This is a genomic window from Sphingobacterium sp. HJSM2_6, assembly GCF_049316305.1.
In the GTDB taxonomy this organism is placed as follows: Bacteria; Bacteroidota; Bacteroidia; order Sphingobacteriales; family Sphingobacteriaceae; genus Sphingobacterium.
In genome coordinates this window covers 57,672-115,342 of record NZ_JBMOXB010000017.1, presented here as the reverse complement: position 1 = coordinate 115,342, position 57,671 = coordinate 57,672, and the positions used below count along the sequence as shown (strand labels likewise).

General features: G+C 35.2%; 40 protein-coding genes (2 of these 40 cut by a window edge). 16 read left to right on the top strand and 24 right to left on the bottom strand.

Annotated elements, in window-relative coordinates:
- The 5 genes in view from ACFRAE_RS14885 to ACFRAE_RS14865 are tightly spaced (at most 18 nt apart) and all read left to right on the top strand, a layout consistent with a single transcriptional unit that may run on beyond the window.
- Positions 1-1,120: the 3' portion of a hypothetical protein gene (locus ACFRAE_RS14885; protein ID WP_422797961.1), read on the top strand. Its footprint begins 485 nt before the window's first position; only the last 1,120 of its 1,605 coding nucleotides appear in the window; its start codon lies off the left edge, out of view; it ends in the stop codon at positions 1,118-1,120.
- Positions 1,117-4,638, top strand: a complete 3,522-nt coding sequence (locus ACFRAE_RS14880) for a DUF6603 domain-containing protein (protein WP_422797960.1) — start codon at positions 1,117-1,119, stop codon at positions 4,636-4,638. The genes ACFRAE_RS14885 and ACFRAE_RS14880 overlap by 4 nt, the downstream gene beginning before the upstream one ends.
- Positions 4,635-7,979 (top strand): hypothetical protein, encoded by a 3,345-nt coding sequence (locus tag ACFRAE_RS14875; RefSeq protein WP_422797959.1) that lies wholly within the window; start codon positions 4,635-4,637, stop codon positions 7,977-7,979. Before ACFRAE_RS14880 ends, ACFRAE_RS14875 begins: the two co-directional genes overlap by 4 nt.
- A gap of 18 nt (positions 7,980-7,997) precedes the next feature.
- A complete protein-coding gene (locus ACFRAE_RS14870) occupies positions 7,998-13,802 on the top strand; it encodes a hypothetical protein (RefSeq protein WP_422797958.1) in 5,805 nt (1,934 codons plus the stop codon).
- 11 nt (positions 13,803-13,813) lie between these two features.
- Positions 13,814-15,634, top strand: coding sequence for a hypothetical protein (locus ACFRAE_RS14865; protein ID WP_422797957.1), 1,821 nt, complete (start codon positions 13,814-13,816; stop codon positions 15,632-15,634).
- Between the two features lie 73 nt (positions 15,635-15,707).
- Here ACFRAE_RS14865 and ACFRAE_RS14860 read toward each other — a convergent pair whose 3' ends face one another.
- From ACFRAE_RS14860 to ACFRAE_RS14845, 4 genes are all read right to left on the bottom strand, one after another.
- Entirely contained in the window at positions 15,708-16,436 is a 729-nt protein-coding gene (locus tag ACFRAE_RS14860) for a DNA alkylation repair protein (RefSeq protein WP_422797956.1), read from the bottom strand.
- A 230-nt stretch (positions 16,437-16,666) separates the two neighbouring features.
- Complete coding sequence (locus ACFRAE_RS14855; protein WP_422797955.1) at positions 16,667-17,722, bottom strand: NAD(P)-dependent alcohol dehydrogenase; 1,056 nt, start codon at positions 17,720-17,722, stop codon at positions 16,667-16,669.
- A gap of 367 nt (positions 17,723-18,089) precedes the next feature.
- Complete coding sequence (locus tag ACFRAE_RS14850; protein WP_422797954.1) at positions 18,090-18,482, bottom strand: nuclear transport factor 2 family protein; 393 nt, start codon at positions 18,480-18,482, stop codon at positions 18,090-18,092.
- A gap of 551 nt (positions 18,483-19,033) precedes the next feature.
- The gene (locus ACFRAE_RS14845) at positions 19,034-21,148 is read right to left on the bottom strand and encodes a catalase (RefSeq protein ID WP_422797953.1); all 2,115 of its coding nucleotides are present in this window, start codon (positions 21,146-21,148) and stop codon (positions 19,034-19,036) included.
- Between the two features lie 553 nt (positions 21,149-21,701).
- On the opposite strand from ACFRAE_RS14845, the gene ACFRAE_RS14840 reads away from it, so the two are divergent.
- The gene (locus tag ACFRAE_RS14840) at positions 21,702-21,866 is read left to right on the top strand and encodes a hypothetical protein (RefSeq protein WP_422797952.1); all 165 of its coding nucleotides are present in this window, start codon (positions 21,702-21,704) and stop codon (positions 21,864-21,866) included.
- Between the two features lie 36 nt (positions 21,867-21,902).
- Positions 21,903-23,507 (top strand): hypothetical protein, encoded by a 1,605-nt coding sequence (locus ACFRAE_RS14835; RefSeq protein ID WP_422797951.1) that lies wholly within the window; start codon positions 21,903-21,905, stop codon positions 23,505-23,507.
- A gap of 101 nt (positions 23,508-23,608) precedes the next feature.
- On the opposite strand, the gene ACFRAE_RS14830 is transcribed toward ACFRAE_RS14835, so the two are convergent.
- The 12 genes from ACFRAE_RS14830 to ACFRAE_RS14775 form a co-directional block, all read right to left on the bottom strand.
- Positions 23,609-24,877 (bottom strand): TolC family protein, encoded by a 1,269-nt coding sequence (locus tag ACFRAE_RS14830; RefSeq protein ID WP_422797950.1) that lies wholly within the window; start codon positions 24,875-24,877, stop codon positions 23,609-23,611.
- A gap of 1 nt (position 24,878) precedes the next feature.
- Entirely contained in the window at positions 24,879-26,012 is a 1,134-nt protein-coding gene (locus tag ACFRAE_RS14825; RefSeq protein WP_422797949.1) for an ABC transporter permease, read from the bottom strand.
- Between the two features lie 127 nt (positions 26,013-26,139).
- Positions 26,140-26,970: an efflux RND transporter periplasmic adaptor subunit gene (locus ACFRAE_RS14820; RefSeq protein WP_422797948.1), complete on the bottom strand. Its 831-nt coding sequence runs from the start codon at positions 26,968-26,970 to the stop codon at positions 26,140-26,142.
- The gene (locus tag ACFRAE_RS14815) at positions 26,951-27,652 is read right to left on the bottom strand and encodes an ABC transporter ATP-binding protein (protein ID WP_422797947.1); all 702 of its coding nucleotides are present in this window, start codon (positions 27,650-27,652) and stop codon (positions 26,951-26,953) included. The genes ACFRAE_RS14820 and ACFRAE_RS14815 overlap by 20 nt, the downstream gene beginning before the upstream one ends.
- 337 nt (positions 27,653-27,989) lie before the next feature.
- On the bottom strand, positions 27,990-29,132 hold the full coding sequence (locus ACFRAE_RS14810; RefSeq protein WP_422797946.1) for a redoxin domain-containing protein: 1,143 nt from the start codon (positions 29,130-29,132) through the stop codon (positions 27,990-27,992).
- Positions 29,133-29,150: 18 nt separating this feature from the next.
- A complete protein-coding gene (locus tag ACFRAE_RS14805) occupies positions 29,151-30,581 on the bottom strand; it encodes a PKD-like family lipoprotein (protein ID WP_422797945.1) in 1,431 nt (476 codons plus the stop codon).
- Between the two features lie 13 nt (positions 30,582-30,594).
- Positions 30,595-31,410 carry a DUF4843 domain-containing protein gene (locus ACFRAE_RS14800; RefSeq protein ID WP_422797944.1) on the bottom strand — a complete coding sequence of 272 codons (816 nt, stop codon included), beginning with the start codon at positions 31,408-31,410 and terminating at the stop codon, positions 30,595-30,597.
- A gap of 4 nt (positions 31,411-31,414) precedes the next feature.
- Positions 31,415-32,914, bottom strand: a complete 1,500-nt coding sequence (locus ACFRAE_RS14795; RefSeq protein WP_422797943.1) for a RagB/SusD family nutrient uptake outer membrane protein — start codon at positions 32,912-32,914, stop codon at positions 31,415-31,417.
- A gap of 20 nt (positions 32,915-32,934) precedes the next feature.
- On the bottom strand, positions 32,935-36,306 hold the full coding sequence (locus ACFRAE_RS14790) for a SusC/RagA family TonB-linked outer membrane protein (protein ID WP_422797942.1): 3,372 nt from the start codon (positions 36,304-36,306) through the stop codon (positions 32,935-32,937).
- 141 nt (positions 36,307-36,447) lie between these two features.
- Entirely contained in the window at positions 36,448-37,647 is a 1,200-nt protein-coding gene (locus ACFRAE_RS14785) for a FecR family protein (protein ID WP_422797941.1), read from the bottom strand.
- Between the two features lie 266 nt (positions 37,648-37,913).
- Positions 37,914-38,525: an RNA polymerase sigma factor gene (locus ACFRAE_RS14780; protein WP_422797940.1), complete on the bottom strand. Its 612-nt coding sequence runs from the start codon at positions 38,523-38,525 to the stop codon at positions 37,914-37,916.
- Between the two features lie 191 nt (positions 38,526-38,716).
- Positions 38,717-39,430, bottom strand: coding sequence for a class I SAM-dependent methyltransferase (locus ACFRAE_RS14775; protein WP_422797939.1), 714 nt, complete (start codon positions 39,428-39,430; stop codon positions 38,717-38,719).
- Between the two features lie 207 nt (positions 39,431-39,637).
- On the opposite strand from ACFRAE_RS14775, the gene ACFRAE_RS14770 reads away from it, so the two are divergent.
- The 4 genes from ACFRAE_RS14770 to ACFRAE_RS14755 all read left to right on the top strand — a co-directional run bounded on the left by ACFRAE_RS14770 (position 39,638) and on the right by ACFRAE_RS14755 (position 45,819).
- The gene (locus ACFRAE_RS14770; RefSeq protein ID WP_422797938.1) at positions 39,638-40,477 is read left to right on the top strand and encodes an MBL fold metallo-hydrolase; all 840 of its coding nucleotides are present in this window, start codon (positions 39,638-39,640) and stop codon (positions 40,475-40,477) included.
- 13 nt (positions 40,478-40,490) lie between these two features.
- Positions 40,491-41,462, top strand: a complete 972-nt coding sequence (locus tag ACFRAE_RS14765) for a helix-turn-helix transcriptional regulator (RefSeq protein ID WP_422797937.1) — start codon at positions 40,491-40,493, stop codon at positions 41,460-41,462.
- Between the two features lie 453 nt (positions 41,463-41,915).
- Entirely contained in the window at positions 41,916-43,547 is a 1,632-nt protein-coding gene (locus tag ACFRAE_RS14760) for an ABC-F family ATP-binding cassette domain-containing protein (protein WP_422797967.1), read from the top strand.
- 469 nt (positions 43,548-44,016) lie between these two features.
- Positions 44,017-45,819 (top strand): M48 family metallopeptidase, encoded by a 1,803-nt coding sequence (locus tag ACFRAE_RS14755; RefSeq protein ID WP_422797936.1) that lies wholly within the window; start codon positions 44,017-44,019, stop codon positions 45,817-45,819.
- Positions 45,820-45,896: 77 nt separating this feature from the next.
- On the opposite strand, the gene ACFRAE_RS14750 is transcribed toward ACFRAE_RS14755, so the two are convergent.
- The 6 genes from ACFRAE_RS14750 to ACFRAE_RS14725 all read right to left on the bottom strand — a co-directional run bounded on the left by ACFRAE_RS14750 (position 45,897) and on the right by ACFRAE_RS14725 (position 51,286).
- Positions 45,897-46,424 (bottom strand): ferritin-like domain-containing protein, encoded by a 528-nt coding sequence (locus ACFRAE_RS14750; RefSeq protein ID WP_422797935.1) that lies wholly within the window; start codon positions 46,422-46,424, stop codon positions 45,897-45,899.
- A 128-nt stretch (positions 46,425-46,552) separates the two neighbouring features.
- A complete protein-coding gene (locus tag ACFRAE_RS14745; RefSeq protein ID WP_422797934.1) occupies positions 46,553-46,753 on the bottom strand; it encodes a hypothetical protein in 201 nt (66 codons plus the stop codon).
- A gap of 172 nt (positions 46,754-46,925) precedes the next feature.
- Positions 46,926-47,117, bottom strand: coding sequence for a cold-shock protein (locus tag ACFRAE_RS14740; RefSeq protein WP_422797933.1), 192 nt, complete (start codon positions 47,115-47,117; stop codon positions 46,926-46,928).
- A gap of 575 nt (positions 47,118-47,692) precedes the next feature.
- Positions 47,693-48,868 (bottom strand): Na+/H+ antiporter NhaA, encoded by a 1,176-nt coding sequence (gene nhaA, locus ACFRAE_RS14735; protein ID WP_422797932.1) that lies wholly within the window; start codon positions 48,866-48,868, stop codon positions 47,693-47,695.
- A gap of 171 nt (positions 48,869-49,039) precedes the next feature.
- The gene (locus tag ACFRAE_RS14730; protein WP_422797931.1) at positions 49,040-50,356 is read right to left on the bottom strand and encodes an ABC transporter permease; all 1,317 of its coding nucleotides are present in this window, start codon (positions 50,354-50,356) and stop codon (positions 49,040-49,042) included.
- Between the two features lie 18 nt (positions 50,357-50,374).
- The gene (locus ACFRAE_RS14725) at positions 50,375-51,286 is read right to left on the bottom strand and encodes an ABC transporter ATP-binding protein (protein ID WP_422797930.1); all 912 of its coding nucleotides are present in this window, start codon (positions 51,284-51,286) and stop codon (positions 50,375-50,377) included.
- Between the two features lie 121 nt (positions 51,287-51,407).
- Between ACFRAE_RS14725 and yihA the strand changes: the two genes are divergently transcribed.
- The 5 genes from yihA (at position 51,408) to cmk (ending at position 56,412) form a co-directional block, all read left to right on the top strand.
- Positions 51,408-52,019: a ribosome biogenesis GTP-binding protein YihA/YsxC gene (gene yihA / locus ACFRAE_RS14720; protein ID WP_422797929.1), complete on the top strand. Its 612-nt coding sequence runs from the start codon at positions 51,408-51,410 to the stop codon at positions 52,017-52,019.
- A gap of 3 nt (positions 52,020-52,022) precedes the next feature.
- Positions 52,023-52,877 (top strand): UbiA-like polyprenyltransferase, encoded by an 855-nt coding sequence (locus tag ACFRAE_RS14715; RefSeq protein WP_422797928.1) that lies wholly within the window; start codon positions 52,023-52,025, stop codon positions 52,875-52,877.
- 90 nt (positions 52,878-52,967) lie between these two features.
- Positions 52,968-55,310 (top strand): type I DNA topoisomerase, encoded by a 2,343-nt coding sequence (gene topA, locus ACFRAE_RS14710; protein ID WP_422797927.1) that lies wholly within the window; start codon positions 52,968-52,970, stop codon positions 55,308-55,310.
- An 8-nt stretch (positions 55,311-55,318) separates the two neighbouring features.
- Positions 55,319-55,732, top strand: a complete 414-nt coding sequence (locus ACFRAE_RS14705) for a hypothetical protein (protein ID WP_422797926.1) — start codon at positions 55,319-55,321, stop codon at positions 55,730-55,732.
- Complete coding sequence (cmk, locus tag ACFRAE_RS14700) at positions 55,732-56,412, top strand: (d)CMP kinase (RefSeq protein ID WP_422797925.1); 681 nt, start codon at positions 55,732-55,734, stop codon at positions 56,410-56,412. Before ACFRAE_RS14705 ends, cmk begins: the two co-directional genes overlap by 1 nt.
- 48 nt (positions 56,413-56,460) lie before the next feature.
- Here the strand turns inward: cmk and ACFRAE_RS14695 are convergent, their stop codons facing one another.
- Together ACFRAE_RS14695 and ACFRAE_RS14690 are read right to left on the bottom strand one after the other, a co-directional pair.
- Entirely contained in the window at positions 56,461-56,754 is a 294-nt protein-coding gene (locus ACFRAE_RS14695; RefSeq protein WP_422797924.1) for a hypothetical protein, read from the bottom strand.
- Between the two features lie 112 nt (positions 56,755-56,866).
- On the bottom strand, positions 56,867-57,671 hold the 3' portion of the coding sequence (locus ACFRAE_RS14690) for a pyridoxal phosphate-dependent aminotransferase (protein ID WP_422797923.1). Its footprint extends 398 nt past the window's final position; only the last 805 of its 1,203 coding nucleotides appear in the window; the start codon falls outside the window, past its right edge; its stop codon occupies positions 56,867-56,869.

The following is a 57,671-nucleotide window of genomic DNA, read 5'->3' as shown; positions in this document are numbered from 1 at the left end:
AGGAGCGATGAATGACAACGATCCCGCAGGAGCGGCTATGGTAATGAAATGCTGGCCAGAAGTAGGTTTTTTATGGAAATCAGGAGGAACTAAGAGAGTCAGTAAATTCCGTGCTACTGTTAAACCAATCGTAAGAACCCAAATGTTCCCAGGCTTGCATGCTGGACACCATGGGTCTGCGCCTGTTACGGAAAGTGTAGCTAATTTTTTTACAGATAGAAATGCGTTTTCGAATCCATTGCGAGCAGTCGCAGGACATAATAGTATGGTGTTTCAATCTGGAACCATATTACCGGGTGCCTTAACCATATTAGGACCTATTCTAGCTAGTAATTTTCCGGATTGGGCAAATATCTTTGATAGCAGGAATTTAAACATCAGCCATGGTAAAAAAATAAGAGCGGTCTATGGACCACTAGATGGGGCTAACGCGGAAGGGATAGATTATTTTTCTCAAAGTAGAGAAAGGGATTACCTTTATGCCTCCGGGATTTTAAAACACGTAAAAGCACCAAGGCAGGGCTATTACGACAATACCCATATCCATGGCAAAATGTCTCATGCCACTAAAAATGGCGATGTTCAAAGTCATGCACCCTTCTGTATACATTCATGTATGCATATCCATTGGCGATGGTCTGAATCAAATGTCAATAAAGCTTTACTGTTTCCTGGAGTAGATTCCAATTGGTTTAAGGGCTGGAGTTCTGTTCCACCTTTTGAATCAAATAGCACTCGAAATGCGCCATTAATTCCTCCAAACCAGAGTCTAAAGGTTTCAATTACGCATCCAAATGCAAGCAATTCGTCGGATACGGGGGCATTGGATGTATTAAACAAATTGCTTTGGTATGAGGTGGAGATTCAAAACGCTGAAACCGTCCCATTTGATGCAGATACCGTTCAGGTTATCTTTTCTCAAGGTATGGGTTGGGCATTTAAATTTGGATATGCCGATATAAGCCCACTTACCGACAGTCAATTGAGCACTATATTCCATGAGTTTTATGATTTGATTCGATATTTTGATACCAGTTTAGCAGGAACTACTGAACAAATTCCAGACGGTTCACACAGTTCCACCGTCCTAAGTCCTTCAATAAAAATGGAAGAATTATGAGTGATTTTGTAAAGCCTATCGCCCTTGCGCTGAGTGATTCTTTAGTACCCTTAAAGATTGCGCTCCGAAATGAACAAGAATTTGAACTCTTGTTATTGCAGTTTGGATGGTATAGTAATATTGCCTCAGGATCGATGCAGGCTATTGCAACGGCATTTGATGTTGTTGATAAGGTCGATGATATGCTTGCTGCTGTACAAGAATTAATTCATGGCAGTTCTGACAAAACGCAAGCGGCTATCGCGCTTTTTAACGCTATTAAACCAATTCTTAAACGGTTAAGTAGTCTAGGTGATACGTCGCTTTCAGGATTACCAGGGCCATTAGATTCTCCTGTATTTTGGAATGAGATGGCTGAAGTGTTATTTGAAGGATTAATCGTTCGGTATTTAGAACACTATCAGCCCTCCATATTCAGTATTTGTCATGTTTTGGGTGTGATACGATTCGAACAAGTAAGTCCTATTGGTGCAAACCGAGTCAATTATCAGAAAGCCAATATATACTGGGAAAAATTAATAACAATTATTGGAAACCCATACGATCAGTTCAACAATACCTATTCATGGAATTTGCCTGGACAAGATTTCAAACATGTAGCGTTTATAGATGCTTTACAACGTGCTTTTTTAAGTTTTCAAATTCCTGTACGTAGAAATTTGCCGAGAAAAAGATTGGTAGATGCAGCCTTAAATGCAAATACTTGGTCTCCTCAAGGAATTAAAGAATTATATATACCCATTATTCGGGAGGTATCTCCAACGGATTCCTCCATGTGGGAAATGGCATTAATCATCATGCCTATTCCTGAAAATAAATCTTCCACGGCTGCAGCAAAGGGTTTATTATTTAACCCGGTATTTAATGGAATGGTGAACTTGGGTATCCCATTAAGCCAAGACATTAATCTTTACCTCAAGGGTTCAATGAATTCTGAAAATTTACTCTTAATCAAAGCAACTCCATCCCAGACAACATTTGATTTTGACCTGGATAGTCCAGAAATCTTTGGAGAATTTGGATTACTCGGTAAACCTGAAAACCCTTGGATTATTATCGGAAATCCTGGAGGAACTCGTTTAGAATCTGAAGGATTTAAAATCGCTTTAGGTGTAAAAGGTTCTATTGCAGATCCGGAATTTTTATTTATGATGAGTACAGGGGAGGGAGAAGGAGAAGATAAACCAGTTATCCGATTTTTATTTCAACCAGCAAATGATGGCGCAGATTCTTTTCTAACTAAATTATTAGGAGAAGATCCGCTAGTCATAGAGTTTGATATGGGATTATCTTGGAGTTCAAAACATGGGGTTCTATTTGAAGGGCAAATTGGATTTGAAATTGCAAAGTCCCTTAACTTAGATATCTTCTTTATTCAGTTGACGACCTTATATCTACAATTCAAAGCAGGAATCCACGACAATAAACCAGCTGTCAATTTAAGTGTTGGCTTAGGCATAAAAGCAAATTTAGGTCCTCTAGTGGCAATGGTGGAAAACATAGGAGTGAGTACCTCCTTGGTTCCTTTGGAAAAGAATGAAGGATTGTTTGGAAATCTAGATTTGAAATTTGGTTTTAAACCACCTAATGGTATTGGTTTATCCATTAATGCAGGCCCTGTAAATGGTGGCGGTTATTTATTTCTAGATTTTGATAAGGAGGAATACGCTGGAGTATTGGAATTAACGATTGCGGATATGGTATCTGTCAAAGCAATCGGATTAATTACTACCAGAATGCCTGATGGCAGTAAAGGATTCTCGATGTTAATCATCATCACTGCCGAATTTAATCCAGGTTTACAGTTAGGATTTGGTTTTGCACTTATAGGCGTTGGTGGTTTATTGGGCTTGAATCGAACTGTTCTATTGGATCCTTTACGAGATGGTGTGCGTACCGGTGCTGTAAATAGCATCATGTTTCCTACGAATGTTGTTGAAAATGCACCTCGTATAATCAGTGATTTAAAAGCTATTTTCCCTCCTTATCAGGATAAGTTTCTGATTGGCCCTATGGCCAAAATTGGTTGGGGTACACCAACCTTAATAAGTTTATCCTTAGGATTAATCATAGAGATTCCCGGCAATATTGCCATTTTAGGCGTACTCAAATTAATTTTACCAGATGAAGCTGCTCCTGTTGTGAAAATACAGGTTGCTTTTATTGGAACCATAGATTTTGGTAAAAAATTACTGACTTTTGATGCCAGTTTATTTGACTCAGCAATTTTGCAAACCATGACCTTAGAAGGTGATATGGCTTTGCGCGTAGCTTGGGGAAATGAGCCTAATTTTGTCCTTTCCGTAGGTGGTTTTCACCCTGCTTATACACCTCCTCCTTTATCATTGCCTAGCATGAAAAGGCTGTCAATAAGTATTTTAAACACAAACATTGCCAAAATTAGGGTGGAATGCTATCAGGCGGTAACTTCTAATACCGTACAATTTGGGGCAAAAGCTGAAATTCTATTTGATTTAAAAGTTTGTTCCATCCAAGGACACATCGCCTTTGATGCCTTATTCCAATTTAATCCATTTTATTTTATCATATCCATTTCCGCTGGATTCAGTTTACGCGCTTTAGGAATAGACATCATGACGGTAAGGATTTCAATGTCCTTGGAAGGCCCTACACCTTGGCGAGCAAAAGGAACCGGAAAAGTATCCTTACTCTTCTTTGATATATCGGCCAACTTTGATAAAACTTGGGGAGAAACAAAAAATACAAGTTTACCAGATATTCACATTCTACCTGTATTTTTAGAGCAATTAAAACAGCCTGAACAATGGAATAGTTTAATAAAAGCGGGCAAAAATTTATTAGTAGCATTTAAAGAATTGGACGAAGTTTCCAAAGCCTTGTTGATTTTACATCCTGCGGCTAGTCTAGTTTTAAATCAGAAACTGTTGCCTTTAAATTTACTTATAGATAAAATAGGAAATCAGAAAACCGCAGATATTAAAGAAATAAAAATCTTGTCGGCTAACTCCAACGGTATTACCTTATCCCTTCAAGAAGTTAAAGAAAATTTTGCGCGTGCGCAGTACCAACAAATGAGTGATGCCGATAAACTATCCAAGCCAGCTTTTGAAAAGTTGTCTGGGGGTGTGGAAATTTCTATGGGCAATGATACCATGGTGGCTGGCAATATGGTTAGAAAGGTAGTGAACTATGAATTAACAATTATAGATAAAGTACCAGTCAAACTAATTAGTTGGAAGGAGTTTTTTAAAAATGGAGATTATTTATTTGCGCATTTTATCGATGGAGCGAGTGTAAGTCAATCTGTATTATCCAAACATTACAAGAAAAAATTAGATCCATTTGAAGATAAATTGGCCGTTCATGAAGAATTATTCAGCGTGGTTTATCAAAGGGATAATAAAGCCTATTCGAGTCAATCTGTATTTGCAAGCGAATTTGAGGCAAGCCAATTTATGCAACAGCAAATCGCTGCAGAACCCGCTTTGGGGAAACAGCTTCAAGTCATATCACAATTTGAACTGGAGGAAATATGAGCCCAATAAATGCAAGTTATAGTTTTCTGCCTTGGTTAAGGCAGGGGATATCTAGAAATATTTCGCAAGCAGATGGAGATGCCAATGTGAAATTACGGGCAAGTATACCGATCGAAATTGTTGTGGGAGGTACACAAGTCGATGGTACGGCTCTAAGCCCTGAAAAGATCACGAAGGAGGTGTTTCTCTATGGACCTGGAGATGTTATTGGGATTGAAAATAAAGCAATTATCAAGCAGGAACCAAAAAATTGGATTACCAATTTTGAACCGAATTATTTACCATATATCGACTTTTACGAAGAAGATTTCCCATGGCGATATAGTCCAGTTGCTGCAAATGGACAACGATTAAAGCCATGGTTAACACTCGTGGTGCTGAAAGAAGATGAATTTATAGAAATAAAAAATATTGATAAAAAACCTCTCGCTAGTTTCAAGCTAAACGAATCTATCCTAGCGACTGATGTTTTTCCGAATGCAAATGAACTTTGGGCTTGGGCTCACGTCCATGTTAATAAGGACTTATCAGACGGTGCAGCGCAGCATTCATTCGATCAGCAACAAATTAGTATTAATCTTCAAAATACTATTAAACAAAATCCTGATCGAGCGTATGCCAGGATTTTAAGCCCAAGAAAGCTAACTGCTAATGCCGCTTACCATGCTTTTCTCATCCCCACATTTGAATCAGGCCGCTTAGCAGGTTTGGGCTTAGATATAGATCCAAACCTGATGGCTAGTAAAAACAGTTGGGAGGGTTCAACAAATCAGGAATTTCCTTATTACCACCGTTGGTTTTTCAGAACGGGTGATGTGGGAGATTTTGAATATTTAGTAAACCTGTTGCAACCTAAGCTTGCAGATAAGTCCATAGGATATCGAGATATGGATGTCCTTCATCCAGGTATTAATCTCCCTGGAATCACAAACTCAGAACTTAATGGTGTATTGAAATTGGGAGGTGCACTACGCGTTCCATTGGATACATTAAAAGATAAGGATAAACAAGAGGTACTGAAATACGAGCAATGGGATGAATCTCCTTATCCACATGCATTCAGTATTGCATTAGCAGACCGAATCAATTTATCTGATCAATATCTTCAGCCTAGCAATTCTATTGAATCCATAAATCAACAAGCTCGAATACTGTTAAATAATGGAGATGCCGATCCAGATCCAGTAATTACTGTACCCTTGTATGGAAGATGGCATGCCTTACAACAACGACTATTGAAAGATCGCGATAATCAACCTTTACCACATCAAAGAAACTGGGTACATGAGCTTAATTTGGACCCTCGTTATCGTGCAGCTGCAGGCATTGGAACACAAATCATCCAGAAAAACCAAGAGCAATATATGCACGCTGCATGGGAACAAATAGGAAAAGTGGTCGAATTAAATAATAAAATTAAATGGGCACAGTTAGCTTTATATATTTCGCAACAGCTGTATAAATATCACTTCGTGCCTTTAACCTTAAATTCTTCCTTTCTGTTAAGTAGTCCAATTCATAACCGTATTTTACAAAATGAGCTAACCGTCAAATCGCAAATAGCACAAAGTATAGTTCCGAAAGCGATGACTTCAGGAAAGTTTAGACAGATTATTAGGCCAAGAGGCCATGTCATGAAAAGATTAAATCTTTCTAGCCAAATTACTCCATTTAATATTATTGAACGAGTTAATAATGCTGAAATTGAAGTGCTTCCAGCAAAGAGGGATCCCTCAGGAGGAATAACGGCTAATGATATTCCAAAAAATCCTGATGTACCAACAATACAAGTTCCATCTTGGTACTTATGGTTAAAAAATAAGTATCCAAAAATAAAGACTTATGTGCTGTATGTACTGTTATTCTTATTGGCTCTTTTCATTATTTTCCCAGCCTTGATGGCCAATTTTCTATTAAGTTTAATATTTATAGCGAGTATTGCGCTGTTCATTTATATTAGAAAATGGGATCAACTAGAAACTCATATTCCAGTACAAATCAATTTTGAACAACAGCCTAGCCAAGTAGATCAATACCCTAAAAATGACTCTTTCAAAATTGGTGCTCCTGGAGAAGTAATTTCAAGTTCAACAACAAATCAAGATAGTAAAGAAGCTCAAAATTTTAAAATTGCGCTGAAACAATCTTTAGAATTGATGGGAAATAAATGGAAGGAACCTGTTTTGCACAAGCTCCCTTTAAAAGAAATTAATGAAGCGATTATTCATAAAATAAATCCTCACTTGACCATTAAGAAACGGACAGAAGGAACTATGCATATTCCTGAGCGCATTAGAAAGAATTTTAAAGAGACATTTACCCCAGTTATGGCCTATCCAGAATTTGATTTGCCTATGTATAAACCTTTAGTGGACTTATCTTCAGATTTATTTCTTCCAAACATTCATAAAATTGAAGAAAATAGCATCACATTATTGGAAAATAACCAGAAATTCATTGAATCATATATGGTTGGTATTAACCATGAAATGTCAAGGGAATTGCTTTGGCGAGAATACCTAACCGATCAACGAGGATCCTATTTTCGACAGTTTTGGGATGTAAAGAGTTATTTAGTTCAAAAACCCATACCAGTGGATATTAAAGAAAAATTAAAAGATATTCCAGAAATACACACTTGGTCAAAAACGAATAATGCTAAAATAAACTTATCAGATCCAGATTCTTTAAGAAAAAATGAATTAGGAACTCATAACCAACGAGCCGCTCAAAGTGGCAAAACACAACTTGTATTGGTGATTCGAGGTGAATTATTGAAAAAATATCCCAATGCCGTAATCTATGCACATAAAGCAGATTGGGGAATTGAGAATGGACAGAAAAATGTGAAAGCTGAACGGGATATTGTAAAACTAAGTCCAAGCCAGGAAGAGAATCCTCCAGAAGACTTAATTAAAACTCCAATTTTTGAAGCAAAGGTAGATCCTGATATATATTTCTTTGGATTTGATTTAGATGATGAAGAAGCTCGAGGAACGATAAATCCTACGCAAACCTCTGATCATGCAGGATGGTTTTTTATGTTAAAAGAAAGACCTGGAGAACCAAGATTTGGTTTGGATATCGATCAACACAAATTAGTCAATTGGAATAATCTTTCATGGAAAGACTTGGGATTGGTAGATGGTCAATGTATCCAATTAAATAAAAGTATAAACTTGCAACCGTATAACCCCGTTATTGATCAGGAAAATAAGCCAATAGAGGATGATCAACAAGCCCAATGGAATTCGAATACAGACTCATCACAACTAGCATATATTTTATATCAGGTACCGGTAATGGTGGCCGTACATGCATCGAGAATGCTTCCTAAATAACGCATTATAAGAGGAATTATGGGAAATATTAAAGACATACAAGATCAATTTTCAACGATAGATCAGCATAATAAAAGGCTTAAATACAATATGATTGAACTGGATGCTAAAGCAGCCCATGTTCAACAGGAAATAACGTCTTTACTCCAATTAGGTATCACATCCAATGATCCTAGATTATCATATTTACAGGAACATCAAGCAAATTTGCAAAACCAGCGTATTAAAATACAGGGTACATGGAAAGACAATTTGGCTCGAATAAAAGATTTTGAAGGAATTCTTCGCAAGCAATTTAATCCGATAGATAGTTTTGAACAATTCGATGCCAGTCATCCGGTATTACTTTTCCCTTTGCGTATAGAAACTCGTTTTAAAACAGTTAATCAAAAAAAACAACTTTGGCTTAGAGTCTATCCAGATGAATGTAATATCATCAAAAACGAGCCCTTAATGACTGTTGATGAAATAGGTCAACTTAAACTATTTTATGCGGAAACCGCCTTGGCCGACCAAGATGAAGGGAAAAAGCGTGCTGCATGGAAAACATTAGTACATAGTTTTGGTTCTAATCGTTCGGCATGGATCTTAAACCAATATAAACCCAGCAGTTCGAGTATTGTTGCCATTTCCGCAGCAAAACACATGCTAGTATTACAGACGGAAGAAGAGATCATAGGAGGGTTAAAACCCGAAGGAGTTACGTATTTTAAACAGTTATACTTAGCTCAGGGCAATGAAGACCTCCTTAGTCAAGCACTTGCTGATTTGAATAATTCCAATCTATCGGACTTGGAAAAAGAAATTTATAAGACGAAAATAAAACCGCATAACCTTCCAAAAACCATTGATCCAAATACTTCGATCGGGGATATTGAACTTATTTTGCAAACATTTCCACCTGCTGATACCATAAGCACTCAATTAACCAGCTGGAATCAAAACCCATTCGCGATGGGTTTACCTGATAAATTTGTTGTACTGATGTACCACAAGGGTATAAAAACAAATCACCTATTTTCCAATCCAGTTAAATACAATTTACCTGTTGGCTTAGATCCATCAGAAACAGAAGCTAATATTCAAAAAGATTTTGATGGTATCCATTTGAATGAAGAACTAAAATGGATGGTTGATTTTCCTGAAGCGGAAAAAGCAGGTATGGCCACGGTTATTGAACTTTCAGATGAGCTGTATGATCAAGGATTTGATCAAATCCTTGTGCTTGGATTAAAGGTAAGTACCGATGCTGTGAAATCTAAAGAATTAGTTGAAGAACTTTTTACAGCACATCAACGGGACCAACAAGGATTTGAATTCATAAGACAGGGAACTCCCACCAATAATACGGAGTCTGAATCAGCTGGTTTTACTTGGGTAGAAAATGCCGATGAAAGTTATGACCGTATTTTTAAAGGAACGGAGCAATTTGATGAATTGAGTAATCCGCTAGATAAATGTGATGGTCAAGTATTTGCTGAAGCTTTAAACTTATCATCTTCCATCTTTCAACAAGTAAGAAATGCCAATGGAAAGGATCAAATGGAAGCAAAAGCTATGAATAAAGCTTTATTTCCGGCAACCATGGGCTATTTTATGGAAGAAATGATGGATCCATTATTCCAACCGCAAGATATCCAAGCAACCCATGAATTCTTTTCTAATTATGTGTCGGGACGAGGGCCCATACCTGCATTTAAAATTGGAAGGCATCCCTATGGTGTATTGCCAGTAACTCGTTTTAATCAGTTGACATTTCCGCCGAGGAAGGAATATTTCAATGGACCTTACATGGATAAATTGAAAACATTATTGCTAAAAATGGACACTGTTTGGGAATCCTATGTCCCTCAGGTTTCATATTTGGGTAAGTCTGGCGACCCTCATCAAATACTTTTAAATGTTTTAGGTTTACATGCAAATTCCGTCGAATTTCATCAACGATATGCGCAAAGTATATTACAGGTATATAATCAGTTAAAGCTGGAATATAACAACAATTATATTGCCGGATGGTTAGCTTCTGCTTTAATGGAACGCGGAAAGAAGGTCATGCAAGAAATGGGAATCCCCATAAATGAGGAGCTTCCCCCAATAGCGGAAAAGTTTTTTATATCAAAACCAAATCCTTTAAAGGGTCCCTTAATTGATGATGTTGAAGAATCAGAGATTAAGCCAATCCGCAATTATAGCAAAGATGGCTTAAATTACCTGGAATGGCTACAACAGAAGGACGGAAATAAAATACGTTTAGAAGATTTTGGAGGCAATGAAAAACCCAATGCTTTATTGTATTTATTGTTAAGACATTCCTTATTGCTATCTCAAGCAGATGCAGGAAGTTCCTTACTCTTAAACAGTGGCTTAATCAACTCGAAAAAAATATTTTATGATACAGCATTTTTATATATCGCGGATAAAGAAACAAATAAAAGCAAGTTTGATCACCTCTATCAAATTGCGCCACAACTTACAGGCGATAGAAACTCAAAACTAATTGACCATATTTACCAAGATCATGTATTGAAGGATGTGCTCGTTAATCATCAACTGAATCAAATTTTACAATCGTTAAACTTATTAGAAAAAACGCCAACCGCACGATTAGAACGATTATTAGTCGAACATTTAGACTGTTGTACGTATCGACTTGATGCTTGGAAAACAGGCTTGACCAATTTCAAATTGCAAGAAAAGCGTAGAAATAACCAAAGGATACAAAAGGAATTAGGTCTTTATTTAGGAGCTTACGGCATATTAACCGATTTGAGACCTAGCAAAGGGGTACAAGAACTGAAACAATTAAGTACGGAAGATTCCAAGTTTTTTCAAGTAAATGCCGAAAATATTACGATTGATAGTAGCAACTTGGGCTATATTCATGCTCCTTCTATTGACCAAGCTGCTACGGCAGCTATTTTAAGGAATAATTATGAAAGTTTTAAAGGGGAAGATTCTGACAACCCATTTGCTATTAACCTAAGTTCTGAACGGGTAAGGCTTGCTAACGATTTTTTAGAAGGCATGCGTAACGGTCAATCACTTCAAGCGCTATTGGGCTACCAATTTGAGCGTGGATTACATGATTTATATGAAGATTCCAATATAGAGGCCGATAAATTTATTTTTCCACTTCGGTTGGTATTTCCTCTTGTTGCGAATAAATTAAAATCAACGGAACTCAAAGCGGAAGATATTCAAGAAGCCGAAGAAAGTAATCAAAATGAATTAAGTATTGAGGCGATTGAATCTAGAAACGTAATAGATGGGCTAAAATTAATTGAACAAGTGCTTTCAGGCACGGTAAAAACTTACCCTTTTGGAAATGTAAAACTTCCAGTGGCTAATGCAAATGAACTATTGGCCATACATAAAGAAATAGACCGAATTATCGATATCAACGATGCCATTGCAGATTTATTGATGGCCGAACAAGTATACCAAGCTGTTAAAGGTAATTTTGATCGTGCTGCTGGAGTTGCAGAAGCATTTTCCAAAGGGACATATCCACCAGAAATGGAAGTAATTCAAACGCCAAGGTCGGGCATTACGTTAAACCATAAATTAGCCATACATTTTAATCCAGCTAGTAATCCAGGCGTTACGCCTATACCAGGATTAGAACCTACAGTGAAATCTAAATTAGAAGCTCCTGTAAATGAATGGTTAGCAGACTTGTTACCAAACCCTGAATTAGTACAGGTCAAAGTCAATTTAAAATTGGCAGATCAACCTGCATATTCCATTTATATTTCTCAAAAAGATTTAGGATTACAAAGTATAGACTTATTGTTTTCTGCTTTGATGGATAAAGAACAAGCAATGACTATTTTAGATGATCACATTGTGAATTTTGTCTATTATAAGTATAAAAATAATTTTCAGCAATCGGTTCATCCATTTACACAAATTGCCATTGAATATACTGCTGAAATTGATCCTGCAGATAAAACTAAAGTAAGCCTATTTGAACTGGGTTCCTTATTAAGCAGTTTGAAAAAAATGCTCGTCAACCGACCATTTGTGAATACGAAAAGTCTTGAACTCGCGAGTTCAGACTCTATAGAATTGAAAAGCACCTATGATGTTCAAGAATTGAAACAACGCTTAGATATACTTAGGGTAGATTTGGACAGCACGCTTCTAGAGCTAATCAATCATTTATCGAACTTAAAATCTAAGGACCAATTTAAAGATTTACTGCAAACAGAATTGAAGGCTGATGCTATTGATGAATCTTCCATTATTGTTTTTCAGGAACAATTGCAATCCGATTTATACACCTACTTTTTCGATCCAACATTAACAACATTAGATACCATACTACAGGATTTTGAATTAAAAATAGATTCTATAGTCCACGATCCGCTAAGACAACAAAATCTTAGAACCTTATATGAAAGCTATTTAATTACATTTAGCCAATCCGTGAAATTCACAGCTTCCGATGTTAAAAATACCTGTAGTCTATTTATGTTGATTTCGCAGTATGATCCTAATCTGACTGGAACTGGTTATTTTCATACCTTAATAGGATCCATATATCAAAAGGTAAAGGATAAGTTGGTGCCATTACTTGCATTCATGGATAATAATTGGCAGCAATATCAACATATTATAGGAACCTATCATGCGGGCTTAACTGATGTAGAAAAAGTGAACTTATTAAAAAAAGCTGAGAGACTAATCTCTAGTTTTAGTACGACAAATATTCCATCAAATCTGGATACCTATCGTGTTGCCATTGAAGATAAAGCTTTACTGTTTAAAGAATTAGTAAGCGAGTTAAGATCCTTGCCTGAAAAAACTTATGTAGATATTCATGCATTTATGGAGGATCTTTCCTTAAAGCTGTCTCATTTAAACCACTTCGTGAACATACCATTCGATGTCAAAAATAATCGCAACGATTTAAAAGAGGAGTTTATTGTTTTATTCAAACTAAAAGACGATCTATTTCATGCCAACAAGAATTTAGTAGAACACCTTCAAAAGAAAATAGCGGTATTTGATAGTCTCATATTAGCATTAAGTACTCAGAAAAGTGAAGAAGATCAAATTCAACACCTTTTAAATTGTGCCAAGCAGTTAATAGGAGAAGAACTATTGCTTATTCCTAAAATCAAATTGAGCAGCTTAAAAACCAATCAAATAGCATTGGCCTTTCAGAAATCAGAAGATTTACTTAACTTCTCTAAAACACAAGAAAAACGAATTTTTCCCATTGAAGAATGGTTATCTGGATTAGCTAGAGTACGTGTCAATGCTTGGCATTTAGAAAATACACAGCATTTAGCTGAAGCGTTTAAATCAACAGATAGCCTTGCATGGAAAACATTACAGTTCCCTATTCGAGAGAATGACCGCTGGTTAGCCTTAAAATTTGTTGCTGAAGGAGAAAATCAAGACGACATCATTAAAAAGATAGCTGGTGAATCCCTTATTTATACGGCACATTTTGCCACAGACTTTAATTCCTCCGATACCATTTGTGGAATAGTAATAGATGAATGGTCTGAAATTATTCCTTTTAAAGAAGAAACTACAGGTATCACTTTTCATTACAATGAACCTAATAGTGAGCCTCCACAAACTTTATTATTAGTCACTCCAAGTCATGATGGACATCAATGGGACTGGGAAGATTTAGTAGGCGCACTGGAGGAAACCATTCATATGTCAAAACAAAGAGCGGTAGAGCCAAGCATGATCGATAGCAGTAAGTTTGGACAATTCTTGCCGACAACACTGATGGCTGTGACTTCAAACCTCATCAATATCTCGGTCAATTTAGCCTTAGTTAACAAATTTATTAAAGACTAATAAACTGTACTATGTTAAAACATTATAATCCCATTGATATAAGACAAGCTATAGATCAACGGCTTTTTCCAACCATAACCATGTGGAATCGATTGGAAGGAAGACCAAGGACCCATCAGTTTGATAAGGCTTTGAAAGCAGAAGTACGTGATGCTTTATGGATGCTGTGTAAGCAATGGCAAATGGGGGAGTTCAAAGGGGAAGATGCTGGATCTGTAGTGTTCTCCAAAATAAAAATGAAAACGTCTAAACTAACGAATTTCACACTTGCTAATGCTGCTGAACGACCTATTACCTATGAAATTCCCTTAGAAACTTTAATCGAACAAAAGGAAATTCCAATGTATCGTGGTAAAAATAAGATTTCTTTAGATTTACGTCTTCAGTTAGGAAAATATTGGCAAAACTTGTTAAAAAAAGAAGGAATCCATGCTTATTTTGCTCTTTTTCTAGAGAAATTTAATTTTTCTGTTCCTTCAAGAGATCGAGATAACGATGAAATCCATGCTCATCAAGAGGAATTAAAACATTGGATGGCAATCTCAGGCCGATGTATAGATGGGTATGAATTATTATTGGAGATTGAAAAAAGCGGAAATGCTAGTAGTCTAGTCTCTTTAAATAATCCTATGGATCAATCGGCATTAGACCAATTGGTAGAACCATTTTTAAAGTACTTCCAAACAACTTATGTACAACCTAAACAACAGGTGGATCAAGCTTGGCTACCTGATCGATTAGAATATAAAGCGAGTCTTAAAGCTGATACATCGATAAATGCCGATTTATTTCATGCGCAAGAATATTATCAGGGTAACTTGGACTGGTTTGCATTTAACCATTCCACGAATAGGTCTAGAAGTGATATAGCTAAAGATGTCATTTACGACACCTTTATTCCAACGCATGTAGAATTTGAAGGGATGCCAGAAAAAAGATGGTGGAAGTTTGAAGATGCGAAAACCAGTTTTGGAAACATCGCTCCAAATACCACAGAGCTTTCCAAATTGATGCTTATCCAATTTGGATTATCCTTTGCCAATGACTGGTTTCTAGTGCCCTTAAAATTGCCTATAGGATCAATTGCAATGCTGGATGGACTAACGGTTTATAACAATTTTGGAGATGCCTATTGGATTGAAGCGACAGAGCAGGAACAACAACCTGAAACCAAAAATTGGAGTGTTTTTAAAAATACTTCTTCCTCTAATAATACGAAATTATTTCTTTGTCCTTCAGCTATCAAAGTACAAGAAAGTGAACAATTGGAAGATATTTGGATGATTCGCGACGAACAATCGAATATGGTTTGGGGCATAGAAAAAATTATCCCTTCTGCCAAAGGTCTTCCTATTCAAGCCGGTGAATATGCATTGCAAAAGAGAAAATACCATGAATCTTTTATAAACCCTAGCAACCTCGCCATTCCTTTTGCTGCCGAAGTTTATTATCAATCGATGAATTCAGTTCCTGAAAATTGGATTCCATTTATACCTGTCCATGTAAATAATCATAAACGCCAAATTCAATTGCAACGTGCATCAATGCCTAGAATACTAGAAGGTGATCCGATAGGACCTGTAAAAGTTAAGCCTATGAGTAGCTTATTACGTGAAGGATTAGATTTACTACCGAATCCAAAAAGCTATTATTTACATGAAGAAGAAATAAGCAGAGCAGGTACTAGAATTGTTCAACAATACCAAAGAACTCGATGGTTAGATGGTCAAGTTTACGTATGGTTAGCCAGCAAGAAAAAAGTAGGAAGAGGTGAGGGGCAAAGTGGTTTAGCATTCGATCAAATACTGCCAAGTAAAAAAGGTCAAGTATAAGTGATTATTAAGAAACTAGCATATGACTAATTATGGTTATAAATTAGATTATAACCATAATCAGTTATATACCTTATCTTTTCATAGCTTCTACTTTCCATTCAGCAGGAAGCTTTTCAATAGCATATCGCAATGCCGTTCTAGGCATAATACTTTTTTTCAGCATGACATAATCAAAAACTGCTTCAGGATTTGATTGACTTGCAGCTTTTAACATCCATCCATATCCTTTTTGTACGAAATCATCAACATCTAATAACAAGATATCTGCTATTTCAAATATAGCATTTAAGAAATATCCCTTTTTTGCAGGTACTATTAATGAAACCGCAGATGCTCTACGCACAAATCGTTTTTCAGATAAAGCCCAGCGTTTTAACACCTCCAATTGATTGGGGAATTTCATCATATACTGTCCTATGGTATGATTACAAAAAGTATCACAATCTGCCCAATTCGTCACATAGGTTTCGATCCAATATTCGAATCTTTTTAGATCTTTTTCTTCGTATAATTTATGTAATGATGCTGACCAAGTACACGCTATAATTGCTTCCTCAAGGTAGGAACTTTTCCATAACTCTTCACATAGATCAAAAATAGCCTCTTTCTCCATCCCATGAAGCATCTTCAATGTATCTTTTGCCAATTGATTTACGAATGGCATGCGCACCCCATACACTTTAGCCGCTTCTCCTTCTTTAAAAAACCTACTGGAAGTTTCTAAGGTTTTTTGATTAGCAAGACCTTGTAATGTTATTCTAATTTCTTCAATAAAGGAATTCATCTTGTGAACATACATTTCTATATTGTTAAATTATTACCAACTTGGATATGCCATTTTCCATACCTAATATGAATGATAGCCAAGCATACGCTATGCTTGCAAAACAAGTAATACAAGCTTCAAATTAATACTAGCCAGAAATAAATTACCGTTTCCTTCTCTAAAAAGTACTTGAAAATTCAAAATAAGAATAGCAACAATTAAAAAAGGTAATTTCTCTAAAAATCACCTTTTTTAATCAATTTTTATTGTTTTAAAGAGGCCATATCAATCACAAATCGGTACTTGACATCACCAGCTAACAATCGTTCATAGGCTAAATTGATATCTTGAATATTAATCAATTCAATATCCGCTGTAATTTGATGTTCTGCACAGAAGTCCAACATTTCTTGTGTTTCTTGGATACTTCCAATCGTAGAACCAGCAAAATTCTTACGAGCAGGAATCAAACTAAAGGCAGCAATCGGTAGGGGATGTTCTGGTGCTCCAACCAAAGCTAATGTACCATCCACTTTAAGCAATTTTAAATACGCATTCACATCGTGTTGGGCAGAAACACAATCCAATATAAAATGTAAACTGCTAGCATTTGCTTCCATTTGTTCATTGTCTGTAGACAAAATGATTTCATCAGCACCAAGTCGTTTTGCATCCGCTACTTTGGTAGATGAAGTGGTAATCACGACCACATGTGCACCCATGGCTTTTGCTAATTTTACGCCCATATGTCCTAAACCACCTATTCCTACAATACCAACATTCACCCCTGGGCCTACCTTCCAATGTTTTAGTGGCGACCAAGTGGTTACTCCTGCACATAATAATGGGGCCGTAGCGGCTAAATCCAAATTTTCAGGTACGCGTAAAACAAAATGTTCGTCAACCACTATTTTTTCAGAGTAACCTCCAAAAGTTTGCTGATTTAGATGTTTATCATGACCATTATACGTTTGAATATTTCCAGCTTCACAATATTGTTCTTGATTTTGTTGGCATTGCTCACAGGTTCTACAGCTATCCACCATACAGCCTACGGCTGCCAAATCGCCTATTTTAAACTTCGTTACCGAAGATCCAACCTTTGTTATTCGACCTACAATTTCATGTCCCGGAACATTTGGATAAATTGTTCCATGCCACTCATTTCTTGCTGTATGTAGATCGGAATGACAAACCCCACAAAACAAGATGTCAATTTCAATATCCTTTTCAGTAACTGCACGTCTGATGATGGTTGACGCTTTTAATTCTTCTTGTGCTGCCTCAGTAGCAAAAGCTCTGACTTGTTGATTCGACATATCTTTTATAATTTTCTTTTAGTAATATCATCTAATGAGCATTCAATTTAGCCAATTATATTCAAATGAACACTAGCTAAAATCATTAATTCACCGACGTACTTTTACCATACTAATACTTTTTGTAAGTAAATTTAACCTGGTACTAAAATTAGGAAAAGATAAACCGAATTATATTCCATACAGATAAGGAAGGATTACTATTGATGAGGAATTTGTAATCCTGTAGAACTTAGTACTATAGTTAAAACGAAACAACTAGAAATTACAATCAATTTTTCGTTAACCCATTCTTGCTAATGAAGACAATAATGGCTAAAAAAAGAATAAAATAATATATCCTTAACTAAGTAATAAGTGAAAATTTCTATGAAATTTCTTGCACTTTATCGGATTGAAGGTCCGCATCTGTATGTAATAAACATTTCCATTCATCTGCGATTAGTACCCAAGTGGAACTGCAGGCAGCCTTTGTTAGTATTTTTTTACCATCCATATGATGCACTGCTTCGATCAAATAGGCAATCACGCCTGTAGATCCAATAACCTCACTGCTCACTTGGCTGATTGACAACACCTGCATAGGCATACTTTCAGCGGCTTGAAACATATCTATAAACGTGTCTTCATTAATTTGTTTAACCCCATTTTTTCCAGCGATAATACAAGGGAAATAGGTTAATTTCATGATTCTTTCTAAGTTATGTGTTTCCATTGCATCCCAATAACTTTTTTCTAATAGTTCTAGTTGATCTTTCATAAGCTTAAAAAATTAAATTATATCCGACTTTAGATAGTATAGAATATAGTATAGACCAAACAAATTCGTAGTTCAAGACTACCTATATACCGAGAATGAACAGCATTCCCATTGATCCCATTCGTTATATTACGGTACTTTAAAGCCTTTTTAGCACCGAGAACCATTCATGATTAAAGTAGGATTTATGGATAAAACAGAATTAATCCGATATTGTTATTATATTTTTGAGATTTTAGATATTCCATTAACAATTAATTCTGTTATAAACTTGAATTTACCAAGAAGGAAATATGAAGGCAGTACCTGATGAGTAAAAGTTGTAAATCAATAAGGATAAACTTTTAAATAATGAAGAAATTAAGGTAATTGCCCAATAATTACGGTAGTATTTTAAAATAACAGCATGGAAAAAAGAAATATGGGTAGACTATTCCCTAAGCTGAGCAATTCAGGATTTGGCCAATAACCTTATAGTTAAGAAAAAACCAGCATAAAATATGCTGGTCTGAAAACAATGAATTATACTATATTATAAAATGTAGTTCTTTTTAAGAAGGCACCTTTCTAGCCTGTTCTCTAGTCCATAAACGATGTTGTTTCATTGCTTTTATAAATTCTTCAACCCATCGGTCTTGACCTTCGACAATCACAGCCTCATCTTTCGTAATAAATGATTTATTCATCAATTTTTCTGCCCCTTTTGCAAATGCTAAAGCTTTACAATGACGAAATCCCTCATTGACAAATTGTAAGTAATCTGGATTATTTTCCAATTCTTGAACTGAATCGCCATCCGGAGTATAAAAAGCATCAAAACATACCGATACATCGGTTAAATAACTGTGCTGTACAGCTATGGTTTGCCCTTCTTTACTGTTTACTGTACCGACATGGCTTGCTATATAAACAGCAGTTGCGCCTTCAGCTTTTAAGGCATCTTCCAATTTTTTCATGGATGCCAAACTAACCCCTTCATCAATTAAAAATGCTACTTTTCTAGTAGCTATGGTTCCTTCACCGGCTTTGACAACCATGCTTAATGCTTCTGATTTTTCGACCTCAGGTTTTTTAGGTTTAATCGGATAATTAGGATGGTTTTGACGTGCAAAGGTTAAGGTCAATTCATCCAATTCTTTTGGTGGAACTAGTCCCAAATTTTTTCCTACTTGCTCCGCTAATTTTACATCTATTTGATTTAAAATCGCCAACTCTCTCAAACGAATTTGTTCGGACTTGATTTTTGATAATTCAAAGCTAAATGCATTAATAATATGATTTTGCTCTGCTGCTGTTTGAGACTTGAAAAACAATCTAGCTTGAGTAAAATGATCCGCAAAGGAATCAGATCTTCTACGCACTTTTTTCTCCTTTATAGGTTGTTCATGCGATTCAAATCCTTTTTCACCATTCAACATGGCATGATAAGGGCATCCAGAAGCAATACTATTTGGAAAATAGCTCACATTTCCTGTTGGAATATCCGACTTTGCAAAACCATCTTTTTGATTATTATGTTTCCCATTTATTGGGCGGTTTATGGGTAGTTCATGAAAATTTGGCCCTCCCAAACGATAATTTTGGGTATCCAAATATGAAAAAACTCGACCTTGTAATAAGGGATCATCCGAAAAATCAATGCCAGGGACCAACCTTCCAGGATCAAATGCGGCCTGTTCTGTTTCAGCAAAAAAGTTCTCCGGATTTTTATTTAACGTCATTGTACCTATAATCTGCAGAGGCACTAATTCCTCGGGAATTATTTTTGTAGGATCCAATATATCAAATGAATATTTCAATTCATCTTCTTCTGGAATTAATTGTACAGCTAAGTCCCACTGCGGGAAATCACCATTTTCAATCGCTTCCCATAAATCTCTTCGATGAAAATCAGCGTCAAAACCTGAAATCTTTTGTGCTTCGTTCCAAGCAACCGCATGTGCTCCAAGTTTTGGTTTCCAATGAAACTTTACAAATGTTCCCTTGCCTTGTTCATTGACAAACTTAAATGTATGCACACCAAATCCTTCAAGCATACGTAGGCTCCGTGGAATAGCACGATCCGACATAACCCACATAGACATATGTGCCGCTTCAGGCATTAAGGATATAAAATCCCAAAAGGTATCGTGGGCAGAAGCCGCTTGAGGCATTTCATTATTAGGTTCTGGTTTTACCGCATGAACCAAATCAGGAAAATTCATGGCATCTTGGATAAAAAATACGGGAATATTATTTCCTACAAAGTCATAATTGCCTTCTTGGGTATAAAATTTTATGGAAAAACCACGTACATCACGAGCCAAATCTGTAGAACCTTTAAAACCAGCAACGGTAGAGAATCTAAGAAATAGGGGGGTAGTTTTCCCTTTCTTTAAAAAATCTGCTTTTGTGTAGGCAGATACATCTGCAGTCGCTTCAAAGTAGCCATGTGCTGCAGATCCTCTAGCATGTACAACACGTTCAGGTATACGTTCACGATCAAAATGCATCAATTTATCTAAAAACAAATGATCTTGCATTAAGGATGGACCTCTTGATCCTGCTTTAAGCGTATTGTTATTATCATGAATGGGAACACCATCATTACTTGTTAATAATTTATTAGTATTATCAATTAAGTTTTTAGTAAAACGTTCTTGATTTATATTCTCTTTTTTTGGCATACAATTAATTATTTAGATCAGGAATAACAGATTAAGCTAACTTAATCAATAGCAAAACAATTTATCAGTATTTAAGTTTGAAATACTTAAAAAATTATCTAGGTATACAGCTGTTTAAATAAGTTTCGTATAGATGATAGGTGGAGTTGAATTAATACCAAAACTTGAACCATTGCGCAATGGGGGATTAATTTATTATTTGTCTTTTGCTTATGAATTACAAAATAAAATATGAATTTAAAATTATTATAACTCAATAATTGAATTCAACTACATCAATTAATGCAAAATATACATGTTCACAACATGTATTATTAAATTTTCAATATTTAAAACCTAAAAAACCAGTTATAATTGGGCATAAATCGTCACTTTATTTATAATTTAAATTAACAAGTAGAAAATCCTTTACAAATAAAATTAATGAAAGGTATAATAGGCTGACTAAATTAATTCTTTCGATAATAATTAGCACATTTGTTTCGATTTCTAAGATGACATGCTTATATCAGCAAGGAAATTGAATAGAACACACGCTATTATTAAATTTCGTATGAAAAAGAAAAATGTATATAGATCTCCAAAATTGGAAGTTTATAAAATACAATTAGAACAAGGAATTGCTGTAGGTTCAGCAAAGGTACGTCCACGGAACTCGGATGGTAACATTTATGAAGAATGGGACGTGGAAGAAGAAACCAGAAATATTGACTTTTAGAACTAAAAATAATCTAAAAAAATGAACAAACTAACTATGAAATTAAATAAGCTAACTTATTTCTTTTCACTATTAACCCTAATAGGTATTTTATTTAGTGGATGTGAAAAATCCCTAGATAGCCAACGCAGTGTTGGAGGAGCATCCATAAGTGTTAAAGATGTCTTTTTTGAAGAGGACAACACAGATATGGATCCTAATAGTTCAAACGATGAGTTTGGTTATAAAAGTCAATCTAAAAAATTAGGATTAATTGCTTTTAGCCATGGCCGAAACATCGAAGTAACATTAGAAAGCAATGAGCCTGATCCAGAAGCTCCTAGAAAAGTATTCGCTTCAAATCGTAATGGTTCTAATAATCAAAAAGCGGTAATAGAGCAAAATTTATTACCCAGAAATGTCAGATACCATTTACTTGTCTATAATGAAGATGGGGAGTACGAAGATGAAAGGATCTTGAACTATAGAGAGAATGATAATAATACAGAATTTGTTTTAGACGGAGGTGTGGAATACACATTTATTGCAGTATCTATTGGTAAAAGTAGAAGCCTTCCTACAATTGCAGGTAAAAATCACTTAAACACGGTGAAAGTAGTTGATTGTGAAGATGATTTGATGGTTTTTAGAAAGAAAATTAAGTTAAACGAGGGCACTAATTTCTTAGACATCGTGTTAAAGCATCGCTTTAGTGCGCTGATTACGAAACTTTCTATTGATCCTAATACGACTGGAAGACTAACAGTACTTAATAATGTAAAAGCTGAACCAGGGGTTAAAAGTGCTTCCATGAATTTGGGTACTGATAATCAAGAAATAACTTATAGTAGCGATAATTCAACGAACAGCTACTTAACATTTCCATCTGTAGGTTCAGGAGTACGTTCAATTACAAGTTCACAAAAATTAATAATCAATCCTTTAACGAATACTGGTACATTAACGTTTGGCAAAATAACTATAGATGGTGATACTAAAACTAACTTAGTAATCTCTGATATTAAGATTAGACCAGGAGTTAAATATAAATTACATCTTAATTTCAGAACCTGTACTCAAGATGTAACTGGAGCTAGTGGTTTAGATTGGCATTATCCTGAAGTAACAAATTCTCAAAATAAAGTCGGTATTTACGTTAATAATGTTTTCTATGAAAACGGTTCTACCATAAGTCAAATGATTCAAGCGCCTAGTGCAGATTACGGATTTGTTTTTGATATTACCGAATTGGATAACACATTCAATATGGAATTGGGAAATGTAAAATTAGCAACTAGAGAAGTTCAATTCCAAAGTAATGCTATGACTTCTCAAAATATAAGATTCGAAGACGGAAGTTATTACGAAGGAAAAGATGTAGAAACGAATGAAACAATTCCTGCGGTATATAATATGGTTGGAACTCTTGAAAGACCTGTAGTCAAAGTTGTTATTAGTAGAACTGGTGAAGTTGAAATGTGGGGAAGTAAAAAGTCTGGTGGAAAATTATATCCTTTGGTATTATATAATAACACTTCATTTAATAAATTCACTTGGAACAGAACTGGAGCAAATGATGTTAAAATAACTCAAGTAATTGACGGAAGAACAATTGTGAAGGGCTTTGGTTCAGGTAAAAGGAAAATTGCTTGCCCAAATTAAGAAAGCATAATATATTGATTATTTATTTAATTATCCCTGAAGGTGACTATCTCCATAGTCACCTTTTTTTTGGTCAAAATTTATGTAATGCTAAAAATATCTCATTGCATCATTTCCTTTATTAAATCATATTTGACTTCCCAAACATCTTGCCTAGCTTTCAATAGATCAGAATTGGAACGTTGAAAGTCCGAAACTAATATGCGCCCAGCAGTTAATTTAATATATTGTTCTTTTTCTAAAGTGATTGCAAGTTCTTCAATTTTCAATAGACCTAACAATCGTTTTTTGAGGTTCAAAAGTTTAATTTGTTTGATGCTCAAATCATTTCGCTCATTCATCGCCAACTCTTGAAGCTGATAATCGACCAATTGTTCTTGTAATGCCACCTTTTTAAAAGCTACTCCTTGACTAAAATAAGCGGAGATGGGGACTTTAATTGATAAATTAATGAAACTACTTCCATACCAAGCATCTTTAGCGACTAAATTTAAATCATTACTAAAAAATTGTTGACCATAAAACCCATTCATACTCAAAGTTGGTAACAATTGGCGACGAATATCCAAATTTTGATTCAATACAATCTTCTTATCCGTTTCTAATAATTGAACATCATACGAATTCAAGACCTGCTGTTCAATATACTTTTCTATTTCAGTCATATCCGAACTAAGAAATTGAATAGGATCTAAATTTGCATATTTATTCAATTCAACATTAGCTTCCTGCAAGACTGCCCAAGCCTCATGTCGCATAATTATTTTTCGTTCTAATTCTTGTTGTGCAGTAATGTATTCTGGGTTACCTACACGACCTTCTTGATGTCTCGTTTGAATTGTATTTAAAATTTTCGCATAATTACTAGAATCCGAAATTGCAATATGATATTGTTCTGTTGCCAACACAACTGAAGCATACGCTAAGATGGCTTCTTTTTGCCATTTGACCTCTTCACTAGCTAATTCCAATTCAGCCTTCTCCGTATTTAATACTAGTTCATTTTGCTTACTTTTTGTCGAAGGATTAAATAGTTCCCATTCCAATTGTATACCGGCCCTGGCATTCCATTTAGTTGCAAATTTTAATGGAAGGATCGCTCCATCTTGAGCATTTGGATCAAAGGCAATAGCCGGAACTGGGGTTGTAGGGATAATGATATTCCGTTGCATATTCGCATCTGCATAAACAACTGGTAGTCTATCTAAATTTAATAGCTTACGCTCATACTGTTGATTGACCAGCTTTTGACCATATTGCTTCAATAAAAAACTTTCCTTCTTTTTCAATATTAATTCTTGTACACTAAGCGATTGCCCTAATACCAAAACAGGAAAAAATCCAAGAATGATTACAAATCTCTTTTTCATATTAAAATACAGATGCTGGTTCAAGTTTAGTGATTTTTCGTACGGCAAAAAGGGATCCTCCTATTGAAATTAACATCGTAATGAATAATAAAAAGAAAGCAAAAGGGAAGGATATTTCTATTATTAATCCACTATTTGCAACCCCCATTTTAAAGCCATAAATCAATGCCATAGCGATGATGTATCCTATAAAAGCATATAAAAATGCTTGTGCTATAATTAATCGATTCACATAGCTTTTCTTGGCACCAATCGCTTTTAAGGTTCCATAATCTTTAATCCGATCTAGCGCAGAGGAATATAGCGTTAGGCCAATAATAAAGAAACCTGATATCATGGCAAATATGACTAAAGTTCCAAAACTCATTCCCATGTTTGAAGTTATTAAGATTTCCTTGACCGTTGAATTTTTTAATTTTACAGGATCCCAAGCCTTAAGATTTGGAAATAGCTGTTGCAATTTTTCCTGCATAGCTACTTTATCTTGCCCTTCTGTCAATCGAACTAGGATTAAATTGATTTCAGTAGGAGAAACGCCACTAAAATATCGCGCATTTTCCATACTGGTATACATTAAACTCGCACCAAAAGCCTGCGCTCCCTTAGTGATCAAACCAATTTTTGCTTGTTTTCCATTGATTTCAATCGCTTTTCCTATCGTTAATTCAGTTTCCCAGGTTTTGCTATTAAAAAATTCAGCAGATACTTGTAAGGGTTGACCTAAATCTATTAAACGACCACTTGAAATACGTTCTGCTGAAGGACCCATAATAAATCCTGGAGCATCTGTACCCACTAAGGTGACCGCAGCAGTTTTCCCGTTATGAAAAGTAGCTTGTGCTGTTGCTAGTAAAACTGGAATCGTCTTTTCCACATGAGGTATGCTTGCAATTTCTTGCACCAAGCGACTATCTATTCGATTTATGGCATTTATGTTTTTACTTTGCGATTCAATCACCCAAAGATCTCGTTCCTGCAGGTCTGCATTGCCAACGAGATTACCCATTAAACCCATTAAGAAAAAAAGTAAGCCCAATTGCTGACCTATTAGAAATATACTGATCACAATGGCTGTAATAATTCCTATGCTCTTGGCTTTATCAAACTTTATAAATTTCCAGGCTATTCTGAGCATGTTATTTCAATTTAATCAAACATTCAACTTTGCTGTTTATCAGTAGGAGGGAAACATCCGCTATAGATATCTGGAGTTTACGTACTCTACGGTCTTGGGCTTCATTAGCCGTTTCATAAATTATTGATTAATCCGACAATGTAGGGCTCACATAAGTTATTTTTCCTTGGCCAATTTCTTCCTGCTGACCTAATTTCCTAAAAGATACTATTTGTCCAGCTTGTACACGATCTGAAAATAATTCATCCAATTCTGCCTCTATGATCAGTTTGTTTAAATTTCCATAGGTACCTATTGGATCAGCACTATTTATAAACTGACCTGGTTCAACGAATAACTCCGTCAATATGCCAGAATCAGTTACACTGACCAATAAATTATTAATTTGTTCTTTAGATTTCGCTATATTAATTTTTTGTTCTTCTTGTGATTTCCCTTGACTTGAAAGGAGTTTTTTCATGCTATTTACTTTTGCTTCCTGTTGCTTCCAATTACTGTAATCTAATTCGGTTACTTCCTTCGTCTCCGCTTGTTGATCATAAAGTAACTTGGAGGTTGCATATTTTTTACTAAGCTGATCTAGTACGACTTCTTCTCGGATCAAATCTTGTTTATTTTGTAATTGAAGATCCTCCATTTCTTGCAATTTAATTTGAGCTTGTTCCAAATCCAATTCATTCATGGTAGAACGGATTTGTAATACGCGAGTTCCTTGATTTAAGGTATCTCCCTCTTTCACAAATATTTTTTCAATTATTCCAGACCCTTCGGTAGTTATTTGTTGCCAACCCGCTGCTGGCAATACCTTTCCTATGGCTAGAAGGGTTTCTGGTTCAACTGCTGTTCTTTGAGCGGTTTGTTGCGCTGTATCCTTACGCTTAGACTCGTTTTTACAGCTTATGAAGCTGCTAAAACTCAGTAATATAATCAAAGCAGTTTTATTTATAATCTTCTTCATTGGATATATTATTAGAAACAATACCTTCTTCAACATAAATAATTTTGTCCGCATACTTTCGTAATCTTAAATCATGGGTTACAATAATGACAGCCTTTCCTTGCAGGGCTAGATTTTTAAGCTCTTCCATAATGACTCCTGCACTTTTGGCATCCAATGATGCCGTAGGTTCATCACATAATATCATAGTTGGATTCGTTACCAATGCTCTCGCAATTGCCACCCGTTGTTTTTGGCCGCCACTCAATTTTTTAGGCAAATTTCCTACACGATCTTGCAGACCTACTGCTTCCAAAGCTGTTAGGGCACGCTCTTTAGCTCGTGCTGCTGTTTCGCCTTGAAGTAATAAAGGCTGCATGACATTTTCCAATGCCGTTAAAGGTTCAATCAAATTGAATTGTTGAAAGACAAATCCTATCTCACGCAATCGGATTTCCGACAACTCATCTTCACTGAGTTTGGTTACATTCTTTTTATTATAAAAAACCTCTCCAAGAGTAGGGTATATGACACAGCCCACAATAGATAACAGGGTGGTCTTCCCTGAACCTGAAGGTCCCATGATTAAGGTCAATTGATTTGACTCAAGCGTTAAATCAGTAGAAGCCAATGCTGTAATCACATTATCTCCGGTTTGATATGTTTTCTGTACAGATTCTAAACGAACTATAGATGTAGGCATAACGTAAATATCTATATTTATATTAACAAACAAGGATTAAAAATTGTTAGTCTAAATGGAAAATTTCCACTTTCCATTCATTTATTACCAATTGTTGAATGGCAATAATAAACCGATTAGCTAGTGAAAACAATATTAGTTTAGGGTTTAGAAATAAATGGAAAATAGAATCAAACAAAAGCTATTCCATAGCCAACACAGGAAAGGCTCATTATAATAATAAAAAACCCATGCCCAGAGTGATAGGATACTCTCGACATGGGATAAACAATAGAATTAAGAGATTAGGAAAGAATAGGAATAAATTCTATGTTTTGTTTATATAGGTTAATATAGATTAGTTTGTTAAAAATTGAGCTAAGACCTCATGCAATTTTTCATCACGCAAATTTTCAGCGACTATTTTTCCATTAGGATCTATCAAATAATTAGTAGGAACTCCTCGAACGCCATATAATACAGCTGCCTCATTTCTCCACCCTTTCAAATCTGCTACATGGATCCAAGGTAAATCATCATCTTTAATCGCTTTCAACCATGCTTCTCGTCCATTTTTATCATCTATGGATACAGCCAGTACTTCCAATCCTTTACTTTTAAATTGTTCATAAGCCTTCTTCAGGTTAGGGTTTTCGGCACGACAAGGACCACACCAACTTGCCCAAAAATCTAATAATAGATATTTACCCTTAAAATCAGCCAATTGTATAAGTTTTCCATGTTGATCAGGTTGTGAAAAATTAGGCGCTTCGTTTCCTATTTTGATATTTTTAGCGGCAAGTAAACGAGATTCCAATTCTTTACCATTGATGGTTTCTCGATTATTTTTACTCAAATTCAAATAAGCAGGTTCTATAGCTAAAATTCCTCTTTTATTGGATACTTCAACTAATCCTTCTACAGAAAAAAATGAAGAAGGATTTTCTAGCGCATATTGCAGTTGTTTTTCATTTCGAGTATCAAACTTCTTGTCAAAACTAGTTTTAATAGTTTTATACTGATTTTCTTTATCTACGGCATCGGTAGGTACAGCGGCAAATGTAGCATTGGCCTCATCAATGATTTGCATAAAATCACCACCAATATAATTCAAATATGCCTGATAGTTTTTATGAAATTCTTCGCCCTTTATTTGCACATTATTTAAAGAGTCTTTTATTTTAAACTCATAATTTTCATTCGCGATATAGAAATATATCCGATCTCCATTATATTGAACCTGTAGTTTTCCTTTATTATCATGGTCTAAGGCCATACGCACATAATTAGGCTCATTTACATGCCCCTTAAAATGGAATTTTCCTTTAGTTATTACTACGGAATCTGCATATGGGAACCCATCTTTTGCATAATCCATATAAATTTTCTTGCCCTCCATACTCTTTGGAGCTTTGCCTTCAATTTTGAAACCTTGGTTTTGTGCTACGGTAAATGCCGGCACTAACAGGCCTAATAACAGTGATTTATATAGTTTATTCATCTTTTTTAAATTTTAATATTATCTCCAAGTCATATCAACTGGATTCCCAGGTATGCCTTCAATTTTTTTAATTAATCCTCCATTATGTCCTGTTTCAATATTACAGTAATAGATACTAGATTCGGTACCGACAATTAAGCTGTTTTCATCATCTGCTAATTTGATCATGCTGATCGGTTTAGTAAATGCCGTTTCAAGTTCTATTAAAGTCTCATTGATAGGATTGTATCGATATACTTTATTTTCTGCAGCCAGATATATATTTCCAGTACGTGTTGCAAGCATTTTAGGTTGCTTTTTGATCAGGTCTTGATTAAGAAACTTCCGTTTATGCAACGGAGTAAACATAAATGGTCCATTGAAATTATAGGTAAATTTCAATTCATAAATAGTTCCATCGGCTTCTTTACAATAAGCATACGTATCCGCGCTATTAACTTGAACCATATCCAATAAATCCATTTGAAGATTTGTGGGATCAAAAAGTGCTGTAGATGTTACGGCATATTGGGTTCCAAAATACATCGGAGTACCATATACATTAAACCTTAAAAATTGTCTTTTATTTTTTTCATAAGCTAAAAAGGTTACGGAATTATTAATATCAGCTAAGATCATTTTTGGCCCTAATTCATAATCACCATCCGCAAATGAGCCAAACATCCCATAAGTACCTGCTTGATCCCAAGTATTGGTTGTTCCACCATAGAATTTACCATTAATATTGCCCATTAATACGCCCTGTGGATGCTTCATTAAACCTCCCACAGTAATGCTGGTTGGTGCAATAAAGAAATTATTGATTAAACTATTCGGTTTCAACTCATCCTGCTTTAAATTATTAACATCCAGTCGAATTGCATCGTTTTTACAAATGACCCAATAACCAAGGGGGGTATTTCCAGTAAATTTATTAGCTAGAAAATGAATGTTCATTGGCTGATCGGGTAATGATTTTAAATTTATAGCATCGTATATTCTCGCTTGTACTGATCCATCGGCTTTAATAAAGGATAATTCAGTTTTATTATGCTCTACACTTAAGACTAAGGAACCTTTAGAAAATTCAGTGACCCCTTGTATTTTAAAATCATAAAAATACTTCATCCCATTAGCCGTATTGGTTAAAGTCATTCTGGCCATATATTTTTTAGCCTGAAGACCAAAAAGTGTCCTCAAGGAATTTCCCGAATAAATGAATCGGTCTGGAGAAATTGTTTCAGGAACATAAATTTTCCACGAACATGAAATGTTTTTTGGATCTATATGTTCAAACTTAGGTTGTATAATTAAGCTGTCCCCAACCAATGCGGTATATAATGTATCCAAATTAACAACCTTAGGTTCTAAAGGCAAATCATAATCATAATTACCTTTATCTTTATAACATGCATTAATCAACGTAAAAACGATAAGACTAAGGAATGCTTTTATAAAATTATTTTTCACGTATTTTTTCATTTTATCTGACCTCCAATCCTAATTCATCAATAAAGAAATATTGTCCCGATTCTATATTCTTCCTTAATAACAAAGTCCTATTCGGATTATCTTGATGATAAAATTGATAGGTGGACCCTTGATCATTAGTCCTTAGTTCATATCCTTTGTCCGCATTTGCATTAACCCATAGAAATGGATTTCTTAACATGATATTTAATAAATCAACAAAATATAGGTTTTTTGGAGCATCTAAACCGTTCATGGAAAGGTTAGTTTGGCCAGTGGTAATTAAGAACAATTGATGCTTTGCTCTCGAATAGGAACCAGCCCACATAGACCACCAGATGGGTTGTTCCAATCGGGCAGAGACTACTACTTTTGCGCTAATGATAGCTGGATTTTCGACACCAAAGTCTGGGCTACTAGTTAATTTTAAAACTAAAGAAACACTTTTGTCACTTAACTCTTCTACATTGTATACGATAATTGGCAAAAAAGTATTTCCTGAATCTGCTTGGATCAGATAATTTGCTTCCAAAGCTTTAAAATGTTTACCACTTACCGCGCTAGACTTAGCCTTATCAATTTCTACTTTAAATAAACGATCTTTTGACTCTCGGATACCTGCAATACTTACAGGTATCAATACCGTATCTACCGATTTTGTTAGGTCATAAGCAAAGGTATAGACAATACTATCTTTTTGGGATTCCTCCAAATTGAAATATATACTCGCAGGACTATCAAATAATAATTGATCGGCTTTTTGACAAGACATCAACAAGAAAAGAAGAATATATACACTTAGTATATGCTGGATGTTAATTTTTTTCATAATGTTAAATATCAAGTTTACCATAAATGATTTCATCGTCTGGAATGGGTAATATGAAAATATTGCTATTCGGTTGAATGACCATACCTTGCAATCCTTGAATGGATTTATTCAATCTTTTGTAGGCAAAGAACAATTGCCCTTCAGCAAATAAATCTTTACGGTACTCTTTCAATAATTCATTCAAAAACTCATCCTTACTACCAGAACTTAAGGGCTGTCCAATACCTCTACGCAAACGTACTTCATTCAGGTAGGAAAGTGCTAAGGCTGGATTGCTGGCATAGGTACATTCAGCGGCGATATAGTATAATTCGCTTAACTTAACGCCTGGTGCCATCAGGTAATGCAGGTTTGCAGCTTCTTCATCTGTTAAACTATTTCTTCTATATTTACCCACTTCAGATATATAGGAACTGCCATTACTTGCTGTTATAAACCATTGCATGTAGCGCATATCCGTAGCTCCATCTCCGGCAACATTATAAATAATCTTACTATCGGTTTGATCAAGATACATACCACTTGTACCTGTATTAAACCAATTGGTATTTATACTATTGTTCAAATTGGGGATATACCATCCAAAAACTAATTCCTTATAAAGAATTCGATCTTTATTTTTCTCTTCCACGGCTAAAAAGTCAGTACTGTTTGTCCAAGGAAATTTCTTAGAATCGATGACTATTTTGGCATTTAATAATGCATTGGCCCAATCTCCTCGGTATAAATAAACCCTCGCTAACGAAGCACAGACTGCATAATAGTTAAGTCGATGTCTGCGATTTTGCAAGAACAAACTCGTATGGATATTCTCGGTGTTTTGTAACGTATCCGTTTGTTGCGGATACCCGACTACATAATCTTTTTTGATAATCGGATCGTTGATTAAAAGCGTCTTTGCATATTCAAAGTCTTTAATAATCGAATCCAAAACAGCTGTGACTGTTCCAAATTTGCTGGACAAATTAGAATACTTGGTGACATAGGGAATCGCTTCTGCAAATGATCCTTGTGCAAAAGATGGTGCAAATAAGCGCAAAACATCAAAATGTAAATAAGCTCTTAAGGCAAAAGCCTCACCCTTTATGATATTAAAATTATCTCCTACAAAAAGATTTTTTTGTTCATCGATATGTGCTATGATCAGATTACTGTTGACAATGCCATGGTATAACCCTTTCCATAGGCCATCTTTGCGACTTATAAAATAGGGATCATTATATTTAAACTCTTTGGTTGCCTGATAACGCATAGGATCATAATTTGCTATGCTATAGTTTTGGGCTAAAACCTCCGGTGTTCCCATCGTTAATTCTTTACCATATAAATCAGCTTTGGCACAACGGGTGTAAATTCCTATCAAGGCTTCTTTAAAACCATCCTCGGTTGAAAATAAATCTGATTTATCAATTTCTGTTTCTGGTTGAACATCCAACCATTTTGAACAAGAGTTGAAAAGTAATACGGAAAATAGAAGGTATATATTTAATAATTTTCTCATGTCTTTCAGTTTAATGTTGGTTAGAATGCTGCTTGAAGCGTAAAGTTCACCGTACGTGCGTATGGATAATAAATCCCACGTTCTTGTTGTATGGAAGACCATCGTAATAAATCATTGGTTGTTAAACCCAAACGTAGATTTGACAAAGCCAATTTTTTAGCAAATTCTTGCTTCGCTTCATAGGATATAAACAGCGAATTCATTGCAAATAAATTATCTTCCATGATGAAGCGCGAAGACACACGGGTTTGACCTAAGTCTTGTATACTTTTATAAAAGGTACGGTCTCCAGGTTGTTTCCACTTTTCTTCTAATACTCGACGGTCTACATTATACCGAGGGTCAGCATTTTCAACACGATCTACCAGTGTTTGATTATAAATTTGACCTCCTAAACGTAGTTGAAAATAAGCGACTGCCGTAAACTGCTTGTACCGGATAGTGGCCCCAATGGATCCTTCTAATTTTGGGGTAGCAACGGCTACAACAGTGATATCATTGGCATGCCAATCATAAGTCTGTTCTCCATCCATATTGACATAAATTTCTTTACCATTTTCAGGATCTATACCTAAGGAGGGAACTGCATAAATGGCATCAATAGATTGCCCTTCCTTATACCGAAGTAATGGTACGCCCATTAGGTTTTCCTCATTTTGCGCATCATTAACCCGATCATTATAGTTTTTTAAGGCATTGGATATCTTTACAATTTTATTTTCATTTCTGGCAAGGTTGGTCATTAAACTGAATGTCCAATCTTTCGTTTTAACTGGAATGATATTTATATTCATTTCAATTCCTTTGTTTTCCATATCGCCTAAATTGGCTTTATAATTAACAAATCCTGTAGAAGGAGCCAAGTTAATGTCAGCTAAGATATCTTTGGTTAATTTATGATAATACCTAGAAGTTACATAAACACGATCATTCCATAAACCGATATCAAAACCTGCATCAATCGTTCTTGATTTTTGCCAACTTAAATTATCATTTCCATAATTATTAACTACGGTTCCAATACCCGATGAATACCAGTTATCTTGATCGTAAGAATAAGTAGTTCTGGACATATAAGGAGAAAATTGAACGGATCCAACCATACCAATCGTGCCACGTAAACGTAATATGGAAACTACATCATTTTTAAACCAATTTTCCTCATGCATATTCCATCCAATACCTGTAGACCAGAAAGGCGCAACACGATTATTTGATCCAAATTTAGAGGATCCATCTGCCCGGCCAGTAATATCAAATAAATACTTACTATCATAAGAATAATTTGCACTTAAAAATGCGCCAATCAGCCTTGTTTCACTTTTATAGCTATAGGGTTTGGCATGTTCCCCATATCCTTTAGCAAAACCTATACTCGAAAAGCGATCATTGGCGAAACCATAGGCTGTAAAGGACTTGTAATCATATGCTTCACTTCGAATATTTGCACCGGTAACGACATTAAATTGATGTTTATCAATTGATTTCACCCAATTTAAACGGATATTACCATCTAAATTTAAATTGTTATTATGGTCACTTGTATAACTACCTTTTTCATCAGTTCGTGTGGTCGGGTAGTAAAAGAATTCATTAGATTTTGGGGATAAAAAGGCATCATTAAAACCAAAGGTTTTTAATAAACTTAATTGACCACGCAAGCGTAATCCATACCCGAGATCAAAATCTCCAGAGAAATTATTCATTATCTCGGTATATTTCTCTTGATTAAAATTACTCAGTGTAGCATTGTATACAGGATTTAAGACCGATGTAAAGGAACTTGCTCCCGAACTTGCGACTCTGGTCCAAATATCTGCCTCTTGAATAATATTTCCATTGTCATCCGTCATTCGGTAATAGGGATTCATTCTTGCATAGGAATCAAATCCCCCATAGGGAGATTCTGTACCATTTACCATCGTAACAGATAACTCATTTTGAAAACGTAGTTTGTTTTTCAAATTATAATTTAAATTCACACCTCCAGAATATTGATTTCTGGCAGATCCTTTCATCACGCCTGGACGTGTTTGGTACCTTAAGTCTACACCGTAACGGAACGTGGAAGCTCCGCCTTCAAGATAAAAAGCATGTTTTTGTCCTACGGCTGTTCTTAAGGGTTGAGATAACCAATAGGTGTCTACGCCACCAATTACATTCGCATATTTTTGATAATATAGTTCATCTAATTGATCTTGAGATGTCATTTGTTTTTCTGTATCGTATAAGCCAGCCAATCGTTCATATTCCAATTTTTCAGATGCATTTAATAAGTCATAATCAGACAAATCTGGCGCATTGATATTGGTTTCATGATTATAGGTTAATCGCAATTGACCTTCTTTCGGAGCTTTAGTGGTAATCACCATTACGCCATTAGCCGCACGAGACCCATAAATAGCGGTTGCTGCAGCATCTTTTAACAAGGTTACTGTTTCAATCCGCGTCATATCCAAATCCAATATCTTATTAACACCTACTTCATAGCCATCTAATATAAATGCAGGCATATTGGTAATGCTATTGATATTGTCCCTCCTTAATACTTCATTATTTCCAGACGGTAGGGCAGAGGCTCCACGAACGGTAATATTCGGCAATTTATTCGGGTCTGAACCACTTAAATTATTATCCATTAATCGAAAAGAAGGATCGAACACCTGAACAGCTTGCAATAAGTTTTGAGGGTTTACTTGTCGTAATTCTTCCCCAGTTTTTGTAAGCGCAGTTCCAGTAAAGGAATTTTTATTTATGGTTTGATATCCTGTTACTATGACCTCATCCACTTCCTTAGATTCCTCTGTCATTTCAATTTGGTATTGAAAAACACCTTCTTTAAGTATATACAGCAAGGTTTTATAGCCCAACATCTTTATTTCTATGGTTTTATTCACTGGCATCTCCTTCAAACTGATCTTCCCCTGTTGATCAGCTATTCCAATATCTATTTGATTACTTGAAATAGTTGCACCACTTAATGCGATTTTACCTTTACCAAAAATGCTGATTACAATTTCTTGTTGTTGCGCCTCTTCAAGCTCAAGAGGAACTGCTTGATTCGCCTGACTTTTATTTCTAACTAACACAATGGTCCGATCGACCATCTTATAGCTAAGGGGCTGTTTATCGAAAATTGTCTTTAAAAATGTTTCTAAAGGCATCTTGTTTGCCTTTACCGTAATGGGCAAGCTCCCATTTAATAAATTTTTGGTTCCTAAAACTTCATATTGCGTTTGATTTTTAACTACCTGCAGAACTTTCTCTAATGATTCTTGTTTTGAGGTATAGGTAATCGATTGGGAATACGATGCATAACTTAATTGAAGAAATGCAAAAAAATACAAAAATGCACTAAGTTTAATCACTCTTAATAAGTAAATTATATTCATTAATTTTGTTATGGTTTGGTAATGGTTATTATTCTATCATCACTTAGTAATCCAGTATGCTGAATCATTTTATGTAGGGAGGTGTTACGAGCACCTTTCTACATTATTAGGTTAATAAATGGCTAGTTAAGTCCTCCTTTCTTATTTTTTATCCTTTGAATTTCTAATAATTAGTTTTCTATCATTGGTCAATTGATATTCGATATGATCATCTGCTAGTAAATCCAAAATTGTTGATAGTTTACAATCTCGGAATGTGCCGCCAAAGAATTCTATGTTTGGTATATCGCCTTCATAAACCACGTCTACATTATACCATCTGGATAAATCCTTCATTACATCTTTTAATTTTTTTCCATCAAAATTAAATTTCCCATGTATCCATGCTACTTCTTGGTTGCTGTCAACAAATTCTTTCCTTATTCGTTGATAGGATATTATCCCTTGTTCTCCAGCCGTTAAATTTATATCAGCGGTGTTTTTAGCAAATTTTGGACTGATTCTTACTTTTCCTCGAACTAAAGTGGTTTTTGTAAATGGACTGTCTTCGTAGGCATTGACGTTGAATGATGTTCCTAAAACACGGATTTCTTGTTCTTTACTTTTTACAATAAATGGTTTATTGATATTTTCAACTACATCAAAATAAGCCTCTCCAGTAATTGTGACTACCCGCTCATTTGCATCAAACTTCAAAGGATAACTGATGGAACTGGAAGCATTTAATTGAACTTGCGTACCATCTGCTAAAATTAATTTATAATATCCTCCTCTTGGTGTTTCGATACTGGCATAAGTAACATGTTCTGTTTCCGTTAGTTTACGGCCATTTCCATAGCGAATATCATTTTCAGAAATGGAAATTTGCCCCTGGTTTTCATCCAATTCAAGCACACTTCCATCGGACAATTTTAAAATGGCTTTATTTCCTGCAGGATCGTAATCCCGTTGAACCTGCTGATTTTCCTCTAATAGTTGATGCGCTAAATTGCTGTTTTTAATTAGGTACCAGGTTCCTAATCCTACGACTAATACAGCGGCAGCATAGGCCAGCATCTTTTTTATAGAAAATATCTTAGGCTTTGAAGGTGCTGAAGGTTGAGAAAATCCAAGAGAGGTGGAGAGATCTTTCCAGGACTCTTCGGAATCTATTTTATTTAATTGCTGATAACGCTTATGCTGTAAACTGGCTTCTGTACAGCGAAGATAGGTTGCCAGATTTGCTTCTGACTGGTTTTTCCAATCATCTAACTGTTCGCGTTCCTCCGGTCTGATAACACCTTGGATTTCTTTCACGATCAGCTTACTTATTTGAATGGATGTCACCTCTTTTTTGTGCATATCTTTTGCGGTTTAATAATAGTACCGCAGTAAATCCAAATAGTACTAATCAAATTCTATTTTTTTTTAAAAATTTTATCATTTAGCCTGTAAATACGGTATTAATTCCAGGTATTATTTTAAATAAGCACTTAAAAATGCCATGCTTAGGTGATTTAACAAAATATAGAAAGACAAAAGTTCAGGAAAAATAGAAAAGAAACTAAAGCATCAAGAATACCAGGTTGGATCAAATAAATAAAACTAATTAGCCGTCCGAATTCAAATTATTGCGGTAAAAATTTTATAATAAAATATCCTGTGGTCAATAATTGAAATGTTTGCAGATTTAATTGTTTTCTCAATAAATTCAAGGCCCTAAGTTTATGATTTTTAACTGTTTGCACACTTAAATTCATTAAATCGGCTACCTCTTGATTACTTTTACCCTCTAAATAAGTAGAGATAATAATCTTTCGAGCCTGTGTTGGTAATTGCTGAATTGCTTGATATAAAGATCCAAATACTTCAGATTCTATCATAAAATCTAAATGATTGATCTCTACTTTATCTTGATCATATAAGAAAATCTCTTCTCTTTTGATGCTTCTTGAATTTTTTTCCCGATAATTAAGCCCTACATGTTTTGTGGCTTGATAGATGGAACTCTTTAAATGATCGATAGATTCAAATTCTTTTTTACCTTTCCAAATTTTAATAAACGCATCCTTGGCAATATCTTCCGCTTCTTTATCATCATTAGTAAACTGGAGCGCATATAGACAAATTCTTGGGTAATATTGATGAAAGATAAATTCAAAGGCATGTTCATCCGATTGCCTTAATTTGGCGATTAATTCCTTTGAATCAGCAAAATCAACCATAGATGGATTACCCATTTCAATACTGAAGGTAGCGTATAAAAAAAAATGTTTTTTAGGTAGTATTAACTATTTATTAAAAGTTAATAATGCAGTAAATATAAAAAAAAATAGAATTGTATTCGAATTTGTTAACATTTAATCGATACAACATTAATAATTTAAAAATTTCACCCGGAGCTAAGGCATGGATAATGGAATTCTATGGATTATTTAAATGCTACGAAAGAAGCAAAACATAGATTTTTGCTAAGGATATCGACCTCCTTAAAGCCAACTTTCTTTAATAAGTCCAATTGGTAAAGAAGCGGTCTTGGCGAATCCTCTTTTTCGATATAATCAAATACATGGTCTCGATAAGCTTCATCTTTTAAGTTAGTTAAAAATTGTCCGTACAATTCATCATACATATACTTTTGTAAGACCGAATTCGATTGCTGGATTAAATCAAAAATCCAAATACTACCTCCGGGTTTTAAACAACGATGTAATTTTTCGAATGCCAATTCCCAATCTTGATCATCTCGGAGATGATGCAATACGGCAGTAGCAATAATAACATCAAAATGATTATCGGCTAGCGGTATAGTTCTAAAATCTCCTTGAAGGCAGGTGGTTTTCCCGAGATTAATCTGATCTATGCGTTGTTTTGCTCGAATTAACATGGGCATGCTCAAGTCTAGTAAGGTAAAATCTATTGGATTAAGTTTTTCCAATAATTTAACATCATAATTACCTGCGCCACAGCCAATGTCTAAAACCGCTGAAACATCCGGCTGTACTTTGGAAATGGCCGTGCAAATCCATTCCATATTTAGGCTAGCGTCTATGCTGGTCGCTTGCCCAGTTTCTAAATTTGAAAAACGTTCTACATCCTGATCAAATCGTGCTTTGATCTCTTGGATGGTTGATTTATTTATCATATTTATAAAATTTAACGCTTAATTTTCAACAGTTTATTTTCAAAAATAACAAACAATTACAGTACTTTAAATCCTTAGCCAATTAATTAGCCTAAAAATGCCAGGATGATGCCCAAGCATTCCATGAGCAACATTCAAAATTGAAAAGGCTTGTACGTTCCAGTTGAAAACAGCATTTTTATACCAGATTATTATAAAATCTCAGATATGAAACTCTATACTATTGATACAGGTTTTTTTAAATTAGATGGTGGAGCTATGTTTGGTGTTGTTCCTAAAGCCATTTGGCATAAAACAAATCCTGCAGACGACCGTAACCTATGTACTTGGGCAACTCGATTATTATTAATGGAGGATGGTCAACGATTAACATTGATAGATACCGCTTTGGGAGATAAGCAAGATGCTAAATTTTTTGGTCATTATTTTATGCATGGTGATGCTAGCTTAGATTCATCCTTAGCAAGTCTTGGATTCCATCGGGATGATATTACGGATGTAATTTTAACACACTTGCACTTTGATCATTGTGGAGGAGCCATTAAACGAGAAGGGGAAAAATTGAGTCCAGCATTTAAAAACGCGCGATTTTGGTCCAATGAAACCCATTGGAATTGGGCAACTGTCAATCCCAATCCGCGTGAAAAGGCTTCTTTTCTTTCGGAAAATATATTACCTATCTATGAATCTGGGCAGTTACATTTTCTATCTGAAGATCAAAATCGCTTCGATTCCAACATGGAAATGCGGTTTGTTTATGGACATACGGAAGCCATGATGCTACCTCAAATAAATTATAAAGGTAAAACCATCCTATATATGGCTGATTTGTTGCCATCCGTAGGTCATATCCCTTTGCCATATGTCATGAGCTATGATGTAAGGCCATTAATAACGATGGATGAAAGGCAATCCTATTGGAAAGAGATTGTAGAACATGAATACATTCTTTTTCTTGAACATGATCCTGTGTTCGAATGTTGTACCTTACAAAATACAGAAAAAGGAATTCGATTAAAAGAAACATTTAAACTATCCGAACTATAAAAATACTGAAGGTATGTCCGTAGAATTAAAAAAACGATTTGATCGTATAGTTCATATTCTAATTCATTTGCAATCAAAAAAGGTAGTTCGAGCGCAAGAACTTGCCGATCGTTTTGAGGTCAGTTTACGGACCATATACCGAGATATCAAAAGCCTAGAGCAAGCAGGTGTTCCCCTCATTGGGGAAGCTGGAACAGGTTATAGCATAATGGATGGGTATAAGCTGCCTCCCGTATCATTTAGTAAAGAGGAAGCCTTAAGTTTTGTGGCCGCAGAGAAGATTGCCGAGAAATACTTAGATAAACAAACCTTACATAATTATGCTTCTGCCATGCTGAAAATGAAGGCTATCTTAAAAAGTAATGAGCAAGAAATGGTTAGCACGGTGCAGGAGCAGATTATCATGCGAAAACTCGAGGCTCCAGTATTTTTAGAACAAGTTCCTCAAGTCCTAAGCAGTGCATTGGCTGCTATTGCTCAACAAAAACAGCTTCATATCTTGTACCAAGGCGTGAAAGATAACCTCGCCATGGAAAGAACTATAGAGCCGGTGGGTATCGTCCATGAATTAGGCTATTGGTATATTGTAGCATACTGTATGCATAGAATGGACTATAGGCAATTTCGGAGTGACAGAATTCAACATATCTCAGCCAAGGATCAACTTTTTACCCAGAAACACCTTTCAATTGATCAAATCGTTAAAAAACAGCACCCAGCTCAAGCTCCTCGAATACGCGTAATCATTAGATGTTCTACACAATTTGCTCCATATATTCGATGGCAAAGAAATCATTATGGTTTTAAAGAAGAAATCCTAGTCCAAGATCAAGTAGAAATGCATTTCGAACCCTACGATATCGACCATGAATTTCCGCGTTGGCTCATGATGTTCGCCGACCAAATCGAAATCATTGAACCCATAGCAATAAAATTGTATATGCAATCTCTGATTATTGAAATGAAAAATAATCTGGATCTGTAAAACAGTGTTGATTTCATATTCTAGGTAGGTTTAACCCACTTCAACGATCATTATCAGGAACAAATTGAATATCTAAACTATTCTTTCGCTTCCATCTCAATTCTTGTTGACTAAACTCCACAGCTCAAAATTTACTTGTTCCAAAGAATTTTCAAGTACAGTATGCTAAGCTAGGTGAAACACGCTGCAAGTACCTAAAACATATCATTTAGGACTTTTCGAATTCCCTCCATTAACCTTTCAAAATATTATTTAATATGTCCAGATTTTCAAGCGAATATGCTTGCATATTCTACGGATATTGTTCGGAATTTTACGTTTAATTTCCGAAGGAGATCCGATGAAGATGCGTCTAATATCCGTGTTAGTGAAAATATAATACAGTTCATTTTACAAGGTATAAATACTAAAATATTCACTTATCTTTGCGACTTATTTAAAATAGAATTCAACGTGATTAATGTAAATAATATAAGTGTTTCTTTTGGAGGTACAACCTTATTTTCGGATGTTTCATTTTCCATCAATGAAAACGACAAAATAGCTTTAATGGGGAAAAATGGGGCGGGAAAATCCACCTTATTAAAAATTATTGCTGGAGCAGGAAAACCGACTTCGGGAAATGTATCTGGACCTAAAGACGCAGTCATTGCTTATTTGCCTCAACATTTATTAACTCAAGATAACTTAAGCGTTTTTGAGGAAACGTCTAAAGCTTTTGGAGAAGTATATGAAATGCGTGATGAATTGGAAAGTTTGAATGAACAATTAACCATTCGTACGGATTATGAATCGGACGATTATATGAAATTAATCGAACGGGTATCTGAACTGAGTGAAAAATTTTATTCTATCGAAGAAACAAATTATGATGCGGAAGTAGAAAAAGTGTTGAAAGGCCTTGGTTTTTTACGCAGTGATTTTACTAGACAAACTTCCGAATTTTCTGGTGGATGGCGAATGCGAATTGAATTGGCAAAAATATTATTAAAAAAACCTGATTTAATTTTATTAGATGAGCCTACAAACCATATGGATATCGAAAGTATTCAGTGGTTGGAAGACTTTTTAGTGAATTCCGCGAAAGCGGTAATTGTCATTTCCCATGACCGTGCATTTGTAGATAATATCACCAACAGAACTATTGAGGTGACGATGGGTAGAATTTATGATTATAAAGCTAAATACAGTCATTATTTGGAATTACGCAAGGATCGTCGTTTGCACCAACTGAAAGCTTATGAAGAGCAGCAACGATTTATTGCAGATAACCAAGAATTTATAGATCGTTTTAGAGGGACATATTCCAAAACACTTCAAGTGCAATCCCGGGTCAAGATGTTGGAAAAATTAGAAATTATTGAAATTGATGAGGTAGACAACTCAGCCTTGAAACTTAAATTTCCACCTTCACCACGATCGGGAAACTATCCGGTAACGGTTGAAGACTTATCCAAATCCTATGGAGATCATGTGGTGTTTGAAAAAGCCGCTATGGTTATTGAAAGAGGGGAGAAGGTCGCATTTGTAGGTAAGAATGGAGAAGGTAAATCAACCATGATTAAAGCTATCATGGGGGAAATTGATTTCGAAGGTTCCCTAAAAATAGGCCATAATGCTAAGATTGGCTACTTTGCTCAGAATCAAGCTTCTCTACTCGATGGTGATTTAACCGTGTTTGAAACGATTGATCAAATTGCGGTGGGGGATGTGCGCGTGAAAATTAAGGATTTGCTAGGCGCTTTCATGTTTAGTGGTGAGGATACCTTGAAAAAAGTAAAAGTCCTTTCTGGTGGTGAGAAAACAAGGTTGGCAATGATTAAGCTTTTGCTAGAGCCGGTCAATGTGCTAATCCTGGATGAGCCAACTAACCATTTGGATATGAAAACGAAAGACATCATCAAAGAAGCTTTACAAGATTTTGATGGAACATTGATTTTAGTATCACACGATCGTGATTTTCTAGAAGGGCTAGCACAGAAAGTATTCGAATTTGGAAATAAACGTGTTAGAGAACATTTTGAAGATATTAAAGGATTCTTAGCCTATAAGAAATTGAATAGTTTGAAGGAAATTGAACAATAAAGCATAAAAATTTAAAAAGCTTAACCGCTTGTTTTTTCTCAAGACTTAACTTATTAAAAATTAAACGTTTAATAAGTTAAGTCTTTTTTAATTTCTAATAAAATTATAGAAAAACCTATTTTTTTATTTAAAATAATCTATAAATTTGTTTATCTAACTCCTTTCTAGATACTAACTAACAAGAGTTACAAACCAATACTGACTCGCTCATTTTATGAAAATTGATATTTCTAAAAGCTTCAAGCGTAGTGCTAGAAAAACAGTCTGGTATATTATATTATTTGTTTTCACTTACCTTTTCCTATTAGGATTTTCATTTTTATTGACACTTACTTGCATCTATTTTGGAATAAAATTAATGATCGCCAAAATATTTATTCCCAGTATATTATTTGGCTTAATAATCATTTTATTTGGTTTCAGCATTTGTTATTTTTTATTCAAATTTATTTTTTCGAAACAGGAACGATTGGCAAATTTTTCCTTAGAAATTTCGGAAATTGAAGAACCAAAATTGTTCGAGTTTATTAATAGTGTGGCTGAAGAAGTCGATACCTCGTACCCAACTAAAGTAGTGCTTACCCACGATGTGAACGCCTGCGTTTATTATGAATCATCCTTTTGGAATATATTTCTACCCATCAAGAAAAATTTGCAAATCGGAATTGGGCTGATGAATATCTTAAACCAGCAAGAATTTAAAAGTGTATTAGCTCATGAATTTGGCCATTTTTCGCAGGCTAGTTTACGGACAGGTAATTATGTTTACCAAGTTAATCGAATGCTGTATAACTTTTTGTATAAAAATAATTCCCTTACTGAAATACCTAAAAAACTAAAAAGATTCAATAAATGGATCGCAGCAGGATTGGATTTTTCCTTATTACTGATTGTAGCCATTCAAAAAGTATTGAAATTTCAATACCGGCAAATAAATCTTTCCTATCATGAACTTTCCAGGGAAATGGAATACCATGCAGATGCTATTGCCAGTCAGGTAGCGGGATCAACATCAACCGCGAATGCATTGATGAAAATTCCTTTTGCGGCCCATGGTTTAGAATTAACCATCACCAGTTATGAGAAACTATTAAATCAAAATATTATCAGTGTTAATTTATTTGAGGATCACCTTGCACTGATGAATTACATTGCATTAAGAAATGAATATCCGATCAGTAATGGTTTACCATGTATTAATATATCCAATGTAAATAAGTATAATCGTTCTAAAATTTATTTTGAAAATCCTTGGAATACACATCCAGATTTAAAAAGAAGGGTAGATGCCATCCATAAAGCAGGTGTCAAGACCAGTAATGAACAAGAAAATCCTGCCATTTTATTGTTTGAAAACCCTAAAACACGGCTTGAAAGTTTCAGTGAACTACTTTTTAAACCTTATTTAATTACTGAAAACCCTACTTTATGGCGTACGGAAACTTTTGTAAAGTACTATCAATTACGGATAGAAAAGGATGACCTGAGCCCCATATATCGAGGGTATTTTGATATCTGTAATCCTTACCTAGAAGAAGTGCCCAGTCTGCTTAAAAATGACGCTCCACTACACTTATCCTTACTGTTTTCGGATGAACGGCTTGATACCCTATATGCTTGGAATGGCATGATTACAGATTTAGAAATTTTAGATTCCATCCTGAGTGGTGATATCCAAGTCGACAATTTTACTTACGATCAAAAGCTTTATAAGAAAATAGATATCCCTCCATTAAAAAAGGTAATCATCGCCGAATTGGCAAGAATTGAACGCATTATGAAAGTTCAATTGCAGGATATTTATACATTTTTTTATCAAAAAGCGATATTGTCAGGGCAACAAATTAAAATTAAGACCCTGTATGAAGAGTTTAAATCAAGTCAAGAGACGTATTTGAATGACTTTGATTTATATCGAAACATGATGAAACAACTGGAAGTATATCAAGTTGATTTTGAGAAGCAAACTGATTTGACAAGTTTGGCTGCATTAAAAAAAACAGAACAACTTTTTAAACAACGATTGAATAGATTATTTCAAAAAGAATCTTTAAAACACATGCTTTCTTTGAGTGTACACGAAATTATGGAAAGGTATCTAAACGAAGATATAGCTTACGATCAAGAAGGTTTGAAAGACTTTAATCAGGAGCATGTGAATAAATTGATGACCTGCTTAATTCATTTTAATTCACTCATAGAAACGATCTTTTATCAAAAGAAAAAAGAGTTGTTAGATTTTCAAAGTAATCTGCTCAACAAACTCGCTTAAGTATTTACTGAATAGGCATAAAAAAAGGTAAGTATAATTAAAATTATATACTTACCTCCATCTAATCCTCCAATAAATTATTCCGCTTTGGAATTCAAATTTGTATCTGCAATATCTGTTAATTTTTCATCACAGGCCTTTTCTTCTTTTAGCGTTTTTAACAATATTTTCAACGCCTCTTGGTGACCCAATACCTTAGCAAATGCGGCTATTGTACCGTAAGTTGCAATTTCATAATGTTCCACTTTCTGAGAAGCAGCAATAATACCTGCATCTCGTACAGCACCAACTTCAGTCTCTTCCATGATGCCTTCGCCTTCTTCTAATAATCCGGCCATGGCATCGCATTTTACAGCTTCTGCTTTTACTCCTATAGATTTAAATGCCTCCTCCAGTCGGACAACATGTTCCTTGGTTTCTGCAAGATGCCCAGTTATGGCATTCTTAAGCAGTTTTGAAGTGGCATTTTTCTCCATTTTAGGAAGTGCTTTGACTAAAGCTTTTTCCGCCCAATAAATATCTTTTAGGGCGTCTTCAAATAAATCTTGTAAATTTTTGGCAGCTGCTGCCTTTGGTTTTACTTTCGTTTCTTTTGTTGTTGCCATAATATTCATTTTTTTTGTAACTGAATGAACAACAAAAAGAGCCTGGAAAAGTTTTTTATTTTTTTAAACTTATAAAGAAGGAAAATTGATTCTCCATAAATTTTAGCTATAGCATTTGGAAATTTAGTTTAGCTTTTTTTTCTTTTGCTAAAAATAGACAACTCCGTAGCAATTAATCTAGGCCAAGGCAATAAAGTTTCTTTGATGTACTGTTCACCTTTTGCTTCGCCTAAGAGTTCTGCCATCGTTGAAGCCTGTAATTGCGTATGATTTAAGAAAGATTTATTGGGCTCTGGAGGAGTATGCTTTGATTTTTTTTGTTGTTTCATATTTAGATGAAGTAAATGACAAGTAAAATTCATCGAATCAGGTAATGAATCTTAGCAGATCATATAAACGATGATATAAGCTTAGCGCGTTTGCGTATATAAAGCATAAAAAAAGTGGTAATAAGCAATGAAGCTATTACCACAATTTTAATAAACTTGCAAAAATGGAGTATTATGCAATGCGAACGTTAATCGCATTTAGTCCTTTTTTACCACGCTCAACATCATAAGTAACTTCATCATTTTCTCTGATGTTGTCTCTTAATCCTGTAGAGTGAACGAAGATGTCTTCACCACCATCATTTGGTGTAATAAATCCAAAACCTTTAGTGTTGTTGAAGAATTTTACTTTTCCTTGTTGCATTTTGTATTGTAATTAAATAAAATATTGTAATCAGATTCTAAATCCTATTTGCACGTAACTTTTACGCTTTTTAATGTTATTGCTAAAAGTACGATTAATAGTTTTATGTTGCGAACAACAATGCTATTTTCTGATACTAATATTAAAAACAAAGTAGGAGCTGTAAATGCGAAACTAAAAAGGATGAGTAAACTTATCTGTTTCAGAAATGCGTTGGCAGAGCCTGATAGTTATCAAAGGTAGGATATTTATTTGACATCAAAGATTTCTTTTTTAATAAGTTTCTAAATATTTTTAAAAAGATGCATATTTTATCGAAAATGCACAAAAATTTAAATCAGCTAAATACTGATAAATGATATATTTATTAAATCTATGCGCATTTATTTAAACAATAAACAATGAATCCAACTTAAAGCCGAACCTCAGATTAGAGCCCTTCATGAGCTTGATATTTGGACTGAGTAACAAACAGTTCCTGATAATGATTATCTTAACTGAACACCTCATGCTGCCCTAAAATCTAACGCTATTTACCCCGTACTAATAATATTTAAAGTTCTCTTCATAAAAAACTATAATGATGGTTTCTTATATAGTGAACTTAACCAAAAATACCCAGTAGCTCCACAGATAAGTGATCCGATTAGCACAGCAAATTTAGCCTCTTCAATAAATGCAGGATCACTAAATGATAGCATAGCTATAAAAATGGACATGGTAAATCCAATTCCTCCCAATAAGCCCACACCAATCATATGTTTCCAATTGGCAAATTCAGGTAAATTAGCAACTTTTAATTTGACACAAATAAATGAGGTGAAAAATATGCCAATGGTTTTACCGAAAAATAATCCTAAAATTATTCCTAAGCCTAAGGGCGTAGTTAATCCGGCTATCATTTCTTGATGAATAGTGATATTGGTGTTAACTAATGCAAATAAAGGAATTATGATAAAATTTACCGGTTTAACCAAAAGATGTTCTAATTTTTCTAATGGAGATTCTTTATCTGTTGCGTTTGTTGGTAAGGTCATGGCCACTAAAACTCCGGCAATGGTAGCATGGATACCCGAATGGTGGATAAAATACCAAATAAATATTCCAGGCAAAATATATGCTAAAATATTCTTCACTCCGAAATAATTAAACGCAATAAGCACCGCCAATATAGCAGCAGCGTACATTAAATAAGTCACATTCAGGTCTGAGGAATAAAATATAGCGATAACAAGTATGGCTAATAAGTCATCGACAATCGCTAATGCTGCTAAAAATATTTTGAGACTGGCTGGAACTTTCTTTCCCAATAAGGTGATAATGGCTAATGCAAAAGCAATATCAGTAGCCATGGGAATTCCCCAACCATGATGTGTAGGCTCGTTTAAATTGATAAAAGCATAAATAATTGCTGGAACAATGGCGCCACCAATAGCGGCGATGATGGGTAATGCTGCTTTTTTAGGCGATGATAATTCACCTTCTACCAATTCTCTTTTAATTTCAAGTCCTACCAATAGGAAAAAGATAGCCATTAGACCATCATCAATCCATTGTTTAAAACTATATTTTAAATGAATAGACTCATGCTCATAGCCTAAGCTGGTTTTTAATAATTGATTGAAACCTTCCGCAAGTGGACTGTTTGCAATAAGAAGTGAAATGATAACACAAACGAAAAGTAAAATTCCTCCAGAGGTATTTGAGGACAAAAATTTCTTGAAAACTGTCAAATTAATCAGTTTATTCATAGTCTTGAAGTAGTAGCAGTATAAATTATCAATATCCTAGTGAGTAGGTAAAGATAGCAAATTAGGGCCAAAAATGGAATTTTTCAGGCATTTAGCCTTAGGTAAACGATGGAAATTTAATTCCTTATTTAAGAAAATTAGGATGGGCGCTCTTGCCCATCCTTGTTGGAATTAATTCTTATAGCTAAACCATTTAATTAGCTCTTTTATACTTGCTTTTTTACCATACATCAATATACCGACTCGGTATATTCTAGCAGCAAACCAAGTCGTTATTAAGAAACCTGCTACTAATAATGAAAAGGAGAGCGCGATTTGCCATATAGGTACCCCAAAAGGTATTCTAACTAACATCGCAATGGGTGAGGTTAATGGGATAAAACTTAACCAGGTGGCTATACTTCCGTGTGGATCATTGATGAGCACGCCAAAGGATAGGACATAAGCCAACAGCAGTGGCGTGGTAATCGGCATGGTAAATTGATTGGCTTCAGTCTCATTATCTACCGCGGAGCCTACTGCGGCAAATAAGGCACTATAAAGCATATATCCACCTAAAAAGAATAGAAAGAAACAAATTAAAAGTTGGGGAATATCTACCGCATTGAGCATATTATCCATATTAGTTAACATGGATAGGTTTTCCATTTCTGGATTCGAATTTGCTCCTGCCTGCACTTCCAATTGCTGTTGGACATCCGCTTTATCTAGCAATAGGGAGGTTGCTCCCGTAATTAAAGCAAAACTTAATATAATCCATAAAAGAAATTGAGTGATACCAACTAGTCCTATACCAATAATCTTGCCCATCATTAATTGAAATGGCTTTACGGAGGATATGATAACTTCTACAATTCGACTTGATTTTTCTTCAATTATACCTCGCATAACTTGTGCACCGTAAAGAAATAAGGACAAGTAAATCAAGATGGATAAGGCAATCGCTATGCCCATAGCAATCCTTGTATCGCTATCTTTTGCCTCACCGGTATCGGTAATTTCTTTCGCGGCTATACTCACCGTCGTGTTTATGTTTTTAATCTTGTCCGGATCGATATTCAATTGTTTGTATTCATGGTTTAATACAATAGCTTCCAATTGCGATTGGATTTCATCTTGAATACCGATGTTGGGCTTTCCCGAAGAAAGAAACTCTATTTTTTTGCTTACTAAAAAATCAGCTGGTATAAGCAATAGGCTTGTTTTTTCGGCAGACTCCTTGACCGTTTGCAACTGTGCTGCGAGTTCATCATTGGATTGGGTAAAGGTGATCGTTTTATTGTTTTTTAATAAACCACCTATCGCCTTACTGTCATCAAGTACATAGACTATGGCATGGTTATCTTCAAAACTTTTTTTCGTTAAGAAATAGACGCCCACATACATACCTATAAAAAACAGCGGGACTAAAAATGTGGTTAGTAAAAAGGATTTCTTTTTAACCCTACTTAAATATTCTCTTTGAATAATTAACAATATCTTATTCATTATTACGTAATTATAGTATTAAAATTTATGGGTTACCTTATCTATGAATATATCATTCATGGAAGGAATGATTTCAAATATTTGTTGTATTTCCATTTGTGGCAACAACTCATACAACACATCATTTAAGGTAAATTCGGGGTTAATCTTTAGGGTTATACTCGCTGAATGTTCCTGCACCTGTTTAATAATTTCCCATTTTGGAGAAGTTAAGTGGAGTGCTTGATCGGAAGCAGTCGATTGATATTCGATGGTATATGTTTGATTTTTATATTGATTTTTAATACTCTTAACAGATCCTTCTAAAATTAATTTAGCATTATTAATGAGTACAATATAATCACAGAGCGCTTCTACAGATTCCATACGATGCGTGGAATAAATGATAGTCGCCCCTTTACGGTTTAGTTCTAAAATTTCATCTTGAATGATTTGGGCATTTACAGGATCAAAACCAGAGAAGGGTTCGTCTAAGATAATTAATTCAGGTTCATGGATGACTGTAGCGACAAACTGCACCTTTTGTTGCATGCCTTTACTCAGGTCTTCCACTTTTTTATCCCACCAGGATTCTATCTGCAGTTTTTCAAACCAATATTTAAGCTTTTCTTTGGCACTTTGCTTGGAAATCCCTTTCAATTGCGCCAAATAAATCATCTGTTCGCCAATTTGCATTTTCTTATACAATCCTCGCTCTTCTGGAAGATATCCTATTTTAGCAATGTGCTTTGGAGATAATAATTCACCATTAAAATAAATTTCACCAGCATCTGGGGCTGTAATTTGGTTGATAATTCGAATCAAGGAGGTTTTACCTGCTCCATTAGGCCCTAATAATCCAACAATTTTTCCTTTTGGAATCTGAAAAGAGACATTATCTAAGGCCTGATGATTAGCATATTTTTTCACAATGTTTCTTATATCGAGCATAGAGAGAATAATTAATGTTCTTGTAAATAATATTTCGACTAGCGGTGTTCCGCTAATGGACTAATATCAATAAAATTTTGGATAACCGCTTAAAAAATTAATTTATCGTAACTTTGCCCTCATGATTATAAAACAGGCAGAATTTGTAAGTAGCAACACGGAAGTAAGTAAATTACCTTTGGCAGATAAACCAGAATATGCTTTTATCGGCCGATCTAATGTTGGTAAATCTTCATTGATTAATGCCATCACGGGAAGGAAAACCTTAGCCAAGACTTCACAAAAGCCTGGAAAGACGCAACTTATCAATCATTTTATAATCAATACGAATTGGTATTTAGTTGATTTACCGGGATATGGTTTTGCCCAAACATCCAAAAAAAATAGGATAGAATGGGAAAAATTTATTCGGGCATATTTGAGAAAACGGGAAAATTTGCAATGCGTATTTGTGTTGATTGATAGTCGACATGAACCTCAAAAAATAGACTTGGAGTTCTGTTGTTGGTTAGGAGAGGAGCAAATACCATTTCAATTGCTGTTTACTAAAGCAGACAAACACTCGATGGTTAAGTCTGATCAGCATATAGCCAAGTTTCGTAAGGCTTTAAAAGTATGGTTTGAAGAGATTCCACCGATTATATTAACCTCATCTGAGACCAAATTAGGTTGTGAAAAGGTGCTTCAACACATTGATGAAATTAACCAAAACTTTATTTCTCCCATCGTATAATACATGAAGAAGTACATGTCACTAGTGCTTTTTGCACATAGTATTTTTGCTTTACCATTTGCCATTATCGGATTTTTTCTTGCTGTAAATTCTACGGATTATCAATTTGAATGGAAGCTGTTTTTATTGATGCTCTTATGTATGGTTACGGCAAGGAATGCAGCCATGGCTTTCAACCGATATCTGGATAGAGATATTGATGCCATTAATCCAAGGACAGCCATACGCGATATTCCAGCAGGACGAATATCAGCGCAACAGGCCTTATTATTTACCGTGCTGAATAGTGTGATTTTTATGGTCGCCTGTTATTTCATTAATAGCATGTGTTTAATGCTTTCACCAGTTGCTTTATTTGTCATCTTGTTTTATTCACACATGAAGCGCATCTCTCCGCTTTGCCATTTGGTATTAGGACTTGGCTTAGGCTTGGCCCCTGTGGGAGCTTATCTGGCAGTTACTGGTTATTTTTCTGCAGTTCCCGTTTTTTATGGATTAGCCGTATTAACCTGGGTAAGTGGATTTGATATTATCTACGCCCTTCAAGATGAGGAATTCGACCGTGCTAATGGTTTAAAATCAATCCCCGCTAATTTTGGAGCTGTAAAAGCGCTCAAGATTTCGGAAGTCTTACACCTGGTATCTTTTATATTCGTATTGTTACCAATTTGGTTTATGCCAACAGGTTTGTTTTATTATATAGGATTAACATGTTATGCTTTATTACTGCTATATCAACATAGAATTGTGAGTCCTACGGATTTAACTCGTGTGAATAGAGCCTTTATGACCACGAATGGGGTCGCATCTGTGGTTTTTGCCTTGTTTTATTTATTGGATATTCTGATAAAAATCTAAGGCTTATACCTTGCCTTTTTAAGCGTATAGCGAAAAAATAATTTGCATTACATTTTGAAATCGTTTTCTTTGCAAAAATCAAAATAATAAATGGCGAAAAATTTATTGATAGTTGAGTCCCCGGCAAAAGCCAAAACCATAGAAGGATATTTAGGAAAAGATTTTTTAGTGAAATCAAGTTATGGCCACATCAGAGATCTGGTGAAAACTGATGATGCCATCGATACAGAAAATAAATTTACCCAAAAGTATGAAGTACCTTCGGATAAGAAGGCCGTTGTCTCTGAATTAAAAAAACTAGCAAAAGCAGCAGAAACTGTATGGTTAGCGTCCGATGAGGACCGAGAAGGAGAAGCTATATCTTGGCATTTATTTGAAACCTTAGGCTTAAAGGAAGAAAACACCAAACGAATAGTATTTCATGAAATTACCAAACCAGCTATTCTAAAAGCTATTGATTCGCCACGTAAAATTGATTATAATCTAGTTAATGCGCAACAAGCGCGTCGGGTATTGGACCGTTTAGTGGGTTTTGAATTATCACCTGTATTATGGAAAAAGGTTAAACCTTCTCTATCTGCAGGACGTGTTCAATCTGTTGCTGTTCGTTTAATTGTAGAAAGAGAACGTGACATCAATAAATTTCTTGCAGAAGCAGCCTTTAAAGTGGTTGCATTATTTTCAACTGGAAAAGGGAAAGAACAGGTTAAAGCGGAATTACCAAAGCGTTTTTCTTCTTTAGCAGAGGCTGAAATATTTTTAAAGGATTGTGCAAAGGCCATTTTTGAGATTAAATCTTTAGAAACTAAACCTTCAAAAAGATCTCCTGCGGCACCTTTCACCACATCTACCTTACAACAGGAAGCGAGTCGTAAACTTGGCTTTTCTGTCGCAAGAACCATGCAAGTTGCACAGCGATTATATGAGGCAGGACGAATTACCTATATGCGTACCGACTCTGTAAACTTATCGGACACTGCATTACAAGCCGCAGAATCAGAAATTCTTCAAGCATTTGGAGACAAGTACCATAAATTACGTCAGTTCCGTACAAAGAGCGCTGGTGCCCAAGAAGCACACGAAGCTATTCGCCCAACATATTTTTCAGAACATCGTATAGAAGGAGACAATTCCGAAAAACGTTTGTATGAATTGATTTGGAAACGGGCTATTGCGTCGCAAATGAGTGAAGCTGAGTTTGAAAAAACGGTCGCTAATATAGATATCAATACACGCTCAGAAGATTTTATTGCTACTGGAGAAGTCATGAAATTTGATGGTTTTCTTAAAGTATATATGGAATCGACAGATGAGGATCAGGATGATTTGGACGATGAAAACACAGGAAATTCTTTATTACCGCCATTAACCAAAGGACAGTTATTGACTGTAAAATCTATCCAAGCTACGGAAAGATTCTCAAGACCTCCAGCGCGATATACTGAAGCTTCCTTAGTTAAGAAACTGGAAGAGTTAGGGATAGGTAGACCTTCTACCTATGCGCCAACAATCTCTACGATACAAAATAGGGGCTACGTAGTGAAGGAAGATCGGGATGGAAAGGAACGTATATACCAACAATTGACCTTAACGAATGGAGAAATCCTACAAATAAGCAAATCTGAAATTACAGGTGCTGAACGTAGTAAATTATTCCCTACTGATATTGGTGTGTTAGTGAATGATTTCTTAGTTCAGCATTTCAAAGGAATTATTGACTATCATTTTACAGCGAAGGTTGAAAAAGAATTTGATGAAATAGCACAGGGAATGAAGGAATGGACAGAAATGCTCAGCTCTTTCTATGGGCCATTTCATGCTGAAGTTCAAGATACCTTAGATAATGCGGATCGTGCATCGCATGAACGTGAGTTAGGTGTACACCCTGAAAGTGGAAAACCAATTTCTGTCCGTGTAGGACGTTTTGGTCCACTGGTACAAATAGGTGCTGCAGACGATGAGGAAAAACCTCAATTTGCCTCCTTGAGAAAAGGGCAAATGATCGAAACCATTACCTTAGAAGAAGCTTTGGAATTATTTAAACTTCCTAAGAAGATTGGGGAGTTTGAGGAGAAAGAAATGACGGTTGCCATTGGTCGTTTTGGCCCTTATATCCGTCACAATAGCAGTTTTTATTCCTTACCAAAAGGGGTAGATCCATTGGATGTTGAATCTGATCAAGCTATAGAAATCATAAAAGAAAAACGTCAAAAGGATATTGAGAAGATTATTCGTGTGTTTGATGAAAATCCAGAGGCTAAAATAGAAAATGGCCGATGGGGACCTTTTGTTCGTTTTGGTAAGCAAAACCTAAAAATACCCAAAGGAACTGAAGTAGAAAGCATTAGCTATGAGGATGTTTTGAAATGGGCAGAAGCGGATAGTAAATCCACTCCAGCTAAAAAAGGTAGAGCAACAAAAGCTAAAAAGTAATCGTATAAATGAAAAAGGATTTGCCTTTAAATATCGTTGAGGATGTATCCATTGCCATTGTTTTGGAAGGTGAAACACCCGTAAATAAAGTTTGGAATGTATACTTAATCAACGAAAAACCTCATCCTCTTAAACATGTATTAGTGACTTCAAAAGGCTATGGTGAAAAGGATGGGAAACAAGTAAAAACTTCCATGTTAAGACATTTTATAGGTGATATGGAACCTTTCAGTATACAGAAAATTGAAGCCATCGATGTACAAGTCTTCGGATTAACCAATGAATATTGGTTGAGTTTCTATATCGATGAAACCATATTTGATAAAAAATATATTTTTCTTCCGGAAAGTATCGTTGACGAAAACCTAATTAAAGTACCATTAGTTAATAAACCAGGTGTCATGATAGGAGGGACGAACTAATGGGCGCAAAAAACATTGTGATTGCTATAGATGGCTTTTCCTCTTGCGGAAAAAGCACGGTTGCTAAAGCATTGGCTAAAAAACTAAACTATGTTTTTGTAGATAGTGGTGCGATGTATAGAGCCGTTACACTCTATTTTTTACGAAATCAAATTGCCTTGGATGATGATCAAGCCATTGCAGAAGCTTTAGAGCATATTCACATAGATTTTATTCCAAATACGGATAAAACACAAATCTTACTTAACAATGAGGATGTGTCAGACGCCATCAGAACGATGGAAATATCTGAACAAGTTAGTGAAGTGAGCGCTGTTAAAGCTGTACGTACCGCGATGGTTAAACAACAACAGCAACTCGGGAAAAAACGCAATATAGTGATGGATGGCCGTGATATTGGCACTACGGTATTTCCGAAAGCAGATTTAAAAATATTTATGACTGCTAGTCCGCAAATCCGTGCAGAAAGAAGATACGCTGAGCTGACTGCCAAAGGTGAAAATGTAACTATGGAAGAAGTGCGTGAGAATCTAGCGCATCGGGATCATATCGATAGTACACGTGTGGAAAGCCCATTGCGACAAGCGGAAGATGCTATTGTTTTAGACAATAGTGATTTAAATCAAGAACAACAATTGTTATATGTGGAGCAATTAATCCAAGAACGATTAGCTCCATAGTACCGCATACCTACAAATAAAAAGACCTCCATTGGAGGTCTTTTTATTTTACTTTAAATTATTGATTTCTTGTTGCTCCCTAAGTTTTTCTACATTATTTGCAGAACCGAATTCATCGGTTTTCTCTTGGAATGCATTCAATATTTCTACTATGGCTGCTGAGTTATCTGCCGTACGTTGATAAATTTCCGGAATCTTCGACTCGATGTTTTTGTCGCCTAATTCGATATTATCAATTTCTACTTTAGCAATTTTCTCTAATACTGCTTGCTGACTGTGTCTAATGTCCTCTAATTCTCTGGATATCTTTTCCATGAGATCAAATTTCTTTAATTTATCCATAAAATATTATCATTAGTAACTAGACCTATAACGAATAAGTAATAAAAATGTTTTAATTACTTATTCGTTTAAAATCCATTACTGCAATGAATATGGATAATTTAGCGTGCAATTAGGCCAATGTACGACCTGGATAAGCTATTAATGCCTTTTCCAAACAAATTAATGCTTTCTTAAGATCTTCCTGATTCAATACATAGGCAAGTCGAACCTGATTGGTCCCAACTTGAGGGCTCGAATAAAAGCCTGTAGCAGGAGCCATCATAACCGTTTCCTGTTGATAATCAAATTCTTCCAACATCCATTGGCAGAATTTATCTGCATTATCGATAGGCAATTGAGCCACTACATAAAAAGCACCTCCAGGAACAGGACAAAAAACACCTTCCATGCTATTTAGCCCTTGCACTAAGGTATCTCTTCTAGCCGTATATTCTTTAGACACGGCCTCAAAGTAACTATCTGGCGTATCAACAGCAGCTTCACCTGCAATCTGTCCCTCTAATGAAGGACTTAGACGCGCTTGTGCAAACTTTAACGCCGTTTGGTACAATTCCTTGTTTTTCGTGATGATACAACCTATACGCGCTCCACAAGCGGAATAACGTTTAGATACCGTATCTAATACCACGACATGCTCCTCTAGACCTTCCAAATGCATAGGCGAAATAAATTCGCGACCATCATAACAAAACTCGCGATATGCTTCATCCGAGAATAAATATAAATCGTATTTCAAGCATAAGACCCTCAACGCTTCCATTTCTTCTCTAGAATACAAATATCCAGTAGGATTATTGGGGTTACAAATAGCTATAGCCTTTGTTTTCTCGGTAATTACTTTTTCAAATTCTGCAATAGAAGGTAAAGCAAAACCATTTTCAATATAAGACATGATAGGTTTTATCACGATATCT

Coding starts and splice junctions, on each gene's coding strand:
- ACFRAE_RS14880 (WP_422797960.1), top strand. CDS start 1,117: ATGAGTGATTTTGTAAAGCCTATCGCCCTTGCGCTGAGTGATTCTTTA.
- ACFRAE_RS14875 (WP_422797959.1), top strand. CDS start 4,635: ATGAGCCCAATAAATGCAAGTTATAGTTTTCTGCCTTGGTTAAGGCAG.
- ACFRAE_RS14870 (WP_422797958.1), top strand. CDS start 7,998: ATGGGAAATATTAAAGACATACAAGATCAATTTTCAACGATAGATCAG.
- ACFRAE_RS14865 (WP_422797957.1), top strand. CDS start 13,814: ATGTTAAAACATTATAATCCCATTGATATAAGACAAGCTATAGATCAA.
- ACFRAE_RS14860 (WP_422797956.1), bottom strand. CDS start 16,436: ATGTATGTTCACAAGATGAATTCCTTTATTGAAGAAATTAGAATAACA.
- ACFRAE_RS14855 (WP_422797955.1), bottom strand. CDS start 17,722: ATGTCGAATCAACAAGTCAGAGCTTTTGCTACTGAGGCAGCACAAGAA.
- ACFRAE_RS14850 (WP_422797954.1), bottom strand. CDS start 18,482: ATGAAAGATCAACTAGAACTATTAGAAAAAAGTTATTGGGATGCAATG.
- ACFRAE_RS14845 (WP_422797953.1), bottom strand. CDS start 21,148: ATGCCAAAAAAAGAGAATATAAATCAAGAACGTTTTACTAAAAACTTA.
- ACFRAE_RS14840 (WP_422797952.1), top strand. CDS start 21,702: ATGAAAAAGAAAAATGTATATAGATCTCCAAAATTGGAAGTTTATAAA.
- ACFRAE_RS14835 (WP_422797951.1), top strand. CDS start 21,903: ATGAAATTAAATAAGCTAACTTATTTCTTTTCACTATTAACCCTAATA.
- ACFRAE_RS14830 (WP_422797950.1), bottom strand. CDS start 24,877: ATGAAAAAGAGATTTGTAATCATTCTTGGATTTTTTCCTGTTTTGGTA.
- ACFRAE_RS14825 (WP_422797949.1), bottom strand. CDS start 26,012: ATGCTCAGAATAGCCTGGAAATTTATAAAGTTTGATAAAGCCAAGAGC.
- ACFRAE_RS14820 (WP_422797948.1), bottom strand. CDS start 26,970: ATGAAGAAGATTATAAATAAAACTGCTTTGATTATATTACTGAGTTTT.
- ACFRAE_RS14815 (WP_422797947.1), bottom strand. CDS start 27,652: ATGCCTACATCTATAGTTCGTTTAGAATCTGTACAGAAAACATATCAA.
- ACFRAE_RS14810 (WP_422797946.1), bottom strand. CDS start 29,132: ATGAATAAACTATATAAATCACTGTTATTAGGCCTGTTAGTGCCGGCA.
- ACFRAE_RS14800 (WP_422797944.1), bottom strand. CDS start 31,410: ATGAAAAAAATTAACATCCAGCATATACTAAGTGTATATATTCTTCTT.
- ACFRAE_RS14795 (WP_422797943.1), bottom strand. CDS start 32,914: ATGAGAAAATTATTAAATATATACCTTCTATTTTCCGTATTACTTTTC.
- ACFRAE_RS14790 (WP_422797942.1), bottom strand. CDS start 36,306: ATGAATATAATTTACTTATTAAGAGTGATTAAACTTAGTGCATTTTTG.
- ACFRAE_RS14785 (WP_422797941.1), bottom strand. CDS start 37,647: ATGCACAAAAAAGAGGTGACATCCATTCAAATAAGTAAGCTGATCGTG.
- ACFRAE_RS14780 (WP_422797940.1), bottom strand. CDS start 38,525: ATGGGTAATCCATCTATGGTTGATTTTGCTGATTCAAAGGAATTAATC.
- ACFRAE_RS14775 (WP_422797939.1), bottom strand. CDS start 39,430: ATGATAAATAAATCAACCATCCAAGAGATCAAAGCACGATTTGATCAG.
- ACFRAE_RS14770 (WP_422797938.1), top strand. CDS start 39,638: ATGAAACTCTATACTATTGATACAGGTTTTTTTAAATTAGATGGTGGA.
- ACFRAE_RS14765 (WP_422797937.1), top strand. CDS start 40,491: ATGTCCGTAGAATTAAAAAAACGATTTGATCGTATAGTTCATATTCTA.
- ACFRAE_RS14750 (WP_422797935.1), bottom strand. CDS start 46,424: ATGGCAACAACAAAAGAAACGAAAGTAAAACCAAAGGCAGCAGCTGCC.
- ACFRAE_RS14745 (WP_422797934.1), bottom strand. CDS start 46,753: ATGAAACAACAAAAAAAATCAAAGCATACTCCTCCAGAGCCCAATAAA.
- ACFRAE_RS14740 (WP_422797933.1), bottom strand. CDS start 47,117: ATGCAACAAGGAAAAGTAAAATTCTTCAACAACACTAAAGGTTTTGGA.
- nhaA (WP_422797932.1), bottom strand. CDS start 48,868: ATGAATAAACTGATTAATTTGACAGTTTTCAAGAAATTTTTGTCCTCA.
- ACFRAE_RS14730 (WP_422797931.1), bottom strand. CDS start 50,356: ATGAATAAGATATTGTTAATTATTCAAAGAGAATATTTAAGTAGGGTT.
- ACFRAE_RS14725 (WP_422797930.1), bottom strand. CDS start 51,286: ATGCTCGATATAAGAAACATTGTGAAAAAATATGCTAATCATCAGGCC.
- yihA (WP_422797929.1), top strand. CDS start 51,408: ATGATTATAAAACAGGCAGAATTTGTAAGTAGCAACACGGAAGTAAGT.
- ACFRAE_RS14715 (WP_422797928.1), top strand. CDS start 52,023: ATGAAGAAGTACATGTCACTAGTGCTTTTTGCACATAGTATTTTTGCT.
- topA (WP_422797927.1), top strand. CDS start 52,968: ATGGCGAAAAATTTATTGATAGTTGAGTCCCCGGCAAAAGCCAAAACC.
- ACFRAE_RS14705 (WP_422797926.1), top strand. CDS start 55,319: ATGAAAAAGGATTTGCCTTTAAATATCGTTGAGGATGTATCCATTGCC.
- cmk (WP_422797925.1), top strand. CDS start 55,732: ATGGGCGCAAAAAACATTGTGATTGCTATAGATGGCTTTTCCTCTTGC.
- ACFRAE_RS14695 (WP_422797924.1), bottom strand. CDS start 56,754: ATGGATAAATTAAAGAAATTTGATCTCATGGAAAAGATATCCAGAGAA.